Source organism: Palleronia marisminoris, from assembly GCF_900172315.1.
In the GTDB taxonomy this organism is placed as follows: Bacteria; Pseudomonadota; Alphaproteobacteria; order Rhodobacterales; family Rhodobacteraceae; genus Palleronia; species Palleronia marisminoris.
In genome coordinates, this window is the sequence record NZ_FWFV01000018.1 from 1 (window position 1) to 48,647 (window position 48,647).

The 48,647-nt window shown below is 65.1% G+C and carries 45 protein-coding genes and 4 pseudogenes; 22 read left to right on the forward strand and 27 right to left on the reverse strand.

What is annotated here, in order from left to right; all coding sequences use genetic code 11:
* The first annotated feature begins 81 nt into the window (after positions 1-81).
* On the forward strand, positions 82-270 hold the full coding sequence (locus PAM7066_RS17645; RefSeq protein ID WP_085855542.1) for a chemotaxis protein CheW: 189 nt from the start codon (positions 82-84) through the stop codon (positions 268-270).
* Between the two features lie 497 nt (positions 271-767).
* Here PAM7066_RS17645 and PAM7066_RS17650 read toward each other — a convergent pair whose 3' ends face one another.
* From PAM7066_RS17650 to PAM7066_RS17690, 9 genes are all read right to left on the reverse strand, one after another.
* Positions 768-1,766, reverse strand: a complete 999-nt coding sequence (locus PAM7066_RS17650) for a potassium channel family protein (protein ID WP_085855543.1) — start codon at positions 1,764-1,766, stop codon at positions 768-770.
* A 183-nt stretch (positions 1,767-1,949) separates the two neighbouring features.
* A complete protein-coding gene (locus tag PAM7066_RS17655; protein WP_085855544.1) occupies positions 1,950-2,660 on the reverse strand; it encodes a hypothetical protein in 711 nt (236 codons plus the stop codon).
* A complete protein-coding gene (locus tag PAM7066_RS17660) occupies positions 2,650-3,039 on the reverse strand; it encodes a phage holin family protein (RefSeq protein WP_245749758.1) in 390 nt (129 codons plus the stop codon). The genes PAM7066_RS17655 and PAM7066_RS17660 overlap by 11 nt, the downstream gene beginning before the upstream one ends.
* Positions 3,040-3,151: 112 nt before the next feature.
* Positions 3,152-4,162, reverse strand: coding sequence for a YihY/virulence factor BrkB family protein (locus PAM7066_RS17665; RefSeq protein WP_370738102.1), 1,011 nt, complete (start codon positions 4,160-4,162; stop codon positions 3,152-3,154).
* A gap of 232 nt (positions 4,163-4,394) precedes the next feature.
* Complete coding sequence (locus PAM7066_RS17670) at positions 4,395-4,610, reverse strand: hypothetical protein (protein ID WP_085855547.1); 216 nt, start codon at positions 4,608-4,610, stop codon at positions 4,395-4,397.
* Positions 4,607-6,007: an amidase gene (locus PAM7066_RS17675; RefSeq protein WP_085855548.1), complete on the reverse strand. Its 1,401-nt coding sequence runs from the start codon at positions 6,005-6,007 to the stop codon at positions 4,607-4,609. The genes PAM7066_RS17670 and PAM7066_RS17675 overlap by 4 nt, the downstream gene beginning before the upstream one ends.
* A gap of 10 nt (positions 6,008-6,017) precedes the next feature.
* On the reverse strand, positions 6,018-7,436 hold the full coding sequence (locus PAM7066_RS17680) for a TRAP transporter large permease (protein WP_085855549.1): 1,419 nt from the start codon (positions 7,434-7,436) through the stop codon (positions 6,018-6,020).
* A 34-nt stretch (positions 7,437-7,470) separates the two neighbouring features.
* On the reverse strand, positions 7,471-8,061 hold the full coding sequence (locus tag PAM7066_RS17685) for a TRAP transporter small permease subunit (RefSeq protein ID WP_085855550.1): 591 nt from the start codon (positions 8,059-8,061) through the stop codon (positions 7,471-7,473).
* A 64-nt stretch (positions 8,062-8,125) separates the two neighbouring features.
* Positions 8,126-9,289 carry a TRAP transporter substrate-binding protein gene (locus PAM7066_RS17690; RefSeq protein ID WP_085855551.1) on the reverse strand — a complete coding sequence of 388 codons (1,164 nt, stop codon included), beginning with the start codon at positions 9,287-9,289 and terminating at the stop codon, positions 8,126-8,128.
* A 773-nt stretch (positions 9,290-10,062) separates the two neighbouring features.
* Between PAM7066_RS17690 and PAM7066_RS17695 the strand changes: the two genes are divergently transcribed.
* A complete protein-coding gene (locus tag PAM7066_RS17695; RefSeq protein ID WP_085855552.1) occupies positions 10,063-11,820 on the forward strand; it encodes a phosphoenolpyruvate hydrolase family protein in 1,758 nt (585 codons plus the stop codon).
* Here the strand turns inward: PAM7066_RS17695 and PAM7066_RS17700 are convergent.
* Complete coding sequence (locus PAM7066_RS17700) at positions 11,810-12,445, reverse strand: hypothetical protein (RefSeq protein WP_085855553.1); 636 nt, start codon at positions 12,443-12,445, stop codon at positions 11,810-11,812. The genes PAM7066_RS17695 and PAM7066_RS17700 overlap by 11 nt on opposite strands.
* Positions 12,446-12,715: 270 nt before the next feature.
* Here PAM7066_RS17700 and PAM7066_RS17705 point away from each other — a divergent pair, with 270 nt between their 5' ends.
* The 8 genes from PAM7066_RS17705 to PAM7066_RS17740 are packed head-to-tail and all read left to right on the forward strand — an operon-like array spanning position 12,716 to position 19,860.
* Positions 12,716-13,600 carry a branched-chain amino acid ABC transporter permease gene (locus PAM7066_RS17705; RefSeq protein ID WP_217640004.1) on the forward strand — a complete coding sequence of 295 codons (885 nt, stop codon included), beginning with the start codon at positions 12,716-12,718 and terminating at the stop codon, positions 13,598-13,600.
* Positions 13,600-14,601 (forward strand): branched-chain amino acid ABC transporter permease, encoded by a 1,002-nt coding sequence (locus tag PAM7066_RS17710; RefSeq protein ID WP_085855555.1) that lies wholly within the window; start codon positions 13,600-13,602, stop codon positions 14,599-14,601. Before PAM7066_RS17705 ends, PAM7066_RS17710 begins: the two co-directional genes overlap by 1 nt.
* 14 nt (positions 14,602-14,615) lie before the next feature.
* Entirely contained in the window at positions 14,616-15,881 is a 1,266-nt protein-coding gene (locus tag PAM7066_RS17715) for an ABC transporter substrate-binding protein (protein ID WP_085855556.1), read from the forward strand.
* The gene (locus PAM7066_RS17720) at positions 15,881-16,648 is read left to right on the forward strand and encodes an ABC transporter ATP-binding protein (RefSeq protein WP_085855557.1); all 768 of its coding nucleotides are present in this window, start codon (positions 15,881-15,883) and stop codon (positions 16,646-16,648) included. The genes PAM7066_RS17715 and PAM7066_RS17720 overlap by 1 nt, the downstream gene beginning before the upstream one ends.
* Positions 16,638-17,351 carry an ABC transporter ATP-binding protein gene (locus tag PAM7066_RS17725; RefSeq protein ID WP_085855558.1) on the forward strand — a complete coding sequence of 238 codons (714 nt, stop codon included), beginning with the start codon at positions 16,638-16,640 and terminating at the stop codon, positions 17,349-17,351. Before PAM7066_RS17720 ends, PAM7066_RS17725 begins: the two co-directional genes overlap by 11 nt.
* A gap of 9 nt (positions 17,352-17,360) precedes the next feature.
* On the forward strand, positions 17,361-18,566 hold the full coding sequence (locus tag PAM7066_RS17730; protein WP_085855559.1) for a Tm-1-like ATP-binding domain-containing protein: 1,206 nt from the start codon (positions 17,361-17,363) through the stop codon (positions 18,564-18,566).
* Positions 18,566-19,408, forward strand: a complete 843-nt coding sequence (locus tag PAM7066_RS17735) for a phosphoenolpyruvate hydrolase family protein (protein ID WP_085855560.1) — start codon at positions 18,566-18,568, stop codon at positions 19,406-19,408. Before PAM7066_RS17730 ends, PAM7066_RS17735 begins: the two co-directional genes overlap by 1 nt.
* Before the next feature lie 11 nt (positions 19,409-19,419).
* The gene (locus PAM7066_RS17740) at positions 19,420-19,860 is read left to right on the forward strand and encodes an SRPBCC family protein (protein WP_085855561.1); all 441 of its coding nucleotides are present in this window, start codon (positions 19,420-19,422) and stop codon (positions 19,858-19,860) included.
* 266 nt (positions 19,861-20,126) lie between these two features.
* Here PAM7066_RS17740 and PAM7066_RS17745 read toward each other — a convergent pair whose 3' ends face one another.
* Entirely contained in the window at positions 20,127-20,909 is a 783-nt protein-coding gene (locus PAM7066_RS17745; protein ID WP_245749760.1) for an SDR family NAD(P)-dependent oxidoreductase, read from the reverse strand.
* A 173-nt stretch (positions 20,910-21,082) separates the two neighbouring features.
* On the opposite strand from PAM7066_RS17745, the gene PAM7066_RS17750 reads away from it, so the two are divergent.
* Positions 21,083-21,796, forward strand: coding sequence for a sporulation protein (locus PAM7066_RS17750; protein ID WP_176237577.1), 714 nt, complete (start codon positions 21,083-21,085; stop codon positions 21,794-21,796).
* Positions 21,797-22,214: 418 nt separating this feature from the next.
* Here PAM7066_RS17750 and PAM7066_RS17755 read toward each other — a convergent pair whose 3' ends face one another.
* Positions 22,215-22,886 carry a DUF1993 domain-containing protein gene (locus tag PAM7066_RS17755; protein ID WP_217640005.1) on the reverse strand — a complete coding sequence of 224 codons (672 nt, stop codon included), beginning with the start codon at positions 22,884-22,886 and terminating at the stop codon, positions 22,215-22,217.
* A gap of 235 nt (positions 22,887-23,121) precedes the next feature.
* On the opposite strand from PAM7066_RS17755, the gene PAM7066_RS19100 reads away from it, so the two are divergent.
* A complete protein-coding gene (locus PAM7066_RS19100; RefSeq protein ID WP_175484730.1) occupies positions 23,122-23,469 on the forward strand; it encodes a response regulator in 348 nt (115 codons plus the stop codon).
* Between the two features lie 52 nt (positions 23,470-23,521).
* Here PAM7066_RS19100 and PAM7066_RS17765 read toward each other — a convergent pair whose 3' ends face one another.
* Both PAM7066_RS17765 and PAM7066_RS17770 read right to left on the reverse strand, forming a co-directional pair.
* The gene (locus tag PAM7066_RS17765) at positions 23,522-25,150 is read right to left on the reverse strand and encodes a tannase/feruloyl esterase family alpha/beta hydrolase (protein WP_085855566.1); all 1,629 of its coding nucleotides are present in this window, start codon (positions 25,148-25,150) and stop codon (positions 23,522-23,524) included.
* 232 nt (positions 25,151-25,382) lie between these two features.
* Positions 25,383-26,147, reverse strand: a complete 765-nt coding sequence (locus tag PAM7066_RS17770) for a class I SAM-dependent methyltransferase (protein ID WP_085855567.1) — start codon at positions 26,145-26,147, stop codon at positions 25,383-25,385.
* A 123-nt stretch (positions 26,148-26,270) separates the two neighbouring features.
* Between PAM7066_RS17770 and PAM7066_RS17775 the strand changes: the two genes are divergently transcribed.
* The 3 genes from PAM7066_RS17775 to PAM7066_RS17785 are packed head-to-tail and all read left to right on the forward strand — an operon-like array spanning position 26,271 to position 29,252.
* Positions 26,271-27,383, forward strand: a complete 1,113-nt coding sequence (locus tag PAM7066_RS17775; RefSeq protein WP_085855568.1) for an ABC transporter substrate-binding protein — start codon at positions 26,271-26,273, stop codon at positions 27,381-27,383.
* A gap of 43 nt (positions 27,384-27,426) precedes the next feature.
* On the forward strand, positions 27,427-28,488 hold the full coding sequence (locus PAM7066_RS17780; RefSeq protein ID WP_085855569.1) for a FecCD family ABC transporter permease: 1,062 nt from the start codon (positions 27,427-27,429) through the stop codon (positions 28,486-28,488).
* The gene (locus PAM7066_RS17785) at positions 28,482-29,252 is read left to right on the forward strand and encodes an ABC transporter ATP-binding protein (RefSeq protein ID WP_085855570.1); all 771 of its coding nucleotides are present in this window, start codon (positions 28,482-28,484) and stop codon (positions 29,250-29,252) included. Before PAM7066_RS17780 ends, PAM7066_RS17785 begins: the two co-directional genes overlap by 7 nt.
* A gap of 404 nt (positions 29,253-29,656) precedes the next feature.
* Here PAM7066_RS17785 and PAM7066_RS17790 read toward each other — a convergent pair.
* Both PAM7066_RS17790 and PAM7066_RS19445 read right to left on the reverse strand, forming a co-directional pair.
* Positions 29,657-30,082: pseudogene (locus tag PAM7066_RS17790) on the reverse strand (transposase); the annotation flags it as partial.
* A 303-nt stretch (positions 30,083-30,385) separates the two neighbouring features.
* Entirely contained in the window at positions 30,386-31,054 is a 669-nt protein-coding gene (locus PAM7066_RS19445) for a hypothetical protein (protein WP_245749761.1), read from the reverse strand.
* A gap of 532 nt (positions 31,055-31,586) precedes the next feature.
* On the opposite strand from PAM7066_RS19445, the gene PAM7066_RS18745 reads away from it, so the two are divergent.
* From PAM7066_RS18745 to PAM7066_RS17815, 4 genes and pseudogenes are all read left to right on the forward strand, one after another.
* Positions 31,587-31,766: a hypothetical protein gene (locus tag PAM7066_RS18745; RefSeq protein ID WP_139215051.1), complete on the forward strand. Its 180-nt coding sequence runs from the start codon at positions 31,587-31,589 to the stop codon at positions 31,764-31,766.
* Positions 31,767-32,274: 508 nt separating this feature from the next.
* On the forward strand, positions 32,275-33,711 hold the full coding sequence (locus tag PAM7066_RS17805; protein ID WP_090929534.1) for a sensor histidine kinase: 1,437 nt from the start codon (positions 32,275-32,277) through the stop codon (positions 33,709-33,711).
* The gene (locus PAM7066_RS17810) at positions 33,708-34,349 is read left to right on the forward strand and encodes a response regulator (RefSeq protein WP_085855573.1); all 642 of its coding nucleotides are present in this window, start codon (positions 33,708-33,710) and stop codon (positions 34,347-34,349) included. Before PAM7066_RS17805 ends, PAM7066_RS17810 begins: the two co-directional genes overlap by 4 nt.
* Positions 34,350-34,431: 82 nt before the next feature.
* Positions 34,432-35,112 (forward strand): annotated as a pseudogene (locus PAM7066_RS17815) (integrase core domain-containing protein); the annotation flags it as partial.
* Positions 35,113-35,193: 81 nt separating this feature from the next.
* Here PAM7066_RS17815 and PAM7066_RS17820 read toward each other — a convergent pair.
* The 9 genes and pseudogenes from PAM7066_RS17820 to PAM7066_RS17860 all read right to left on the reverse strand — a co-directional run bounded on the left by PAM7066_RS17820 (position 35,194) and on the right by PAM7066_RS17860 (position 45,293).
* A pseudogene (locus tag PAM7066_RS17820) lies at positions 35,194-35,874 on the reverse strand (IS6 family transposase).
* 88 nt (positions 35,875-35,962) lie between these two features.
* Positions 35,963-36,658 (reverse strand): urea ABC transporter ATP-binding subunit UrtE, encoded by a 696-nt coding sequence (urtE, locus tag PAM7066_RS17825; RefSeq protein WP_085855584.1) that lies wholly within the window; start codon positions 36,656-36,658, stop codon positions 35,963-35,965.
* Between the two features lie 3 nt (positions 36,659-36,661).
* The gene (gene urtD, locus PAM7066_RS17830; protein WP_085855574.1) at positions 36,662-37,393 is read right to left on the reverse strand and encodes an urea ABC transporter ATP-binding protein UrtD; all 732 of its coding nucleotides are present in this window, start codon (positions 37,391-37,393) and stop codon (positions 36,662-36,664) included.
* Entirely contained in the window at positions 37,390-38,619 is a 1,230-nt protein-coding gene (urtC, locus tag PAM7066_RS17835) for an urea ABC transporter permease subunit UrtC (protein WP_175484733.1), read from the reverse strand. The genes urtD and urtC overlap by 4 nt, the downstream gene beginning before the upstream one ends.
* 46 nt (positions 38,620-38,665) lie before the next feature.
* Complete coding sequence (urtB, locus tag PAM7066_RS17840; RefSeq protein ID WP_085855576.1) at positions 38,666-40,606, reverse strand: urea ABC transporter permease subunit UrtB; 1,941 nt, start codon at positions 40,604-40,606, stop codon at positions 38,666-38,668.
* Positions 40,607-40,668: 62 nt separating this feature from the next.
* Positions 40,669-41,952 (reverse strand): urea ABC transporter substrate-binding protein, encoded by a 1,284-nt coding sequence (urtA, locus tag PAM7066_RS17845; protein WP_085855585.1) that lies wholly within the window; start codon positions 41,950-41,952, stop codon positions 40,669-40,671.
* Positions 41,953-42,563: 611 nt separating this feature from the next.
* Positions 42,564-42,755 carry a hypothetical protein gene (locus PAM7066_RS17850; protein WP_085855577.1) on the reverse strand — a complete coding sequence of 64 codons (192 nt, stop codon included), beginning with the start codon at positions 42,753-42,755 and terminating at the stop codon, positions 42,564-42,566.
* A gap of 119 nt (positions 42,756-42,874) precedes the next feature.
* Positions 42,875-43,596: pseudogene (locus PAM7066_RS17855) on the reverse strand (integrase core domain-containing protein); the annotation flags it as partial.
* A 191-nt stretch (positions 43,597-43,787) separates the two neighbouring features.
* Positions 43,788-45,293, reverse strand: a complete 1,506-nt coding sequence (locus PAM7066_RS17860; protein WP_175484731.1) for an NAD(P)/FAD-dependent oxidoreductase — start codon at positions 45,291-45,293, stop codon at positions 43,788-43,790.
* A gap of 92 nt (positions 45,294-45,385) precedes the next feature.
* Here PAM7066_RS17860 and PAM7066_RS17865 point away from each other — a divergent pair, with 92 nt between their 5' ends.
* Both PAM7066_RS17865 and PAM7066_RS17870 read left to right on the forward strand, forming a co-directional pair.
* Positions 45,386-45,886, forward strand: coding sequence for a peptidase associated/transthyretin-like domain-containing protein (locus PAM7066_RS17865; RefSeq protein ID WP_085855579.1), 501 nt, complete (start codon positions 45,386-45,388; stop codon positions 45,884-45,886).
* On the forward strand, positions 45,883-46,491 hold the full coding sequence (locus PAM7066_RS17870) for a ferric reductase-like transmembrane domain-containing protein (protein ID WP_085855580.1): 609 nt from the start codon (positions 45,883-45,885) through the stop codon (positions 46,489-46,491). The genes PAM7066_RS17865 and PAM7066_RS17870 overlap by 4 nt, the downstream gene beginning before the upstream one ends.
* Before the next feature lie 413 nt (positions 46,492-46,904).
* Here PAM7066_RS17870 and PAM7066_RS17875 read toward each other — a convergent pair whose 3' ends face one another.
* Both PAM7066_RS17875 and PAM7066_RS17880 read right to left on the reverse strand, forming a co-directional pair.
* Positions 46,905-47,375, reverse strand: coding sequence for a GFA family protein (locus PAM7066_RS17875; RefSeq protein ID WP_245749762.1), 471 nt, complete (start codon positions 47,373-47,375; stop codon positions 46,905-46,907).
* A 130-nt stretch (positions 47,376-47,505) separates the two neighbouring features.
* Entirely contained in the window at positions 47,506-48,063 is a 558-nt protein-coding gene (locus PAM7066_RS17880) for a dienelactone hydrolase family protein (protein WP_175484732.1), read from the reverse strand.
* Positions 48,064-48,214: 151 nt separating this feature from the next.
* Here PAM7066_RS17880 and PAM7066_RS18750 point away from each other — a divergent pair.
* Positions 48,215-48,647: hypothetical protein (locus PAM7066_RS18750; protein ID WP_217808394.1), on the forward strand; the 433-nt coding region annotated here is incomplete at its 3' end.

Below are 48,647 nucleotides of genomic sequence, written 5' to 3' on the forward strand. Positions count from 1 at the left end.
AAGGACGTGAAGGCGTTCGAGCTCGACCTAAAGTCGGAGGAGGTCTCCGACGACGACTTCCATCGCTACGCCGGCTGATCCATGAAAATCAGCACTCGGCATGTGCGGGACGTGGCGGGGGAGGAGGCTTCCTCCCCCGCCTACCTCACCTTCCACCTTGGCGAGCAGACGCTCGGAATAGATGTCCGCGATGTGCGGGAGCTACTGGTCCCGAGGAAGATCACCCCGCTGCCCGATGCGCCCATTGGCATCATGCTCGGGTGGCACTAGCGGCGCGCCCCGGCGGTCAGGACCTGCCAACTGAATGCCCTCTAGAATCTCGTTCCGATCATAGCCCCATCCGCGAGATGCCACGAACGATCGTCGTCGAACGGCAATTGCCATATCGGCCGGACGCTGATCTGGAACTTCCTTACATGTTGTCGCTCGCATGCTCCCGCCCGAAGGAGACTGCCGTGCACGAACCCGACCAAAGTGAACGGATAGCCACGGGCCATCGTCTTGGCGCCACCCTCACCAGGGAAAGTCGCTGCCGGAGCGCGTTGCTAGTCCCATTCCGCACCCGATCGTTGCCAGAACACTGTAAGCCAGATCGAACAGGAGACCGCGATTCCGTAGCTCGTGTTCGACACGGACCAGCCGTCGGGTGAAAGTTGCGGTCGCGGATTGCAGCCCGACCAGAAGCGCGAAGGCCGTAATCGATCCGACAAGAACAACTTTCCAAACCACAGTCGTAGCTGTTCGGCCGAGGAAGCGGGTGACGTTGCTCAGAACCGGGTGTCCTCCCACCCCCAACCGTTGTTCTTCAGCAGGCCCAGCAGCCGCTCGCGCCTTTGGGACAACCCCTCGATGTCTTCGGAGTACCGGCCCGACGGCAGTGTCGGAATGCCCAGACTGGCCACGGCGGCGAGATCGGGGGCGGGCGGCGCTTCTGGTGACGAATGAATGTTGGCAGGAGGCGCCGTATCGAGAAAGCTCTCGATCGAGGACCGGGCGGAGCGGATCACCGCCCGACTGGGCCGGTGCTCGGACAGGACGCCGAACCGGATGAGCGTGAGCGCGTCGTCGAAGAGTGCCGCTGCGACGGCGGGCGACATCTCGGGACGCGCCGGGTGGTAGTATTGCAGGACCGGATAGGCGCGATATTGCTGCGAGATCTGCTCCAGCTGCGAGGCGAGCGCACTTAGCGGAAGGTCCAAGTCATGCAAATCGTGACCGTTCCAGCCGCTTTCGACGATCTCCGCCGCGTTCCGGCCCAGGCCGCTCACTTGGCTCGCGAAGGCTCTCTTCTGGACGACGGCCGAAATGATCGAAAGGATATACGTGATCGCGAGCGTCGCGAGCAGCAGGCCCGTCATGTTCGTCAGAACTGCCATCAACTGCCAGACGGCTCCGTTCGGGACGTAATCTCCCAGGCCCGATGTGAAGAGCAGGTAGCCGACGAAATAGACGCGCCCGGGCCAGTTCGCCTGTGTGTTGGTGGCGCTGTGAATTACCGACAATGGGTCGCCGCTGAAGATCAGGGTCCAGCCCAGCCACAGCATGGCCACCCAGATGAAGACGATCAGCGACAGGACGAACGGTCCTACGAGGCTCAGGACCCGGTGGCGATGTCTCGCCACGGCAAGAGCGCCCCGCCAGGTCCACTTCGCGATGCGCAAGGAAAGCGGTCCGGCACTGCCGTCAACCCAGAGTGTCGTTGACAGAGCGTCCAGGAACGCGCCGACGACCAGCATGCCGCCAAGCAAAACGAAGAGGGCGCTCACTCAGACTCTCCGACAGTCCGCGCGGAGCGGTCAAACCGGTCAGGCATGTACCGCCCTCTTCTGGACATTCGGAAATCCAGCATTAAGCCCTCCATCGCCGCTACCGCAGCGCACCGGTCGGCGCCGGGCACGGTTGACCGTCCTTTCGCAGCGGTCATGCCGGCGCCCGACGCCTCAGGCAATTCACACTTTCGACGACTTGGGATCCGTCGTGGTGGTGCCGGAGGAGGTGTCCGAACCACCAGCACCCGACCCGCTTCCGGTCGAACCGGTGGATGTCGTCGTTCCCGTCGAGCTCGGGGGCGTGCTTGCCGGAGCCACTGCCGGCGCAGTTACCGTGGAGTCTCCGGTACGGCGCGTGCTGCTCGGCCCGCTGGACGTCCCGGTCGTGCTCGACGAAGTTCCACCCGGGGTGGTCGACGTGCTGGTCGTCGGTGACGTTGCGCCCCCGACGGCTCCCGTTCCGGCCGAGGTGGGCGATGGCGTCCGCGACGGCGCCGCCCATGGGTCGGGTCGCGCATCCCGTCCCGTGGGGCCGCGCGCGGTGGTGTCGTCGAAATCGCCAGCCTCGAGGCGACGGCGGGTCTCGGCGTCGTCGCGCCGGTCATCTCTGCCGTAGCGATCCTCTCGGGCGGCCTCGCGAGCCACGTTCGAGGGTCCGAACATGATCCAGGCCATGCCGACCGCGACGAGACCCACGGCGAGCGGTTTTTCCTTGATGACGCTGCCGAGCGTCTGGCCATATGCACTGCGGTGGTCGCGCAGGTACTTGCCAGCGTAGGTCCATGCCCCTTCGAGGGTCATGCGGTCAAGCGCCTCGTCGATCGTATGGCGAAGTTCATCGCGCTGGTGCTCGAGATCGCGCTCGATCTCGCGAGAAGATTTATCGGCCATGTGTCGCCTCCTTCGTTGTGCGGACGTCGCGCTTCACGTTCTTCGTCGTGCGGGTTGGGGAGAGGCTTGCCGACTGGAGCGAACTCTTTCCCGTCAGCGCCAGGATGATGCCGATGATCAGAAAGCCGACGCCGACGATCAACGCCGCCCAGCCGGCGCCGATGCCGAGCTCGGCGACACCATCGACCAGCGAAGCCGCAAGGACGTTCAGGGCCACGAGGAAGATGACGATGGACGCGCCGACCATCCCGATCGCGACCACGGCCTTCTTGAGGTTCTCCTGAACCTCGGTGCGCGCCAGGTCCAACTCGCCGCGGAACAATCCCACGATCTGCGAGAAGATATCGTTGAGCAGCCCATAGGTGCTGGTACCGGTCAATCGCCTTCGTTTTGATTCACCCGCCATCTCAAATCCTCCAATCATGGCAATTCACGGCAAACGGTCGGAAATCTCGCAGGTTCCACCGCATGATCCCGCTGCTTCGGGATCCTCATGGCGTCCGTCCGATCGTGTCGGCTTTTGCAGCGCCTCGTTCGCCCTTCGGACGGGGTTCTCCGGTGGTCGTGTCCTCTCCGGTCTGGTGCTCCATCTCGGAGTTGAGCTCGGCGCCCAGCAGCACGATGAAGGACGACAGCCATAGCCAGGTAAGAAGGATGATCACGCCGCCGAGGGCGCCGTAGGACTCGTTGTAGCTGCCGAAGTTGCGGACATAGATCGAGAAGGCGATCGAGCCGATCAGCCAGATGATCGTCGCCACGACCGCACCGATGCTGACCCATCGCCATTGAGGGTCCTCGCGCGAGGGGCCGTAGCGATAGACGACCGCCAGGCCGAACATGGTCAGGATCGCCAGGACCGGCCAGCGCCCGTAGGTGACGGCGGCCTGCACCCCCTGCGACAGACCCATCGAGCCGAGCAGCGCCGGCGCCACAAGGGTCGCGGCGAACGCGATCAGCACGCCGACGATCAGGAACAGCGTCAAGGTAAGCGCGGTGACGTTCAAGGCGACGAAACCTCGGTCTTCGTCCTCGTCATAGGCGATGTTCATCCCCTCGATGAGGGACTTCATGCCTTTGGAGGCGCTATAGAGGGAAACCAGGATGCCGCCGACCGCTGCCAGCCCGACCCCTGCCCCGGCGTTCGAGGCGACCTTCTGGGCCTGCCCCTCGATGATCTCCGCCGCGTTCTGCGGCAGGACACCCGCCACGGAGGCCAACTGCTGCTCGATCGCCGCTGGATCCAAGACGAGCGCCGCGATCGAGATCAGCGCCGCGATCGCCGGAAAGACCGCGAGCAGGCCGAAGAAGGCCACGCCAGCCGACACCACCGAAACGTGGTCAACGGTCATTTCATCCTTCACGCGCAGAAGAATGTCGCGCCATCCGGGCTTCGGGATCTCCGTCGGCCGGCTTGCTTGGCGGCCTCGGTTCGATGTGTCTGCCATTGCGGCCCCCCTGCTTCGTCTGTGCGACAAACCCCGAACGGACGGGGGAAGTTGCATGAGAGGATGCGCGCGATGTCGGTCCCGGAGCGGGGCCAGAGGCGAGCTTTCAGGTTCGATGGAGGTCGACGTCTGGAATGATCCTGCTCTGCACGACCCCCGCACGGGCGGACGGTCGGAACCGCATCGCCGAACGGTTCCACGCCACATCCTGTTGCGAGGGTCCTCGTTTCCGGTCATCCCGGAGATCATCATGCTGTTTCCTGATGATCGCCGCAGAGGTGCTGGCGCCCTATCGCTTCACGAAGAAATCGTAGGCGACCAAAATCAGGGTCACGGCGACGATGGTTATCAGGTCGATGCGGGGAACCCAGACAATGAGAACCCCCAAGAACGCCGCCAGGACCAGGAAAGCGAAGACTGGCAGCGCCAGGGAACCGAACCGGCCTTCCGGAGCGCGCCCCTCGGGGGCGTTCGTCGCATCTGCTTCGCGTTGCGTCATGTTCATCCTGAATCTCCCTCGCCAGCCCAGCGTTCCAGCCACGCGGCTGTCCGCAGCAGCCGCGCATCGTCGCCCCGTCGCCCCATCAGCTGCACGCCCATCGGCAGCGGACCGGACGGCCCGTCCGCCTGCAGGAGTGGGAGCGATATTGCCGGCGACCCCGTGAAGGACGCCAGTGCGTTGAAAACCGAGTCTCCTGTCGATCCGAGCCCCTCCGGCGCCACCCCCGGCGCAGCAGGCATGAGGATGGCATCGCAGCGCGCGAGGATCGTCTCGAGCCCCGCGCGGTATATGCCCACCCAGTCGAGCGCCGCCAGGTAGTCGCGGGCCGTCACCTGATTGCCGCGGTCCAGCGCAGACCGCATTTCCGGGGACAAGACATCGCCTCCGCGACTTTCGTAAGCGTAGAGCCATTTGGCCATCTCGGCCAGGTTTACGACCTCGCGATGCGCGGGCGCGTTGGCGAAGCTTTCGGGAAGGTCGGCATCGAAGCATTGTTCGCCCAGAGCCGCTGCCAGTTCCTCCAGCCCCGCGCGCATGTCGAGGCTCGCCTCGTCCCACCACGGCGGGCGCACCAGCGCAAACGTCGGCGGCACAGGTGGCGCCGATTGCGCTGCATCGAGCAGGCGTGGCGCGGCAAGCGGGGGGCAGTCGCTGGCCGGATCGTGGCCCGCGAGCATGTCGGCCAACAAGGCCGCGCCCGCGACGTCGCGCGCGAATGTTCCCACCGTGTCGAGGCTGGGGGATTGCACCAGCGCGCCGCGCGTGGGGATCAGACCGAACGATGGCTTGAACCCGACGACGCCGACATACGAGGCGGGCCGCAGGACCGAGCCGCCGGTCTGCGTACCCACCGCCAACGGGACCATGCCTGCGGCGACCGCCGCGGCCGATCCGGCCGAGGACCCGCCCGGAGTGCGGCTGGTATCGTGGGGATTGCGCGTCCGGGTCGGATGCAGGAAGGCCAGCTCCGTCGTCTCGGTCTTGCCTGCCAGCAGTGCGCCCGATGCGCGCAGGAAGCCGACGGAGAGTGCGTCGCGGTCGGGTCGTCGGCCGGCGTCCAGAGATGTCCCGTTGGCGGTGGGCATGTCGGCCGTGTCGAAGATATCCTTGAGGCCGACGGGGACGCCGTGCAGCGGCCCGACGGGTCGGCCGGTCCCTCGATGCCGGTCCAGCATCTGCGCATGACGCATCGCGTGATCGGCATCGAACCAGGCCCAGGCACCTATTTCGGGCTCCCGATCGGCAATGCGCGCGGCGAGGGCCCGGGCGACCTCGACCGCGCGGATCGCTCCGGTGGCCAGCCTGTCGCGCAGCTCGACCGCCGGCAGGTCCAGCAGTTCCGGCCGCGGTGGCCCCTTGGCGCCCGGCGCGTCGGGAATGGTGATCGCCTTGGATGCCATGGGAGTTGCCTCAGTTGCCATAGAAGTAGTTCGGAAGCGCGTAGATGAGCGACGGGAAGTTGTAGACGAGAACCATCGCCACGAGCACCATCCCGAGGAACGGCATGACCCCCTTGAAGATCTCGACCAGGCGCACCTCGGGCGGGGCGATCCCCTTCAGGTAGTAGGCGCTCATCGCCATGGGCGGGGTCAGGAACGACGTCTGCAGGTTCAGCGCCACGAGGATGCCGAAGAACAGCGGATCGACCTCGAATATGGCGAGGAGCGGCAGGAAGATCGGAACGAAGATGATGATGATCTCGGACCACTCCAGCGGCCAGCCTAGCAGGAAGATGATGATCTGCGCCAGGATCAGGAATTGCAGCGGCGTCAGGTCGAGGCCGGTCACGAATTCCGAGATCAGGTGCTCGCCGCCGAGGTACGAGAAGACCGACGAGAAGATGTAGGAACCGACGAACAGCCAGCACACCATCGCCGTCGTGCGCACGGTCAGGTAGACGCTCTCGCGCAGGCGCTGGAAGGTCAACGCGCGATAGGCGACTGCAAGGACCAGCCCGCCCAGCGCACCGATCGACGCCGCCTCGGTCGGGGTGGCAAGGCCCCCCAGGATCGAGCCCAGCACCGCAAGGATCAGCAGGGCCAGCGGCAGGAACGACGTGATCAGCAGCCACACGAGCTCACCCGTCGGCATGTCCGGGATCTCGTCCTTCGTCGGCTTCGGCGCGACGGAGGGTTGCAGGATCGAGCGCACCACGATGTAGACGACATAAAGCCCGGCCAGCAGAAACCCTGGCAGCAGCGCGCCGGCATAGAGCCGGACGATGGAGACGCCGGATGCCGCGGCATAGACGATCAGCATGATCGAGGGCGGGATCAGGATGCCCAGGGTGCCCCCCGCACAGATGATCCCGCTCGCGAAGGACTGGTCGTATCGCGCGCGGAGCATCGCGGGCAGCGCCAGAAGACCCATCAGCGTGACCACCGCGCCGACGATGCCCGTCGCCGTCGCGAAAAGCGCACAGGTGACCAGAGCCGCCACGCCCATAGAACCCGGCACGTTCTTCGTCGCGATGTTGAGCGTGGAAAAGAGCCGGTCGACGATATTGGCCCGTTCGACCACGTAGCCCATGAACAGGAACAGCGGGACCGCCGTCAGGACCTCGTTCGCCATGACCGTGTAGGTCTGGTTGATGAACAGGTCGAAGACGTTGTTGTTCAGGTAGCCGTCGAAGGTCGCCTTGAGCCGCTCCAGCCCGCCGGCTTCCTCCGCCAGACGGTTGAGGCCGCGGAACATCCGGCCCTCGTCGTAATAGGCGTAGTAGCCAAAGCCGATGCCCATGGCCATCAGGGTGAAGGCGATGGGGAAGCCCGCGAAGACGAGCACGATGAAGAGCCCCAGCATGAGCAGGGCAATCTGTGGGTCGGTCACGCCTGTGCGCCTCCGGCGAAAATGGGTTCCTGCCTCAAGACACGCCGCCTGATCGGGTCTCGGCCTTGGCCGCCTCGGCCATCAGAAGATCCTCGGTCTCTTTCACGTCGTCCGGCGGCGCGGGCCACACTCCGGTGCGCAGGCACAGGATGCAGCGGCACACCTCGGCGATCCCCTGGATCAGCAGCAGCAGGCCGGCGGCGACGATGACCGCCTTGAACTGGAAGATCGGGATACCGGCGGGCGAATTCACCGAAACCTCGGCATAGCCGAAGGAACGGGACGCGTATTTGTAGCCCGCGAAGACCAGCGCTAGCACGCCGGGGAAAAAGAACAGGAAGTAGAGCACGAGGTCGACCCCCGCCTGGACCCTCGGCGGCCAGAGCCGATAGAGGAAGTCGCCGCGCACATGCCCACCGCGCGAGAGCGTATAAGCACCGCCCATCATGAAAAGCGTGCCGTACATGATGAACGACACGTCGAGAGACCACGGCGTCGGTGCATTGAACGCGTAGCGTACGAGCACCTCGTAGGCGGTGCCGAACGTCATCAGGATGATCAGCCAGGCAAAGGCCTTGCCGAACCACGCGCTCAGGCTGTCCGCGAAACGGACATAGGTCAGCATGGAGAAGCTCCCATATTAGGTCCCACGGGGGCCGGCTTCGGCGCCAGCCCCCGTGAGCAATCCGTCAGGCCGGAAGCTTGCCCGGGAAGAAGTAGTTGTACGCCAGCTTGTAATCGGGCGAGTTGAGCAGCTCGTAATAGGCGACCCGCTCGACCCACGCGCGCTGGCTGTCGAGGATCTTCTTCATGAATGGATCCTCCTCCAGCACGGTGATCAGCTCCTTCCAGGCATCGAGCTGCGCCAGCTGGATCTCCTCCGGGGTGTTGCGGACCGTCACGCCATCGTTGTTCTGCAGCTCTTGCAGGTCGGTGGAATACTGGTCCAGCGCCAAGGCCGTGTTGGCCGTCGAGGCGGACTCGACCGCGTAGAGCACGATCGAACGCAGGTCGTCGTCCAGATCCTCGAGGAAGGACCGGTTGAACAGGAACTCGAACGCCTCGGACGCCTGGTGGTAGGAGCCGAGATAGTAGTAGTCCGCCACGTCCTGCGCACCGAACCGGCGGTCCGAGGTCGGGTTGTTGAACTCGAAGGCGTCGATGACGCCGCGCTCCATCGCCGGGACAATCTCGCCGCCGGGAAGCTGGGACACGGACATGCCCATCGACTGCATCAGGTCCGCGGCCAGTCCGACGGTGCGGTACTTGAGGCCCTGGATGTCGGCCACGCCCTCCACCGGCTCCTTGAACCAGCCGAGGGGCTGCGCGGGCATCGGGAAGCCGAGCATCCCCACCACGTCGAGGCCCATGACCTCCTGGGTCAGCTCGTTGTAGAGCTCGCGACCACCGCCCTGATAGAACCAGGACAGCATGGTGGTGGGATTGCCGCCGAAGACGGGACCGGTCCCGAACAGCGACGCGGCCTTGTTCTTCCCGTACCAGTACGCCGAAACGGAATGAGCGGCGTCGAGCACACCGTCATTCACCGCGTCCAGAACCTGGAACGGGGCGACGACCGCGCCGGCAGGCAGCAGGTCGACCTTCAGGCGTCCACCCGACATCTCTTCGACGCGCGTGGCGTACTGCCCCGCCATCTCCTGCCAGACGTCAGATGCCGGCCAGGAGGTCTGCATCTTGATGGTCAAGGGCGCCTGCGCGAGCACGGCGGGCGCTGCGAACGCACCGGCCGCCGCGGCCGTTCCGCCTAGCGCGCCCCGGCGCAGGAATGAACGGCGCGAGACACCTTGTGTGTCCTCGCGGATGGATTGGGTGCGGTCCGGTGCATTGGTCATGTGAAATCTCCTCCCTGATCTTTCACTGGCGGGCTGCCGTTTCAGCACGATATGCGGGGGCATCAATTCGGGCAAGAAATTCGTCGTCCAACTTCAACGACTTTCGCACCGGGAGCGCTGACGGCTGCCGCGGCCTCCGAAGCCGGACCGAGTACCGGCGTGTGAACGACCAAGAGCGGATGTCATAGATCCGTCCGTTCAGGCCAGGATGTCGATCGGAGAGCCATACCCGTGCGCAGTGCGAAAACGGGCGGCAGCACGCGGAAAAAGTGTCCCTTCCCTCCGTCCAGTTCACCGACACGAGGGTCGGAAAGGGCGCGCAACAGGTGCAGAGAAAGGCGCGATCGAAGAGCCCGAGTTCGGCGATGTCGGCGACGACATGGCGACGGCGGTTTCTGGGACGTCTGAGCTCGACCTCGCGGCGCGTTGAGAAAGGGCCGGCCTCTGCCGGCCCTTTTGCTTCGAGTATTCCCGCACCCGGAATGCGATCCCTTCGCGTCAGGATAGTGGCGGCAGCATACGCATGGTCAGAACGGATCATCCCATACAAGCACAGTAGCGCTTGGACGTGGCTGCTTTCATGGAACGGGTTGTGCCCGGCCGGCTCAACCGGATCCCTGTGCAACGTCTTTGTGGGTTGAATCAACGCCTCGAACGGCGGCCCACGTCACGCCATCAAGCACATCGAGAGCGACCAGCATGGGCAGCCATGGAGTCGGCCCGTCGTCACTCGTGCGAATTCCTATCCACGCTAGACACATTCCAGTACTACCGTGGGCGAGCAGGGACTGTTCATCAAATGGATCACGGTGAGCGACATGTCGGATGACGGCCTCCTGATCGGAGCCGCGGTCGGAAGCGGGATTGCGGCGCAGACCGCCGAGATCGGTGGCGCGGATCTTCTTCTGGCGGTCAACGCGGGGCGCATGCGCAACATGGGCGCCCCGTCGATCGCGAGCATGCTGCCCTGTCATTCCGCAACCGCCATGACGGACGCGTTCGCCGCACGCGAAATCCTGCCCCGTGTGTCCATCCCGGTGCTTCTGGGCGTCAACTGCTGGGACGCCGAGGCTGACCCGGGTTCGGTCGTGGAACGGATCTCGGAACAGGGCTTCGCGGGCGCGGTGAATTTCCCCAATGCGGCGCTCATGCCCCGCGCGATGCGTCAGCTCCTGGACCGTGCTGGGCGTGGCGCGCGGTGCGAGATCGACATGCTGGCCCGGGTTCAGGCGGCCGGGCATGTGGCGCTGTTCTATTGCGGGACCAAGGACCATGCGCGCGCAGCGGCCGAGGCCGGGATCGACATGATCCTGCTGAACTTCGGGTGGAACGCGGGCGGCTCGATCGGTCATGCCCGTCGCGCTTCGATCGAGGAGGTCGGACTGGTCGCCCGGGACTATGCCGCGCTGATCAGGCGCATCCACCCGCGCGCCCGTATCCTGCTGGAGGGCGGTCCGGTGGTGTCGGCAGATGATCTCGGGCGCGTCGCGAGCATCGCCTCGCTCGATGGATATGTCGGAGGGTCCACCCTCGATCGGATGCCGTACGAGGAATCGGTCACCAATCGGATCGCGAGTTACCGGTTGGCCGGTTCGCGCCAGATCCGCCTGACGCGACAGCAGGAGAAGATATTGCGTTGGGGCGCCGGGCACGGATTGATCGGGCGGTCAAATCCGATGATCGCGTGCCTCGAGCATCTCGAGGCGCTGTCGGGAACGGCACGCTCGGTCGCCGTTGCGCTAGAGAAAGGCACGCCGCTGGGGCCGGTGCTGTCGGCGCTCGACCGTACCGGCCGCGATGCCCCACAGATCGACGCTGCCGGGGAACCCGCAGCGCATGTCTCGCGCCGCCTCTTCGGTCGGGACGACGCGGGAGGGCATGAAGGGGGGCTTCTGACCTGCGGAGAGACGGTGGTTCTGCGTGACGTCCATCGCTCGCTGCCGTCGCTCCAGCGTCGGCTGGCGCGGAGTTTGTCGAACGGAGCGCTTGTCACGTCTCGACGCCGCCGCCGGATGCGGGTGACCGCGCGGATCCTCTTCGTCTTCGAGCGTGCCGCGGACGAGCCTGCCATTCCGGCCGATCTGCACCCGGAACTGGGTGCGCATCTGTCAGGGTGGGTGGTGCGAATTCCACCGCTACGCCAGCGGATCGAGGATCTGCCTGCCCTGATGGCCGCTATCGCCGCGAAGGCGGGGTTGGCAGACGATGCCCTGCCCCCGCTGAGCGCAGGGTCGATGCAACGCCTGCGTCGGCACGCCTGGCCGGGAAATGAGGCCGAGCTCGAGCGCGTGATAGGCCGGCTGGCGGCACGCAGCAGCCATCACGACGTGAGCGTGACCGATATCGACGGGCTTCTGGATGCTGGCGAGGTGGCCGGAACCGGCTTCGAAAGATCGTCGGAACTCGAGAAACGCCAGATCGTCGAGGCGCTCTGGCGCAACGATTTCCACCGGGGCCGAACCGCGGAGGCCCTGCATATCTCGCGCAAGACGCTCTACAACAAGATGGCGCGGTTGGGGCTCAGCGACTGATCTCCACGGGTGGAAGAAGGCTCGCTGCGAGGCCATGCTCGGCTTCGTCCGACGCCCGCAGGCCGATCAGTGGCACGCCTTCCGCCTGGGCCGCGATCGCGCGTTCCAGGGCGATGCGCCGGTCCAGGCTGACCGCTCCGTCCCTGAATTCAGGCACGGGCGGCACGACGAGGATCGCGGCAGGTCGCGTCGACAGCGCCACGGCCACGTCTCTTTCCGCTGAAACGGTGGCGATGGTCGAAAGCCCCGCTGCACGCAGTTCGGACAGCACGCGCAGCTCTCGCGCGTGGTCGAGGTCCACCTCTGCGAGGTAGCGCCTGAACTCCTGTTCGTGCTGCCCGACGCTCGGAAAGTTGCAGGCCCAGTCGCTGCCGCGGGCGATCTGCCGCGACAGTCGCGCCGGCACGAGATTGGGATCGGCGAGAAACACGCCCATGCCCGACGGCCGCACGTCCCCGAGCTCCGCCGCGAGGTCCTGCGCTCCATCCGCGTTCGGCAACAGCAGTGCGACGATCGGGGGCAGGTTCGTGGCTGAAAGGCCGACGCGCGCGGTGATGAGTCCGTCCGGCCAATCCTGCGCATTTCCCGCAGCGCGGCGAATGGACCATTTGGAGAAACTACGCATGTTGCCTCAGGCTTACCCAGACTTACCCAAGTTTGCCTCCCCGTCCCGTTGAGCGCCAGCCATTCGGTGTGGAACAGTCGCTCTACCGCCGGTGCGACTTACGAATGTCGTATCGCGGCGAGGGAGGAGAAACCGGGCCAACTGCCCGACCCGCGGGACCCGACTGGCGGCGAAAAGCTCGCGCCGCCGGCCGGAACGGGTCTGCCCGGAGCGACTGAGGGAGGACATCAAAGTGCGTCTCGACCGGATCAGACCATTGCGCCAGCGATGATGGAATCGTTCGCCGAAATCAACTGGCGGCTCTTCGCCATCGTCACGCTGAACGGGCTGACGCTCGCATCGCTCTATTTCATCGTGGCGAGCGGCTTCTCCCTGATTTTCGGGCTGATGCGCGTGGTGAACATGGCCCACGGCTCGCTCTACCTGCTCGGCGCCTATGTCGGGTTCGAGGTCACAGAGGCGACGGAAAGCTGGCTGCTGGGGATCCTCGCCGCGGGTGTCGTCGTCGCGGCTGCGGGCGCGGCGCTTCAGGTGTCGATCCTGTCGTGGATGCAGGGACAGGACCTGCGCCAGGCACTCGCGACCATCGGTGTGTCCATCGTGGCCGCGGATCTGATGCTCGCCCATTGGGGCGGTTCCGCCTACCAGATCACGCTGCCCACCGCGATGTCGTCCTTCGTGCCCGTCCCCGTCGCCGGGCGCTACGCCATGGCGCGATTGATGCTCATCGGGTTCGCCCTGCTCATCGGTGTCGGGCTGTGGCTCATGCTGAACCGCACGCGCCTCGGGATGGTGATCCGCGCGGGCGTGGACGATCGGCGCATGCTCGAGGCGACGGGCGTGAACGTGCCGCTCGTCTTCGTGGGGGTCTTCGCCATCGGTGCCAGCCTTGCCGGCATGGCGGGGGTGATCGGCGGCACGGTGCTTTCGGTGTCTCCGGGCGAGGATGCGCGCTACCTGCTGTCCTCGCTGATCGTAGTGATCGTCGGCGGCATGGGCTCGATCCCCGGCGCCGCGATCGGCGCGCTGCTGGTCGCCATGGCCGAGACCTACGGGCTGGCCTACACGCCGACCTACGGCATCGTCTACACCTTCGCGATCATGGTCGCCGTGCTTGCCGTCCGTCCGCAGGGCCTGCTGGGGAGGTCCGCGTGATGCGCCTTATCATCCCGCTCGCCGTGGTCGCCCTGGTCCTGGTCTATCCGTTCGTCGTCAACAGCTTCTGGCTGGTGCAGATCGGCGGGCGGACCCTTGGCTTCGGCACCATCGTCCTCAGCCTCGTCTTCCTCACCGCCTATACCGGCATGCTGAGCCTCGCGCAGATGACCGTGGCGGGGATCGGCGGCTACGCCACGGCCTATTTCACAGCGCCCACCGGCGGAGTGGGCGTCCTGCTGCCCTGGCCGCTCGCACTCGTCCTCGCGCTGGGACTCGCCACGCTCGCGGGGCTTCTGATCGGCCTCGTCGCGGTACGGACGCGCGGGATCTACACGCTGATGATAACGCTCGCCGTCGCGATGGCGTTCTACTACCTGACGCTGCAGAATTACGACATCTTCAACGGCTTCACGGGCTTCAACAACGCCGATCCGCCCGTGGTCCTCGGCCTCGACCTGGGCGCGCCGCTGCCGTTCTTCTATCTCAGCGCCATCCTGGCCGCGCTTTGCTACGCAGGCGTGCGGCACGTCGTGCGGACGCCCTTCGGACTGGCCCTGCAGGCCCTGCGGGACGAACCGGACCGGGTCCGGGCGCTCGGCTACAACGTGCCGCTTCTTCGGGTGCTGGCCTTCGGGCTTGCCGGGTTCATCGCCGGGATCGGAGGCATCCTGAACCTCTGGCTCAACGCGTCGATCTCGCCCGGTTCTGTCGCGCTGAACCCGGTGATCGACGTGCTGATGGCCGGCGTCCTGGGCGGGATCGGCCACCCGGCGGGGGCCTATGTCGGCGCCTTCGTTTTCACGGTCGTCGACAACTTCGCCATCGATTTCATCGCCCGCGAGCGGTTCAACACCCTGATCGGCCTGATCTTCCTGGCCATCGTGCTGTTCTCGCCCGACGGGCTGACCGGACTTGTCCGCCGCGTTTCGACGCGGTGGGCCAGAGCGGGGCGCCGCGACAAGGGCGCGACCCGCAAGACGAAAGATATCGGAAAATGAGGAGGTATCCCGATATGACGATCCAACGCATGACACTTGGTGCGACCGCTGCCATCGTCGCGCTCATGGGCTCGACCGCGCTGGCCCAGGACGCCGAGACCATCACCATCGGCGGGCTCGCCACGCTGGAAGGGCCGTTCGCCGGACCGGGCGAAGACGGCCTGCGCGGCGTGGAGCTTGCCATCCACGAATTCGGCGGCGAGATCGCGGGCCACCCGATCGAGTTCATCAGCGCATCCTCGGACGGCAATCCCGACGTGGCGCTCGAATCCGCCCGTCGCCTCGTCGAACAGGACGGCGTCGACATCCTCGTCGGTCCGCTCTCGGGGTCCGAAGGCATCCGCATCGCGCAATATGCCAAGGAACAGCCCGGCACGACCTTCCTGAACGGCGGCTCGGCGGCCATCGAGACGACGCTCGTCGACCCGGCCGAAAACTTCTTCCGCTTCAACACGGAAGGCGCACAGTGGACCGCTCCCTTGGGCAAATACGTCGCCGAGGAGCGCGGCTGGGACAACATCATCATCGTGTCCGAGGACTATTCGTTCCCCTACGCGCAGATCTTCGGCTTCATGGCCACCTATTGCGAGGCCGGCGGCACGGTCGAAGAGAAGTACTTCACGCCCGTTGGCAACAACGACTACTCGTCGGTGATCGCGCAGCTGCCGATCGAGGCGGGCGAGGTCGATGGCATGTATGTCGTGCTTGGCGGGTCGGACGCGGTGAACTTCCTGTCGCAATACGCGCAGATGGGCGGCCAGCTTCCCATCGTCGGCGGCACCAACGTGACCGACCAGACGGTGCTGACCACGCAAGGTCCCGCGCGCGAGCTTCTGCCCGGCATCCTGTCGTCGGGGCCGGTGTCGGACAACGCGGACCTCGAGGCGTGGCAGGAATTCGTCACGCTCTACCAGGACTACTATGGCGACGAGGGTCTGCCGTCGCCGTCGCTCTTCGCGTCGAACTACTACACCAACACCAAGGCCGCACTTCTGGCCCTGCAGGAGGTCGAAGGCGACCTGTCGGGCGACCACGAAGCGTTCAACGAGGCGCTGAGCAACCTCGAGTTCACCAGCCCCACCGGCACGGTGAGCCTGAACGAGAACCGGCAGGCGACCGCCGCGATCTACATCAACGAGGTGGTCCAGCAGGATGACGGCTCGCTGGCGCTCGAACCGCTCGAGCGGATCGAGGACGTCGACCAGTATCTGGGGCTCGAGCGCGAGGCATACATGGATCTGGGCCTGCCCTCCCGCGAAAACCCGTCCTGCCCGTCGTGATGCAGGCGGTTGCCGATAAACAGGCGGAGGCCCTCGTCGTCGAGGGCCTCACGCGCCGGTTCGGCGCGCTGGTCGCCGTGGACGACGTGAACCTGCGCGTCGCAACTGGCGAGAAGCGTGCCGTGCTGGGCGCGAACGGCGCTGGCAAGACGACGCTGTTCAACATGATTGCCGGCGACCTGCCCCCCAGCGAGGGGCGCATCCTGCTGGCGGGCGAGGACATCACCGCGCTCTCGCCGCAGAAGCGCGTGCTGAAGGGCGTGCGGCGGACCTATCAGAAGTCGCTCGTCTTCGGCGGGCTGAGCGTCCGCGACAATCTCTATGTCGCGGTCCGCGGCGCGACCGGTCCCAGGCTGACAATCTGGAAGCGCGCCGAAGCGCAGCCCGACCGGGCCGAGACCGACGCGTTGGCCGAGCGGGTGGGCCTGACCGACCGGCTGGACGTGATGGCGAGCGACCTCAGCCACGGGGAGCAGCGGCAGCTCGAGTTGGGGATGGCGCTGGCCCATCCGCCGAAACTTCTGCTTCTGGACGAACCCGCGGCCGGCCTTTCGAGCCGCGAGCGGGAGTCGCTGGTCGAGATGCTGGCGAACCTGCCGCGCGACCTGACGCTTATCCTGATCGAGCATGACCTCGATATCGCGCTGAAGGCGGTGGACTACGTCAGCGTCATGCATAACGGCCGCCTGCTGGCGGAAGGCACCCCGGCCGAGATTTCGGCGAACCAGGAAATTCAGGACATCTACATGGGCCGCCATGGCAAATGATCCCCTTCTCAAGGTCGAGGACCTGCACGTCTATTACGGCGCCAGCCACGTCCTGCACGGGGTGACGCTGGAAGCAGGGACCGAGCCGCTGTCGATCGTGGGTCGCAACGGCATGGGCAAGTCGACGCTCTGCCAGGCGATCATGGGCCTTGTTCCGTCTGCGCGCGGCACGGTTCATCTGGGCGGTGAGCGCATCAGCGGCCGCCGCGCCTACAAGGTTGCGCGCGCCGGGGTCGGCTATGTTCCCCAGGGCCGCCGCGTGTTCCCGTCGCTTACCGTGGACGAACACCTGCGGCTGGTCGGCAAGCCGGACGGCGAGTGGACGGTCGAGCGCATCTACGAGACCTTCCCCCGCCTTGCCGAGCGGCGGAAGAATGGCGGCGGCGCGCTGTCGGGCGGCGAGCAGCAGATGCTGGCCATCTCGCGCGCCCTGCTGCTGAACCCCCGCCTTCTGGTGATGGACGAGCCGACCGAGGGGCTGGCCCCGGTGATCGTCGATCACGTGGTCGAGGTCCTGCGCGAGATCGGGCGCTCGGGCGTGGGGCTTTTGCTGGTCGAGCAGAACCTGACCGTCGCGACCGAGGTCTCGGAGCGGATCATGGTGATGATGAACGGCGGGATCGCGCTCGAGACGAACGCCGACGCGCTGCTGAACGACCGCGCGCTGCGCAACCGATACCTCGGCGTCAGCGCCGAAGCCTGAGGGGGAGTCATGGAAAAGCGCATCTACATCGCCGGGACATGCGACACGAAACTGGCCGAGCTCGACTACGTCCGAAAGCGCATCGCGGCCACGGGAGCAAAGGTCGCGCTGGTCGACCTGTCGACGTCGGATACCCCGGTCAGCGGCACCGACATACCCGCCCGCGAGGTCGCGGCGCATCACCCCGACGGCGCCGACGCGGTCTTCACCGGCGACCGGGGCAGCGCAGTGGCGGCGATGGCCGTGGCCTTCGAGCGGTTCACGTTGGCCCGCGACGACCTGGCCGGGCTGATCGGGCTCGGCGGATCGGGCGGGACCGCCCTGATCACGCCGGCCATGCGCGCGCTGGACGTGGGCGTGCCCAAGATCATGGTATCGACGGTCGCGTCGGGAAACGTCGCTCCCTATGTCGGGCCGTCCGACGTGACGATGATGTATTCTGTCACGGATGTCGCCGGCCTCAACCGCATTTCGCGCCGGGTGCTGGCGAACGCCGCCGGTGCCATAGCAGGCATGGCGCAGGTCGACCTCCCCCAAGTCGAAACGCGCCCGGCCGTGGCGCTGAGCATGTTCGGCGTGACGACGCCATGCGTGACCCAAGTGGTCGAGCGGCTCGAGAACGCCTACGACTGCCTCGTCTTCCACGCCACCGGTACCGGCGGGCAGTCGATGGAGAAGCTCGTCGATTCGGGCCTCGTCGAAGGCGTGATCGACACGACCACGACCGAGATCTGCGACCTGCTGTTCGGAGGCGTGTTCGCCGCGACAAAGGACAGATTGGGTGCGATCGCACGGACGCAGGTGCCATACGTGGGATCGGTCGGTGCGCTCGACATGGTGAATTTCGGCGCCCCCGACACCGTTCCCGAACGGTTCGCGGGACGGCTCTTCTACGAGCACAACCCGCAGGTCACCCTCATGCGCACCACGCCCGAGGAAAACGCCGAGATGGGCCGCTGGCTCGGGCAGAAGCTGAATGCCTGCGAGGGGCCGGTGCGGTTCTTGCTGCCCGAGGGCGGCGTCTCGGCCCTCGACGCGCCGGGCGCGGCGTTCCATGACGACGAGGCGCGATCCGCGCTCTTCGACGCGCTGGAGGCGACGGTCGATCAGACCGACACGCGCCGCCTGATCCGCGTTCCACATCACATCAACGATCCCGCATTCGCCGACGCCCTCGTCGCGGCCTTCCGGGACATCAGCACAGGAGGACAGTGATGCCCCGAATCCCCCGCGAGGACATCCTCGCCAAGTTCCGCAACATGATCGCCGAGGGCCGCCCAATCGTCGGCGGCGGCGCCGGAACCGGCCTGTCCGCCAAGTGCGAGGAAGCCGGCGGGATCGACCTGATCGTGATCTACAATTCCGGCCGCTACCGCATGGCCGGGCGGGGTTCGCTTGCCGGGCTGTTGGCCTATGGCAACGCAAACGAGATCGTCATGGACATGGCCCGCGAGGTGCTGCCCGTGGTGCAGTCGACGCCGGTGATCGCGGGCGTGAACGGAACCGATCCGTTCTGCAACTTCGACTGGTTCCTCGACCAGGTGAAGGCGGTCGGCTTCTCCGGCATCCAGAATTTCCCGACCGTGGGCCTGATCGACGGCACCTTCCGCGCCAACCTCGAAGAGACCGGCATGGGCTACGGCCTCGAGGTGGACGTGGTCGCGCGTGCGAGGTCGAAGGACCTGCTGACGACCCCCTACGTGTTCCGGCCCTCGGATGCCGAGGACATGACCAAGGCCGGTGCCGACGTGATCGTCGCGCATATGGGCCTGACCACAGGCGGCGCCATCGGGGCCGAGACGGCGCTGACGCTCGAGGATTGCGTGGAAGAGATCAACGCCATCGCCGACGCCGCCCGGACCGTGCGCGACGACGCGATCGTCATCTGCCATGGCGGCCCCATCGCGATGCCCGAGGACGCGGCCTTCATCCTGGACAACTGCCCCGACTGCCGGGGCTTTTACGGGGCAAGCTCGATGGAGCGTCTGCCAACCGAAACCGCGCTGATCGCCCAGACCCGCGAGTTCAAGGCGCTCAAGCGCAGCAGTGCCAGCTAAAGGAGGACGACATGGCAAAGGTCTATATCAGCGACATCATCGAAGCGCCCATCGACACGGTCTGGGCGCTGGCCCGCGACTTCAACGGGCACGGCGAGTGGCACCCCAGGATTGCCGAAAGCACGATCGAGGACGGGATGCCGCCCGACCAGGTCGGCTGCGTCCGCAGCTTCACCCTTTCCGAGGGCGGCCACCTGCGCGAGCGCCTGCTGAGCTTCAGCGACCTCGACCACGCCTTCACCTACTCGATCATCGTCTCTCCCATGCCGATCGAAAACTACGTTGCCACCTTTCGCTGCACGCCGATCACCGAGCGACGCGCCACCTTCGTCGAATGGTGGGCCACGTTCGAGGTCGGTGCCGAGGACGAGGCGGAGATCCGTCAGGCCGTCGGACAAGAGACCTTCGCCGCAGGCATCCGTGCCTTGGCTGAACGCCTGGAACAAGCATGAGCCGACGGGCGGACGACCGAGGGTCGGCCTATCGAGGCCCTTCGCACTGGGATTGGCCCGCAACCATTTGAACCGGGCCACCAGGCAGACGGCGCACCGAGCCGCGTGCCTATGAGTTCACGGACGACCTCGAAGCAGTAGCGCTCGCCCATGAACTGGCCGCGCAGCGATGCGCCCGCAACACTGCAATCTGACTGTCGGCGCTCGCAGCGCTCCGCCCGATGACGTCGGTGGCACTCTCGGCTCAGCGGAGTTCGCAGAGTACGTCAGGCTTCCTGCGGCCAGTTCGCCTGAGTGAATACCCCGCCATCAACCCACAAGGTTTGGCCAGTGACGAACTTCGAATCCTCGCCAGCGAAGAAGAGAACCGGTCCGACGATATCCTCGGCCGTTCCGACGCGGCGCAACGGTGTGATGCGTGACCAGGCGCCGTCGTAATCCGGGGATTCCGCCCTCGTGCGGTCGTTGATGATCGCTCCGGGCGCCACGCAATTCACGCGGATGCCGTGCGGTCCAAGCTCAACCGCAGCGACCTTCGTAAACTGCTCGATCCCGCCCTTCGAGGCGGTGTAATCGACCAGTTTCGGAAACGCGACCTTGTTGCAGCCGGAACCGATGTTGATGATCGAACCCGGTTTGCGATCGGCCACCATCCTGCGCCCGGCTTCCCTGGTGTTGAGAAAGGTACCCGTCAGGTTCGTGCGGATAACCCGCTCCCAATCGGGTCCAGATAGTTCGAGGAGCGGTGCCCAGGTTTGCACGCCGGCATTGTTCACAAGGACGTCCGGAGCCTGGCCGAACCAGTCGAGGACCCTGTCGAAGAAGGTGATCACATCATCTTCGACACCAGCGTCGCACTCGATCGCGATTGCGCGCGCGCCGATGCGTTCGATCTCGTCGACGAGGCTGCTGGCCATCTCTGGCGTCGAATGCCACGAGAACGCGACAGCGTATCCTGCCTTGGCGAACCCGAGGCACAGGACGCGCCCGATGCCGGTGTTTCCACCGGTGACGACTGCAAGCTTTTTCATGGGGGATTGTTTATCCAAGTTGATCCGGGACAGGGGGGCGGGTGCAAAAGCTTGCAGCTATTGAACTGTTGCGATCCATGACGTGCCAAGGCTTCAGAAGGATGGATGCGTCTAGGAGGAATGAAAAGGAGAGCGACGACCATATGTTCACGGCGATGTAGCACGAGGTACGCGGCATGTTCGGCAAACTGATGAGGACCCTCGGTGTCGGGGGAGCCACGATCGACACGGTGCTCGAGACCGACGAAGTCGTCGTCGGGGGCACCCTTCGGGGCGAGGTCCGGGTCAAGGGCGGCGCTTCCGACCAGGACATCCGCGGGGTCACGATCGAAATCGTCACGCGGTGCCTGGTCGAGACGCGCAGCGACAACAGGGTCCACGCCGAGATCATCCTCGCCTCCGGAACGATCGAGCTTGGCCGGGTGACGGCCGGAGAGGAGCTTGCGGCGCCGCTCGAGATCGACATCGACCCGGCCGCACCGATCAGCATCGGCACGACGACGAGCTTTGTGAGAACGCGCGTCAACGTTCCCGGCGCGGTCGATCCCACGGACAAGGACCCGGTCCGGCTGCTCCCCACCCCGGCAATGCTGGCCGTGATCAGTGGGCTGGAGCAGGCAGGCTTTGCCCTGACGGAAACCGAGGTCGAACATAACCCGCGGCGGGCCAACCCGTTCGTGCAGGAGTTCGACTTCCGCCCGCGGGGATTCAACGACTTCGGTATCGACGAGGTCGAGATCTCCTTCCAGCCCATCCGGGGCGGCGTCGAGGTCTTGCTGACGGTCGACAACCGCGGCGGCTTCTTCACGATGGGCCGCGAGCGGTCCGCTCGCTTCCAGATCAGGGACGCGGATCGGTCGGACATCGTCGCGCAGCTGCGCGCGGCCATCAGTTCGCTGCGATAGGCTCAGGTACACCCGAGTCATTCGCGAACGCCGGCATCGACGCGTCGTTCCAGGAACGAGCGGCCGCCGACCGCGTCTCGACGAAAGATCACCAAGGCGACGTCAGAATGGATCTGATCACACCGGGTGTTGTCGACTCGGGACACGACCTTGCGTGGTCGTGGCACTTCCGAGGGGCCAGACCAGCCCCACCTGATCCACCCTTCCCTGATAATCTTTTCGGAACCCTGACGTCGGGGAGACGCTTCAGCGGATCCACCGCGCTTGGTCCTTCTGCATCCCGCCCATGAGCATGCGACCGGCCGCCAGTCATGAGGATGGAGTGTCAGTGCCGGCACCGCGGCTGCCTGCCAGCAACCGAGGGGCCGGCCAAGGAGGTCAACTCCGCGCCGGGATGCACCTGCTGCGGGGCAATGGGCTAGGTCGACCTGCGGTTCGGCAGGTTTGTTTGAACGATGCCAACGTGCTGGACGGAAAGGTGCGTACGCAACTGACCTTCGTAGTCACGCTTCCCGATCGGCGTACCGTACGTGCGGAGGATGTCGTAGGCCGTGACGGCATGAAAATGGAAGTTCGGAAGGAGAAACGACAGGAAGAACGTCTCCGACGTGAAGGACGTCGGATCAGGGCCGACATGCGTTATCGCGATATCAAGAGCCTTGCCCGACCAAGCGTTCACCTCATCAGGCTCGAACGCCTCAAGTGCCGAGATCGACTGTGCGATCCGCGCCTGCAGGTCCGCAAACGGAACGACCTGTACCAGGCCCGGAGGCTGCCAGGTACCGGTCCGCATGGCTTCGATCCCATACACGGAGTAATTGTCCACGCATTCGATCTGAAACCAGAAGGGCGCCATGTCCGGGTAGAGGCGCGCCGTCACGAGATCGTTCGGATCGATGCCGGTCGCACCGCAATGATCTGCGGCCTTTTCGAGGAAGCCACCGACCGCACGTGCCGTCTGCAGAAATGTCGGAACGGCCATATCGTATAGCTTGGTCGCCATGCCTTGCCTGACTGAATGCTCGAACCGAGCCGCGCCATCACGTAATTTCCACAGCATACTCTTTCCCCGCACGCGGTCCAAGGCCATGCCGGCAATCCTCACCGAGCGGGATGAACGGGCGACGTGGCTCTTGGCCGGGTGGACGGAGGCAAATTGGCTGCAATGCCCGCTCTCCGATGGGCATGGTCTTCGTCAGACAGCACAGGTGAGCGGCGACCATCCGGCACGCAGCTTCCGGAACCCGGGTGGAGGTCTTGGGCTTTCGTATCAAAGCGGAGGGTGTCTCTTGGATCGACTACGTGTCACGAAAACTACCGTTCTCGTGGTTGAGGACGAGATCTTCATCGCCATGGACCTCCAAGCCACCCTCGAGGATGCGGGCTACTCCGTGCTTGGACCTGTCCCATCGATAGACGAAGCGTTGGACCTGCTGAAGAACAGTCGGCCGGACGTGGCCGTTCTGAACTACAGCTTGCGCGGCGAGACGATTGTTCCCGTCGCCGAGCGGCTTCACGAATTGTCGGTGCCCATGCTTCTCGCGTCTGGAGATTTCCCAAAGGACGCGCCGCTCGCCGATGTGTGCGAGGCCCTTGCGAACGCCCAGAGTCTCGGCAAGCCGTTGGACAGTCACACTCTGCTTGCCGCATTGGATCGTTTGAAGGCCGCCTGATCGGTGGAAGTGAAGCATGGACAGCTCATTGCGTCCCCCTTCGCCCGGCGCATCATTCGCAGGTGAAGCTACCCTCGGCGTTCTCGTGGTGAGGTTCAGCCGGATAGGGGCAAAGCGGGCGGACGGATCCGCGGATTTCCTCCGGAGCGGCCTCGTTATCCGCGCGGACCGCGGCGGTCACGTGTCCCGGCACTTCGCCCGCCTCGACCCAGTCGGTCAGCGCCGACAGGAGGTCGAACTCGTCGGCCGAGGCGCCGCCCTGTCCGTGGGGCATGCCGGGAACCGGGTATAACCGCACGAAGCCCCCGGCGTCGGGGTTGTTCTCCTGCAGCGCCTCGAACCAGTCGACCGTGTCGTTGAACGAGAACACCGGATCGGAGGTGCCGTGGAAGATGATCAGCTTCCCGCCAGCGTCCTGGAATTCGGTCAGCTCGGGCTCGTCCGCGTCCGGCGGGGTCATCAGCTCCATCGCGCTTTCGGGGAATGCGTCGGTTGTGGCGTCGATGTTGGGCGCATCCTCGTCGAAGTCGAACTCCACCAGGTATTGCTGCAGCGACTCCGGATCGCCCTCGACCGTCGTGGGCGGCGTGGTGAAGACCTGAGCGAGCGAGCCCGCACCCATCACCGCGATCAGCGGCTGATTGCCCCAAGGCGGGATCTGGCTTTCCAGCTTCCAGAAACGCCAGTCTTCGGTGGCGATACCGGTATCCCAGGGCCAGTCGCTGTATAGCTGCTCGCCTGCGCTGTTGGTCGGGCCGGCGTGGATGCGCTGGAGGGCGGCCACCTTCTCTTGCGGCAGGCAGGTCTCGGTGCCACCGTCGCAGATCAGCGTTTCGGGGTTGAAGGCCGACTGACATTCGATCGCGGCCGAGACGAGCCCGTCCTCGAGCCCGTCCAAGGCGTCACAAGCCGCGACGATGCCGTCGGCAACGATCTGCAGGTCTTCGCGACTGAACGCCTCTGGCAGAGTGTCGCCCACCGACAGGAATGTCTGAACGTCCCATGCGTGCTGGAGCGCCGCCCGCGGCAGATTGAACCCCGGATAGCCGGCGAGGATTCCGTCGAAGACCTCGGGCATCCGACGGGCCGCGACCATGCCGTGCCGCCCGCCGTTGGAGCGGCCGTAGCCGTAGACGAAGTCCGGCGCGCGCCCGTAATGCGCTTCGGTGAGATCCAACGCGACGGGGTGCAGCGCGGCAACGGCGCCGTAGCCGTACATGCGCCGCGCTTCGAATTCCAAGCCGAACACGTTCGATCCGGCCAGCCCTGCCCCGGGATTGGCCTCACCGTCGTGACCGGCATCGCTCGACACGACGGCGAAGCCGCGTTGCAGGGCCGAGTCGCCGTTGGGCACACCGACGCCCTGGCCAAGCGCGGGGACCACCTCGCCGTCATTGCCGCCGTTGAATTGATGCATGAAGCGCCCGGTCCACTCAGCCGGCAGTCTGAGCTCGAAGTTCAGCGCATAGGGGCGGCCATCCTCGCCTGTGCGCTCGGACATCGTCCCGCGAACGAGGCAGTGATCGACGGGGATCTCGTCGGTGGCGCGCGTTTCGGCCGCCTCGGTCACCGTGACGCCCTCCGGCGCGACACTTGCCAGCTCAGAACAGGGCGTCTGCGCCAGCGCGGGCGCAGCCAGCGCCAGAAACGGCAGCGCCGCGAGAATTCTGCAGTGGGTCATCGAGTGGCTCCTCCTGCAAGAATGTTTCCTGGGAAACTGTCTCGAGTCAATCGCGTCCTCTTGCCGAAGACACGGCGGCCGCTTCGTCCGATGAGGCCCTCCCAGCGAATTGATCTAGGCAGACGCCGAAAGGAGCTGGTTTCGTGCTGCCATTCTGATCGCAGGGGCGTGCTCCCATTCCACTGCTCCTCAGCTTCGCACCTGCACGCGATTCCTGCGATAGTTCGGCGTTCTACTGATCTCCGTCGGGGACACGCGCAGCAATCGCGTAGCGGTGTTCGGACCGACGAAGCAGGGATTTGCGCCAGCCGAACTGGCCGGCTTGGGCGCGGTGGATCCTGCCGAAGCGGGTATCGACCCGGATATCGGTGAAACCCGCTTCTGCCAGCAGCGCCGCGACCAGGTCCGCCCGGGCGCCGCCCGCGAAATGGACGCGGCTCAGAATGTCCTGATGACGGGTGGCCATGCCGTGAGACGCTGGCACCGGAGAGAAACGGGCCACGGCTCGGGCCAGCCAGCTACGCGTCACGAAGTCGCCGTCGACAAGAAGGAGCTGTCCACCCGGCGTCAGGACCCGCCGCCATTCAGCGAATGCCGCGGCTGGATCGACCAAGGTCCAGACGAGGTGTCGGGTCACCACCACGTCGAAACTCGCATCCGGCAGCATCGTGCGCTCCGCATCTGCCTGAAGGAACGCCACGTCGGGGGCCTTGGATCGGGCGCGGGCGAGCATCGGCTCGGACCAGTCGAGTCCGGTCACCTCGAACCCCAACTGCCGGCATAGCACAGCAATCTCGCCGGTCCCGGAGGCCAGATCGAGCAGCCTGCGCCCCTCTGCGGCTCCGAGATGGCGGCGGAACAGCGCCTGCCACGCCGACCGTTCGGCGCCATCGGTGATCTTGTGGCCCGGGTCGGAGTCGAAGTGTTCGGCGCGATCGGACCAGTAATCCCGGATTTCGTCGCGCAGATCGCGGTTCGGGCGCGGGGCGTTGTTCATATGGGGATCTCCGGGATGTCGCACCGGCTCATACAATCGTGGCTCCCAACGTCAATGAACATTGTTGACTAATTCTGTAAGTGAAAATATCCGGGGCTCGTTGCAGGATCTTGGAGATAGAAGATGAGCCTTCGTACGTTACTCGGGGCCTGTGTGCTTCTCGCAGGCAGTCCGGCACTTGCCGACATCACGGTGACGGACATCGCCGGACGCGAGGTTACCGTCGATGCGCCGGTAGAGCGCGTGATCCTCGGGGAAGGGCGGCAGATCTTCTTCGCCGCGGTACTGGATGGCGAGAACCCGTTCAAGCGCGTCGTCGGCTGGCGCGACGACCTGCGCGAGGCGTCGCCGGAAAGCTATGAGGCCTACGCGGAAAAGTTCCCCCAGATCGACCAGATCCCGACCTTCGGCGGCTTCAAGGACGGCACCTTCGACATCGAGCAGGCCGTGTCGCTCGATCCGGACGTCATGATCATGAATCTCGAGGCCAAGGCCGCGACGGACGAGGCCGGCTACGAAGAAAAGCTCGCCAAGGTGGGCATTCCGATCGTGTATGTCGACTTCCGCGAGAAGCCCTTCGAACATACCGCGCAGTCGATGGAGATCATCGGCCAGTTGTTCGGCGAGGAAGAGCGCGCGGCCGAATTCAACACCTACTTCCAGGAGCAGATCGCCCGCGTCGCCGACGTGATCGAGGCGCAGCCGGATCTGGAGCGGCCACTGGTCTTCGTCGAGCGCGCCGGCGGCTATACCGAGGATTGCTGCATGTCCTTCGGTGACGGCAACTTCGGTCGGATGGTGGAACTGGCTGGCGGGGAGAACATGGCAGCGCCCTTCATCCCCGGCACCTTCGGCACGGTGAACGCCGAGCAGATCATCGCGTCGGACCCGGATCAGGTGATCGTCACGGGCGGCAACTGGGAAGCCTACGTTCCCGGCGGCGACTGGGTCGGCGTCGGTCCCGGCGCAGACGAGGCCGAGGCCGTCGCCAAGCTGGAGGCGCTTATGCAGCGTCCGGGCTATACCGGAGTGACGGCCGTGGAAGATGGCGAGGTCCACGCGATCTGGCATCAGTTCTACAACAGCCCCTACAGCTTCGTTGCGGTGCAGCGCATCGCCACCTGGCTGCACCCGGATCTGTTCCCCGAACTCGACGCCGAAGAGACGCTGAAGGAACTGCACGAGCGCTTCCTGCCGGTGGACTACCGCCCGGGCTACTGGGTTTCCCTGAACTGAAGCACCGGGGTGGCCTTCGGGCCACCCTTCCGAGGAGCGCGTCATGGCCAGCCTGAGCACCGAAGCCCCCACGACCGCAATGGCCTATCGCGGCCTCGTCGTGCGGCGCGTCCTTCTTCTGGGGCTCCTGGCGGGGTTGCTGGTCCTGTCTGTGGCGGTCGATGTCTCGCTCGGCCCGGCCCGCTACGAGGTGCTGGACGTGCTGCGGACGATCTTCGCGCCGGGCAGCGCGGATGTGCAGATGCGGGTGGTGGTCTGGGACATCCGCATGCCGATGGCGGTCCTTGCCGTGACCGTGGGGGCGAGCCTGTCGCTGGCGGGCGCGCAGATGCAGACCATCCTCGCCAATCCCCTGGCGAGCCCCTTCACCCTCGGCCTGTCCGCGGCGGCGAGTTTCGGCGCCGCGCTGGCCATGGTTCTGGGGGTGGCGCTGTTCCCGGCCGTGATCGGCCTCATGGTGCCGATCAACGCCTTCCTCATGGCGATGGCGGCGGCGCTTTTGATCTTCGGCCTGTCGACCCTGCGCGGCGTGACGGTCGAGACGATCATTCTGCTGGGCATCGCGCTGGTGTTCACCTTCAACGCGGCGCTGGCGCTCTTGCAGTACTTCGCCTCAGAACAGGCACTGTCGGCCGTGGTTTTCTGGACGATGGGCAGCCTGACCAAGGCGACCTGGCCGAAGGTCGGCGTCACCGCGGTGATCCTTTTGATCTGCGTGCCGCTGTTCGCGCGGCGAGCCTGGGCCCTGACCGCGATCCGGCTGGGCGAGGCCCGCGCCGCCGCCATGGGCGTGCCGGTCCGGCGCCTGCGCCTCGAGGCGCTCTTCCTCGTCTCCCTTCTTGCAGCCGTTCCGGTTTCGTTCGTGGGCACGATCGGCTTCATCGGCATCGTCGGGCCGCACGTGGCGCGCCTGCTGCTGGGTGAGGATCAGCGGTTCTTCCTGCCCGGCGCGATGCTGGCGGGCGCGTTGATCCTTTCGGCGACATCGGTCCTGTCCAAGGCGCTGCTTCCCGGGGCGGTCCTGCCGATCGGGATCATCACGGCCCTGGTGGGCGTGCCGTTCTTCGCCGCTCTCATCCTGACGAAGGGACGAAAGGCATGGTAACGCTCGAACTCGATCAGGTCGGCGCGCGCTACGGGCGGCGCGCGATCCTGCAAGACGCGTCGACCCCGCCCATATCGGGCGGCGCGCTCACCGCGTTGGTCGGGCCCAATGCCGCCGGCAAATCGACCCTGTTCCGCCGCGTTGCCGGGCAATTGAGGGGCGCGGGATCCGTACGTCTGACGGGGGCGGAGCAGTCCGACCTGCGCTACATGCCGCAGGACACCGGGATGAATGCCGCGCTGACGGTCTATGAATCCATCATTCTCGCGTTGAAGCAGGGCGGCGGCGGATGGCGGCTGTCTGCCTCCGAACTGGCCGCCGTCGACCATGTGCTGGTACGGCTGGGGGTTACGGCGCTCGCCGACCGGCAGTTGCCCGAACTTTCCGGCGGACAGCGACAGGTGGTCTCGATCGCGCAGACGCTGGTGGGGCGACCCGGCGTGGTTCTGATGGACGAACCGACCTCCGCTCTCGATCTCTATCGCCAATACGAAGTGCTGGAGGCGCTACGGTCCTATGCCGAGGAGACCGGCGCAGTGATGGTCCTCGCGCTGCACGACCTCAACCAGGTCATGCGATGCTGCACTACGACCATCGCATTGTTCGAGGGACGCATCCTCGCGACCGGCCCGACATTGGACGTTCTGCGCCCCGATCTGATCCGCCGTCTCTACGGCATCGACAGCAGGGTGGAACACTGTTCGCGCGGATGCCCGATGATGATTGTCGACGGGCCGACAAGTCGTGTGCGTTCGGTTGCATAGACTCCCCGCATCTGAGTAGGCCGTGTAGACCCTGTTCCACCTAGGTGGCCGCCGAGAAAGGTGATGCCGTGCCAGCGGGTCGGCTCGTATTGGCGGGCAAGGCGGCGACTTGCCGACGCCCGCAACACAAAGGAAACGGACGGCACAGGTAACCAAAGGCTATTTCGCCGATACCCATTGGCATTACCCAAGCCTCTTGTTGCCCTCGGCTCTGTTGCACGGAACCCCGGAAGGCTGGATCCCCCTTGCTCTAGTCGGCTCAGCCGACGGGTTCTGTGACGGGTATGCCGAGGGGAGTGAAGCAATTCAGGATAGCGATGCGGACCCGGAACTCGGCAATCTGACTATCGAAGTTTCGGGCCACGAGTTTCCGGCCGAGTGTCTTCATGCAGTTCATCTTTGACGCGGCTTGCCCCGCCATGCTTGCGCGCGTGCCATTCGCCCTCACTGCGCAGATTGATGCCCGTGCTGTCCACGAGCAGGTGCAACGGTTCCTCCGAACCGTGGCAGGGTATCTGCACGACCAACGTTCTTTGCCGACGGCATAGCGTCGAGAAGTCCGGAACCGGCCAATCAAGGCCCGCCAGCTTCAGCAGGCTCGCGACAAAGCCGGTCGTCTGGCGAAGCGGCAGGCCGAACAGGGCCTTGCTCGTCTGGCAGGCCTGGATCGAGGCGTCGCTGTAGCCCGCTGGCCACCCTGCTTGCCTGATGGGGGCGTGCCATGGCGTCGACGGGTCGAACCAGACCGTCAGCGATCGACGCTCACGCGGCGACGTGTTGTAAGCGGACCAGTTCAGGGTGCGGTAGCGGCTCGGGGCAGGCTTGGACATGCCGCACAATTATGCCGTTGAACGCGCGAAGTGAAACCCGGGAACGCTTCGTGCAATGAGGCCCCTCCGACACTAGGATGAAAGAATAGCTGAGACGGCGCGACAGATCACGGAGCTTGCAGGGCTCGCGCACTGGCTGCGCCTGGTGGCGCAGGGCAACAAGGACGTCGGCCGTCCGCTCGACATCCAGGACGCGATCGGCCAGCACCACATGACGGTGATCCTAGAGTAGTTGCAGGTCAGGAACCGCACCGAGGCGGCGCCAATGGCGCACGATCGCTGGCGCTCCTGACCCGCAGGCCTTCAGCGGAAGGCGACCGAGAGGCGTTCCAGGTCGGCCTCGGTGGCCGGCCGCTCAACGACGGTGCGGTTCAGCGCGTCCTTGAGTTCGTAGCGCCCGGCTTCGATCTCCTCCTTCCAGCCGTCGGAATACATGACCTCCCATTTGGTGCCCTCCCGCTCCGCCTTCGTCACGATCCCGCCGCCACTGCGATCGGTATCCGGCCGGGGGCTTGCGCCCGCGTACTGTGCGACGTCCGCCGCGGTAGCGAGACGTTCCTCAACAGTTCGACCGCTGGCATCCTTGCGTTCGAACCAGCCGCCTTCGATCTCGATGCGGCTGCCGTCCTGGAGGGTCACCTCGAAGCCTTCCGAGTCGTGACGGTCTCTGCCGTGGTCGTCGCCACCGCGCCCGCGCCCGCGACCGCGCCCTCGACCTTGGCCTGAGTCGTCGTCCTGGCGGACATCATCGCCGCCGCGTCCACGGCCACGATCATCGTCCCGGCCATCGTCGTCGCGCCCGGAGCCGCCATTGTCGTCCCGACCGCTGTCGTCGTCCCGCTCGCTGCCGCGGTCATCGTCATCCCGTCCGTCCTTGGCGAAGGCCATGGCCGGCGTCAGCGAGAACCCATCGCTGCTGAAGCGAACGTCCACAGGGACGGCCGCAAACATACCTGCGAGCGCGGTACCCATAAGTGTAATGCGAAGTGAACCTGTACGTGTCATTTTCTGTCTCCAATCACGGGTTGCCGAGGGGCAACCCTTCCTCTCGATAAGGCCACGAAAACGCGCCGCTGCAATCGGACCTATGTCGGAGGATCAGACCGGCCCAAGGTCCGGGCAAGGCCTGCGGCCTCGTCAGTGGGGTCTTTCGACTCTTGATCCGCGCCATTCCCAGCGAGTTCGACGATGGCCCGACCCTCTTCGAGGCAATGCCGGTAGGGATCGGCTCAAACGCGACATAGGTAACGGCATTTCGAAGGCGGAATAGCGCGAACGCTGCATGAGCCGGCGTCCGCGCACGGACCGAGAAAGGCGGCGAACCTCCTCCGTCCAGCTGCATCCGACCGTCAAAGCGTCCCTAGTAGACACCCGGATCAGGTTGGAAAGGTCACGACATGGTGAAACCGCGTCAATGAGGATCACCTCTGCCATATTGGTCGCCACCCCTGTCCTCGTGCAAGTTGGAGAAGCTCCGAAGGCCGCGCCTCCGGGTGAACCCTGTGTGAAGAAGTTCATCCCGGTTCTCGGCACGTTTTCGGTCGATGCCGGCACTTTGCTTGCCGGGTCGTTCGTGGCTTATGGTCAGGACGAAGAGCTTCCAAGCATTACGCCGTTGAAGCACTCAGAAACTGCACTGCCTATGAAAGGCCCCGCGTTTCGTGAACTGCGGCCCTGTCAGTAGCCATACCGCACCGCCGACCGCCAGATGATTCCAAACCGTGCGCAGTGGATACCGCGCGTGGCGCAACTGCATCCGCGCGGGATTGATGGCGATCCGGGCGATTTCACGTGGAATACCGCTCCCGTCGTTCGAACATCGCGCTCCTGGTCGACGCGACGAGAAAGGCTTCGTGAACGACCTGTCAGGCCTCAGCATCGCTTGGCATGATGCCACGGGTGACGCGGAACAGGCGCGGGTTCATCAGGCGGATCAAGATCTCAGCTCCGTTTGCGGGCGCCCGCAACAAGTTGTGCCTCGGTGGCCACGGGCAATGATGTTGGCAAATGCGCCGTGTGTAGCATAGAAGGCGATCAATAGAGTCCACGAGCCCATTTCGGCATTCGGGAAGGACCCTGATGGAAACAAGGCAACGAAGCGAAGTTCCCGGACACGTAGCCAAGACGCCCGGGCAGGCTCCCCGTCATGCGAGACAAGGACCCAGTTCCTCGAGACGTTCGAGCGGCGCTGAATGGCGTACGAACCCACTTCGATCCCTGCATCATCGCGACGCCGCCGGCTGGTGAAACGCGCGAGTCAATTTTGGAGCCGCTTGTCGCTTGCCGCGCAGTTTGCGATTGCGGGCGGCATTGTGCTGTTTGCGTCGGCCCTGCTGATCGGCGCATGGCTTACGGCGCGGATCGAGGAGAGCGTGGTCAGGAACACCGCGAATGGCACCGCGCTCTACATGGAAAGCTTCATCACGCCGATCAGCCAGCAGCTTGCGACACAGGACGAGCTGTCGCCCGGCGCGCGGCGGGCGCTGGAAGAGATTTTCACCAACACGCCGTTGGGAGAACGGGTTGTCTCCTACAAAATCTGGAAGCCTGGCGGGCTCGTCATCGAGGCATCCAACCCGGAGATCGTCGGCCGCCGCTTCGAGCCCACAGAAAATCTGCAGGCTGCCTGGGAAGGCGAGGTGCGGGCGGATTTCGAGGAGCTGGGCGATCTTGAGGACCGCGAAGAGCAGGCCCTCGGCGCACCGCTTCTCGAAATTTACAGCCCGATCCGAGAGTTATGGTCGGGCGAGATCATAGCGGTGGGCGAGTTCTACGAGGTGAATTACGAATTGAAAGCGGACCTCGAGGCCGCGCGCCGGCAGGCATGGCTCACTGTCGGCGGCGTCGTACTCGGTCTTGGGACTGTGCTCAGCGCGATCGTTCTCGGTGGCAGCCGCACCATCGAGAGACAGAGGCGTGATCTTGATGCGCGGCTGGCGGAGGTGGAGGAGCTGGCCGACCGCAACCGGGACCTGCGGCTGCGTGTTCAGGCCGCCGCCGCCCGAGCCGCGGCCGCGACCGAGCGGACGCTGCGCGGCATCGGCGCCGACCTGCATGACGGACCGGCGCAGTATCTCGCTTATGCGGCGCTCCGCCTCGACGGTCTAGGCAAGGCGCTGCCCGACCGGAGAGCGGGGGACGAGTTCGAGATGGTCCAGGACTCGGTGGCGCAGGCGATGCGAGAAGTGCGGGCGATCTCTCGTGGTCTTTCGCCGCCCGATGTCGAGGGCCGTTCGCTGCCCGAGATCGTCAGAGGCGTGGTGGATACCCACTCGGTGCGCACCGGTCATCCCGTTGCACTCACATTGACCTCAAGGCCTGTACCGAAGCTCAACCAGGCCGAGAGCATCTGTGTCTTCCGCTTCGTACAGGAGGGTCTTAACAATGGGAGCCGGCACGCAGACGGTGCGGGTCTCGAAGTGGAGGTCGAAGGCGATGCAACGGCCGTCACACTGTCGGTTCGCGATCGCGGCCCCGGTTTGACAGATCTGCCGTTCAAGGCCGGAGGGCTGGGCCTCGAAGGCCTGCGCGACCGCGTCGAAAGCCTCGGCGGCACCTTCAGCGCACGCGCTCAGGCAGGAGGCGGCACCCAATTGACGATGTCTCTCGAAACGGCAGGAAGAGAATGAAGATCCGGGTGCTGGTCGTGGACGACCATCCGCTGTTCCGGGATGGCGTGTCTCGCAGCCTGTCGGAGGACGGCCGTTTCGAGGTCGTGGGTACGGCCAGCAGTGCCGACGAGGCAGTCGTTCTCGCGGACTCGCTCGCTCCGGACATCGTGCTTCTCGATCTGTCCATGCCGGGCGGCGGCCTCGCCGCGCTCCGCCGCATAGCCGGCCGGGCCGGGGCGCCCCGGGTCATCATCCTCACCGTTTCCGAGGAAGACGACGACGTGATGCAGGCGCTGAAAGCGGGAGCTGCGGGTTACGTCCTCAAGGGCGTCGGCGCCGAAGAATTGTGCGGGATCGTCGCCGACTTGGCAGGGGGGCGGAGCTATGTGGCGCCGGCGCTGGCGATGAGTGTACTTTCCGCGATGAACGAGCCGCCGGGGCAGGGCAAACCCGCGACACTTATCGACACGCTCAGCAAGCGGGAGGAGGATATTCTGCGCCTCGTTGCGCAAGGCAAGAGCAACAAGGAGGTCGGCCGGGCGCTCGACATCCAGGAGAAGACGGTCAAGCACTACATGACCACTATCCTCGAGAAGTTGCAGGTCAGGAACCGCACCGAGGCGGCGCTGTTGGCGCGCGATCACTGGCGCTCCTGACCCGCAGGCGCTTGGTGGAAGACCACCGAACGGCGTTTCGCTTCGGCCTGAGCGAGCCGGCGCTCAACGATGTGCGGGTATGCTCAACCGGAACTATCGGCTCTTCCGCGAGGAAGGGCTGACAATGCGTAAGCGAAAGGCCCGGCGCTAAGCCGTCAGAACGCGGACGCCGCTCTTGGTCGAGGCGCGGCTCAATGCGCGTTGGTCACTGGACTTCGTCCATGACCAGTTCGCCAGCGGCCAGCGCGCGGGTGCTCAACGTGGTCGACGACGTCACCCGAGAGTGCCTCGCCTCGATCTGCTATGCATCGATCTCGGGGCGCAGGTTAGCGCGTGAACCAACCGCCCTTATCGAGCGCCGCGGCAAGCTTGGAGTGATCGTCCGCGACAATGGGCGGAACCGACCTCTAACGCCATCCTGCGGTAGTGTTCCGAGCACAGGTTCGCATGGCATTGCATCGCCCCGGACAAGGCGATGCAGAACGGCTTCGTGGAAAGTCTCAACGGGCGTATGCGGGACGAGCTGCTCAACGAGCCCATGTTCCGGAACTTGGCTCACGCCCGTGTCGTGATCGCGGCCGCCGACTACAACATTGAACGCCCGCATCCCGCCTTGGACTAGCGAATCCCGGCTGACCATGCGCGACCGCCAACCACCGCAATCGCCCGCCCCGCAATGCGAGATGATAACTCCGCGCGTCAGGCGATTGCTCGACCTGCGCCGATCGCCGTAAACACCGACCGGGCTCCGGTCGCGGCTGGATGGAAGACCCGTGGTAGGTCAGCTCGCCCGATTCCCGAAACCAAGTCATTCGCGCTTTCGCGACGGCAAGTGGCGGTGCTGTCAGGCGAACCCCTCGGCGAAAGCGGCGGCGCGGTTCACCTTGAAGTTGACTTGGCTTGAGAGGCTTCGGTCCAGGTTGAAACGGTTCGAGACAGACGCGTGAAGGACGGCGAACTCCTGTAGACTTCGCATCCGCGGGAACCGCTCCATGGCCCGCTCTCTTCGTCGGAACGGCAGGTAGGAGTTTCCAGCGGTCATTCAGCCACCGATCGGTTTCCTGCCGATCCGCCACCGCGAGATCTTTCAGGGCCACACCGTAGGAGCGAAGCTTGTCCGTCACGAAGACGTCTGCACGGCCATGCTTCTTCATTGCTTTCTCGAGGACTTCCAACGCGACCCTCTTGTCCCGCCGCTTCGTGACGAAACCTTCCAGGACCTCGCCCTCATGATCGATCGCCCGCCAGAGGTAGTGCTGCTCTCCGATGATCTTCATGAACATTCCGTCGAGATGCCACAGCCAGCGTCTCGACTTCATTCCCTCGATCCGGCGCTTGCTCCCGCGAACGTTGATCCAAAGCGCTGCCACCAGAAAGGCACAGTCTCGTGGCTGACATCGATGCTGTGCTCGTGCAGCAGATCTTCGACGTTCCGAAGCGACAGCGGGAAGTGGACGTACAACATGACGACCAGGATGGTCTCGGGCGATGTCTTGAAGTAGCGGAAGGGGCTGCGCTCGCTCATGAGCAGGGCTACGGCGACGCCCTGCCCCGCTCACGGCATTTTGCTCTGACATCACCGGGCGCAGGCCTCTTCCCGGGGCATGTTGCGATCAAAGCGAAACTGCCTCCAGAAGGCTTTCGCGTTTTATCTCGCCCTTGGCGGCAATGTAACTGACCTGCCCGCCAGTCAACACCGAGACCCGGTCAGCAAGCCCCACGGCGAAGTCGAAATATTGCTCCACCAGAACGATCGCGATCTCTCCCTCATCGCGCAGGGTCGAAATGACATGACCGATCTCCTTGATGATCGACGGCTGAATGCCCTCGGTCGGCTCGTCCAGAAGGAGGACACGGGGTCTGGTGACCAAGGCGCGGGCAATTGCCAACTGCTGCTGCTGTCCGCCGGACAGATCGCCGCCACGGCGGTTGCGCATCTGCGCCAGAACCGGGAACAGGTCGTAGATCCGGTCGGGCACCGATCGTGCGCCGCGGCCGAGGCAGGCAAAGCCGGTCTGCAGATTCTCGGTCACGCTCATCAGCGGGAACACTTCGCGCCCCTGCGGCACATAGGCGATGCCCGCCCGCGCGGCCTGAACCGCATCGGGATGCCCCAGATCCTGACTATTCACGACGATCCGCCCCTCACGAAAGGGATGGCGCCCAGCGATCGCCTTCAGCAACGAGGTCTTGCCCACCCCGTTCATCCCCATTACCGCCGTCACCTCGCCGGCGCGCGCCGAAAGGTCCACGCCATGCAACACCTGGCTTTGCCCATAGCGCAGCGTCAGTCCCTGAACATCCAGCATCATTCAGCGCCCCAGATAGACATCGATCACGTCCCGGTTCTTGGTCACGTGGTCCAGCGAGCCCTCGGCCAGAACCCGACCCTCGTGCAGGACCGTCACCTTGCAATCGAGGCGGCGGACGAACTCCATGTCATGCTCGACCACGATCACCGCGCGCGTCTTCGCCAGTCGCTTCAACAGGTCGGCCGTGTGGCCGCGCTCGGCCGGAGTCATGCCGGCGGCGGGCTCGTCCACCAACAGCAGGCGCGGCTCCTGCGCCAGAAGCATCCCGATCTCGAGCCACTGCTTCTGGCCGTGGCTTAACTCGCCGGCCTTGCGCATCAGGTGATCGGCAAGCGAGATCTCGTCCGCCAGTTCGGCGATGCGGCCGGCGTTGTCGGCGCGGCGAAACAGCACCCGGAACGGGTCGCGCCGGGCCTTCAGCGCCATGGCGAGGTTCTCGCGCACGGTCTGATCCTCGAACACCGTCGGCTTCTGGAACTTCCGCCCGATACCGGCCCGCGCGATGGCGCTTTCGCTCATGCCGATGAGGTCGCGGTTATCCTCGCCCCAGACGACTCGGCCGGAATCGGGTCGGGTCTTGCCCGTGACGATGTCCATGAAGGTTGTCTTGCCCGCCCCGTTCGGTCCGATGATCGCCCGCAACTCGGGCTCGCCCATGCTCAGCGACAGGCTGTTGATGGCACGGAACCCGTCGAAGGTCACCGAGATGCCGTCCACTTCCAGAAGCGTCATTCCGCGCCCTCCTCGGCCCGCTTGGCCCCCTTGTCGGGGCCGTAGTCACCCTGCCGGTCGGGCCTGCGCCGATCCGCGATCAGGTCGACCAGCCCGCCGATCCCTTTCGGCGCGAACAGCGTGACCGCGACGAAGCTGAGCCCCAGAAGCACCAGCCACCAATCCGTCCATTGCAGGCTGTAGCCGCCCAGCGCGATTGCGGGCGCGCCGCCGCCGGTAAACCAGCTTGAAAGCAGCGAGACGAACGCGGCGCCGATCACTGCGCCGTAGAGCCGCCCGCGCCCACCGATGGCAACCCAGACCGCGAGGTAGATCGACGCGATCGGCGCGATCTCGTTCGGGTTGATGATGCCGGCCTGCGGGTAGTAGAGCGCGCCGGCGATCCCCGTGACAACGGCCGTCAGGACGAAGGCGAAGAGCTTGAAGCTTTCGACATGGTAGCCGAGGAACCGAACCCGCGCCTCGTCGTCCCGCACCGCCCGCAGGACCGACCCCATCCGTCCCGAAACCACCCAGGCGAAGAGCAAATAGCCCAGCGCCAGCGCCACGGCAGAGGCCCAGAAGAACCCCAGGCTCAGCGCCGCCTGCGAGGTGTTCTCGAACCCGGGGATGTTCTGCAGTCCCGACAGGCCGTTATTGCCCCGAAGGCCGCTGTCGTTCTGGAAGAGGTACAGCGCCAGCGCCAGCGTCATCGCCTGGGTCAGGATCGACAGGTAGACCCCGGTTACCCGGCTGCGGAACGCGAGCCACCCGAAGACAAGCGCCAGCATGCCCGGCACCAGCACCACCATCATCAGCTGCAGGAACAAGCTGTCCGCGAACATCCAGATCAGCGGGAAGTCCGACGACCCGACCACCCCGAAGATCTGGCTGCCGATGGCGTCACGAAGCTCGCCCGGCGTAGGCGGCAGCGGCTGGGACGCGAGACTTTGGACCACCAGCCCCTCGGTCCGGGCATACATCAGCCACATGCCGATCGCGTAGCCCCCAAGGCCGAAGAAGGCCATGTGCCCGAGGCTCAGGATGCCGGTATAGCCCCACACCACGTCCATTGCGACGGCGGCGAGGCAGAGGCACAGCGTTTTGCCCAACGTCTTCACGAACGAGGTCGAGATCGCCCCCTGCTCGGCCAGCACGGTGACGGTGACCGCGAAGACGGCGAGCGCGGCAAGGAACCCGAAGGTCGAGGTCTGGCGCACCGGCGGCGTCCGGTGCGGCAGGGTCATGGTGGCATCGGTCATGGCGCGGGCCTTTCGATGGTGCGCATGGCCGTCACGCTTCGGCCGCGCGGCCGCGCAGGGCGACGATGCCCCTCGGCCGGAACTGAATGAAGATGATGATGAAGAGGATCATGTAGGTCTGCGCGGCCAACGTGTTCGAGGGGTTCATGCTCTCGATCGACTTCTGCAGCACGCCGATCAGCCCTGCCCCGGCAAGCGTGCCCCAGACATTGCCGACGCCGCCGACGACGACCGTCATGAAGCTCTGCACGATGTAGTTGGCGCCCATTTCCGAGGTCACCTGCGCGTAAAGCCCGATGGCCACGCCGGCGATTCCCGCGATGCCCGACCCCAGCCCGAAGGTCGCCATGTTGATCTTGTCGGGGTCGATCCCCATCGAGGCCGCCATACCCCGGTTCTGCGTGACCGCGCGAACCTCCAGCCCCAGTCGTGTGCGCCGCAGGATGAACAGCAGAAGCGCCAGGAACAGTCCGGCAAGGACGAAGATCGCGATGCGGATATAGCTGATCGCCACCAGCTCGTTGAACACCAGTTGCCCGCTCAGCCAGTCGGGCGCTGTCAACGGGCGCGCCTGCGTGCCGAAGATGTTCTTGGCAAGCTGCTGCAGCGCGATTGATATGCCGAAGGTCGCCAGCAGCGTCTCGAGCGGACGATGATAGAGATGGCGGATCACCAGACGCTCCATCGCGATTCCGGCCGCGCCCGCAACCACGAAAGCCAGCGGCAGCGCGATGATCAGCGACAGCGTGTAGTCCGGAACGATCTGCTGGACGACATAGCCGGTATAGGCGCCCATCATGATGAACTCGCCATGGGCCATGTTGATGACCCCCATGACGCCGAAGGTGATGGCCAGCCCGATCGCGGCGAGGAAGTAGATCGAGGCCAGCGACAGCGCGTCGAGCGCCAGATCCGCCGTCTTGTTCAGCGACACCTGCGTATCGACGGATCGAAGCGTTGCACGGGCGGCGTCGGTGACGAGCGGGTCATCCTCGTCGTAGACGGCGTAGAAAACGTGCGACTCCAGCGCGGCGTCGATCTGTTCGTCGGGCACGAAGGGCGGGACGGTGCCGGCCTCGGCCAGGCGTTCGTAGGCATCGCGGCGCGCGGCGTCGGTGTTCATTTCGGCCACCGGGACGCCGGCGATCGCGCCGTCCTCGATATTGGCGATCAGCGCGTCGCGGATGGCAGCGGGAGAGACTGGCGCGGGGGCCAGCCCCTCGTCCACCAGCCGACCGTAGGCTTCGGCGCGGGTGATCTCGTCACCCGGCGTATAGACCTGCGCCACGTTCCCGTCGGGCTCGCCGGTGCCGATTTGGTCGGAGGTGGTCAGAACCTGGCTCAACGCCGCCCGCGCGTCGGGGGTGATGCGGCCGCTCAGGCGCTCGATCGCGGTGATGCGCGCCTCGGTCGTGTCGCCGTAGCGGGCCGTCAGAATGTTCAGAAGCCGCTCCTTGTCAGCGCGGATCACCTCGTCCTCCTCGTCCTCGACAGAGGCGGCGAGGGGCGCGATCTGGTCCGCGTCGGGCTGCCGGGCGATGGCGTCGAGCGCGGCGCGGCGGTTCGCCGGCGCCGGGTCTGACAGCTGGAAGCGCACGAGGGCCGCAGCGATCTCGCGCCGGACGCCGCCATTCGGGCGCACCTCGGTCAGTGCCGGGGCCGCGACGGTGCTCTCGGCCCCGGTATCGAGGTCGCGGATGGTGGCCTGTCCGTCAGCATCATCCACCAGCGCATAGAACCGGCCGTCCTCGGCGTTCAGCACGATCTCGCGGTCCTGCCAATGCGTCAGGAACACCGGCACCACGGGCATCTCCGCGGCAATCAGATCCTCGATGACCACGCCGACCGTCTGGCGGCCGGGGTTCTCGACCTCTTCGGTGTGAAGCTGGAGGATCGTCTGAAGGTCCTGCGCGCGACCGGGGGTCGGAAGCAGGGTCAGGACCCCGAGGGCGAGGATCAGGATGCGGAGCATGGGCGCCTGCGGACGTGAGGGGATGTGGAACGGGCGCCGTCCGATGCGGCGCCCGCAGGTCTTCAGTAGTTCGAGGTCTGCTGGACGCAGGTCTCGGTCTCGGTGTTGTACATGCCGCAATCGAGCTCCTGCCAATCCGAGGTCAGCTTGGCCGAGTCGGGTAGGAAGTCCGTCCAGGCGTCGCCCGCGACGGGATCGGTCTGGCTGATGATGTCGAACTGGCCGTCCTCGCGGATTTCGCCGATCAGCACGGGCTTCGACAGGTGGTGGTTCGCGTTCATCACCGCGGTACCGCCGGTCAGGTTCGGGTGCTCCTGCCCCCACATCGCCTCGCGCACCGCGTCCACATCGGTGGTGCCGGCCTGTTCGACGGCGTTCACCCACATGTTGAAGCCGATGTAATGGGCCTCCATCGGGTCGTTCGTCACGCGGTCCTCGTTGCCGATGAACTCGTGCCAGGCGGCGATGAACTCTTCGTTCGCGGGCGTGTCGGCGGACATGAAGTAGTTCCACGCGGCGAGGTGTCCGACGAGGTTCGAGGTGTCGAGGCCCGACAGCTCTTCCTCACCGACCGAGAAGGCGACGACGGGAATGTCATCGGCGCTGACGTCCTGCGCAGCCAGTTCCTTGTAGAAGCCCACGTTGGCGTCACCGTTGATGGTCGAGATCACGCCGACCTGCGATCCGTCCGATCCGTGCTCGATCACGTCCGACACGATCGTGGACCAGTCCGAATGGCCGAAGGGGGTGTAGTTGACGAAGATATCCTCTGCCGCGATGCCCTTGTCCTTGAGGTACTGCTCTAGGATCTGGTTCGTGGTGCGCGGATAGACGTAGTCGGTGCCCAGAAGGGCGAATTTCTCGACGCCCAGCTCGTCGATGAAATAGTCCACCGCCGGGATCGCCTGCTGGTTGGGCGCGGCACCGGTGTAGAACACGTTCTTCGAGGATTCCTCGCCCTCGTACTGGACGGGGTAGAACATCAGGCCGTTCAGTTCTTCCAGCACCGGCAGGACCGACTTGCGGCTGACGCTGGTCCAGCTGCCGAAGATCACGTCGACGTCGTTCACGGTCAGAAGCTCGCGCGCCTTTTCGGCGAACAGCGGCCAGTCCGAGGCCGGATCGACCACGACGGGTTCGATCTGGCAGCCCAGAAGGCCGCCATCCTCGTTTTGCTGCTCGATGAGCATCAGCATGGCGTCCTTCAGCGTCGTCTCGGAGATGGCCATGGTGCCGGACAGCGAATGGAGGACGCCGACCTTGATCGGGCAGTCAGCCTCTTGTGCTGCGGCGGGCAGCGCCAGCGCGGCAAGAGCGGTGGAGAGGAGCGTGCTTCGGACGGACATCATGTTCCCTCGGATCGGCGCGGGGAACGGCGCGGCACGTTAGGCACGGCCGAGACAGTTGCCCCCGGGCAGGTTAAGCAGGTGCGGCGTCACGCTCGCTTTGGAGGCCTGGCGCTGCCGCACGGGTTCGGCCGGGTCTTTGACCGGCTTGGGCAAAGACTTCCTTCAAGGCGACGCAGTCGTCATCCTCTCACCTACCCCCCCGTGGTGATTCATCGGCATACGCCTGACATCGCAGCACGGAAAAGGTGCATCAGCGTAAATCCTGTGCGATCCGGAAAAGAGACAAGACCAGTCCGGTCGATCAACCCGCGACCAGCGCCGATCGACCAGCAACGGCAACGTCTTGTGAGCGGGGCATTGGCCGGGGCATTGGCGCCCACATTCTCGTCTCGGGCTCGGCGGCCGCAGCCTTCGAACCGGCGACCTCTTTGCTGGCACACGCGGTCTGTGCCTGCTCAAAGCCGCACAACGGGCCGTGCCGAGGAACTAGGGGAACAAAGAATACACCGAGCTTACTCCGAAATCGCCGTGGGCAGCCCCATTGCCGGTGACCACGCCCATGCCGCTCGGATCGCCACACGTCTGCCGCGCTGCGCGCCTCATCTTACTCATGCTACAATATCGCCGACCGACAGATCGAAGGCCTGCTCGAACGAGCCTGCCGCCCGCCCTTGTTCGGTTTCCGCCAGAAACCAATCCGCCGACAGTTCCCTCAACAGCCTGAACCGAAGCCGCACGGAATCGACCTCGGGGTCGGCGTGTTGCGCACCATAGTGCGCCACAACAGATAACCGCGACATTCGCGGCACTTCGGGTCGGCGTTGGTGCAGAACTCTCTTGCCATCGTTTCACGTCGCAAATCCATCCGGTTAGACGGTCGCATGAGCAAGCTGGCCTGCCCCCATCGGGTGGTCCGGTTTCAGTCTTGGTGCATGACGGGAGCCGGTGCCACGGCGGGCGCCGACGGGGGAGAAGTCCGGTTCCGCTTTGACGGCCAATAGATGGCCTCCGGCGCAGGCGGCCGGTAGCCCAGGGACGAGTGGGGCCGCGCTGTATCGTAATGGACGCGCCATGCCTCGATCACGACGCGAGCCTCAGCGAGGGAGTGGAAGATCTCGCCATCCAGCAGCTCGTCCGCTGCCCGGGAGGCGATTGCGGAGCAATCTGCCGAGAGGGGCGAAGCTTCGAGTTGAAGCTTTCGCGGTAGCCGTTCTCCCAGGGACGACCGGGCTCGATGAACGCCGTCTTTGCTCTGACGGCAGCGATCCAGTTCCGAACAGCCTTGGCGATGAACTCCGGGCCGTCACCCGAGCGAACATGACCAGGCACACCTCGCAAGATGAACAGGTCGGTCGAGGCACGTCGATCACCGCAGTCGAGTTCAGCTTCCGGTCGATCCTGATCGCACTCGCCATCGACCTCGGACCGATGGCGGACAATGGCTCGCAACTCCTGGGTGAACGCGTCGATCACGTTGAGCATGCGGAACTTTCTTCGATCATGGGTCCGGCTCTCGACGAAGTCGCAGGATCCCACTGCCCGGCAGGCGATTGCAGAGCAATCTGCCGAGAGGGGGACGTGGTTCGGCCGCTCCGGCCGCAGACGAATGCACGACCCGTCGTTCAGCCAGAGCCGAGCCTCGGGCCAGGTTCGGCTGGCGGAGAGGAAGTCCGCCACTTGCGGACTTCTTGGCATACTATCACACTGTTTTATATGATATTTTACAGTTCTGACCAGCCACTCAGGTAGCACAATGTGTAGCACTTTTGGCGGACTTGGTGCAAACTTACGAACTGCGCCACGGTATGGGTTCTCACCCAACGTTCCGCGCCTCACCAGCCGTCAAAGTCGCCGCTCATGATCGTACGATGACCGACGGAGAGTAGCCCTTCTGCGGCATTCCCATATGGCGCGGCGTCGACTCTGCTGCAGGCGCGGACGGCGACATCCGCACATGTGTCATAACCAGCATCGGCAACCATCGGGTGCTGAGCCTCGTCTATGGCCCACGAGCCCATCAAGGGTAGCGGATCCCGCTGCGCCCAGCCAGCCAGCGATGCAGGGCCGCGACGACCTGCGCGCCCTCGCCGATGGCCGCGCCAACCCGCTTGACAGATCCGGCGCGAATATCTCACGCCGGGGATCGAGGTCTGGAGGGTGATGTCGGCAGCGGGTGGGTCGTGCGGCCAGGACTGGTGTGTCTCAATGAAACCTGCGGCGTCCCGCGCGACGCCACAGGATTGCAGCCAGCCGGATGCGGGGTCGGCGCCCGCGAAGACGAACAGGTGCCGCAGGGCGATGGCGCCCGTGTCGCCGTCGTCGCGCTTGCGCCAGCGAATCCCCGCGAGGGCGGCCTCGCCGAACAGGGCCACGACATCTGTGCTGGTCATCACCTCGACATTGCCAGCCGCGGCGATGCGGTCGACCAGGTAGCGCGACATCGACTGCGCCAGCGCCGGGCCGCGCACGAACATGCGGACCTTTCGGACATGCGCCGCCAGGTGAACCACGGCCTGACCGGCCGAATTGCCGCCGCCGATCACGGCGACCTCCTCGCCCGCACAGAGCCTGATCTCGGCCGCCGCGGCCCAGTACCAGACGCCCGCCCCCTCGTATCTCGCCAGGTCCGGGATGCCGGGCCGCCGATATTCGGCCCCGCTCGCGACCACAACTGACCGTGTCAGGAGGGGCGACGCCTCGTCTTCGAGAGACAGCTCCAGCAGGCCATCGGTGCGATCGCAGCCGAGGTTCGTCACGCGCGCGGGGATCATCATGTCGGCGCCGAACCTCTGCGCCTGGACGCTCGCGCGAGCGACGAGGGCGCCGCCCGAAATGCCGCTCGGGAAGCCCAGGTAGTTCTCGATCCGCATGCTCGCCCCGGCCTGCCCCCCGTAGGAACGGGCGTCCAGTACGGCTACCGACAGCCCCTCGGATGCGGCGTAGACGGCGGTGGCAAGCCCTGCCGGGCCTGCTCCCACGATCGTAACATCGAAGACCTTCTCCGCACCCTCCGGGCGCCCCATTCCAAGGCTGCGGGCAAGAAAGGCCGGCGTCGGTGCAATGAGCACGACGCCGTCCGGGCAAACGACGAGCGGCCCCTCCGCATCTTGCTCGTGTCGGGCGACCAGCGCCGCGGCTTCGGGCGAGGTTGCGGGATCGAGGATGTGATGCGGGATCGCGTTGCGGCGCAGGAACTCGCCGAGCGTGGCCATGCCGCGGCTATCGGGATTGCCGACGAGGACCGGCCCCGCCGCGCCGCCTTCCATCAGCCCGACCTTGCGCAGGATCAGCGCCCGCACGACGCGTTCGCCCAAGTCCGCCTCGGCGACCAGTCTCACATTATTTTGCGCCATATTCCTTTGAGCAGTGGGCAATCTAAGTCGAGTATTGGCTGGGCAAACATGTAGTTCCGCCCGGAAGGAGACCCGACATGACTTTTATCGCCTCCCGTCGCACGGTCATCGCAGGCGCTGCGGCGGCGACCGCAGCACTTGCAGCACCGGCCATATTTAGTCCGGCCCGCGCACAAGAGTTGCAGCCCACCCCCACGATGCGGGGCGGGGCCAACAACTATCGCCCCGGTGCGCCGATCGTCGAACGCATCGGCGGCGGCGGTTTCAGAATGTCCGGCACTGTGCGCCGCGCCGGCTACGGAGCGCCGATCGAAGGAGCGCGCATCCAGATCTGGGCCCACACGACGGAAGCGTACGAGAGCGACCCCGAAAGCCACGGCGCCACGCTAACGGACGCCACCGGGGCGTTCCAGATGGACATGCCGCAGATCGTGCCCGCTTTCGGTCAGCCACACGGTCATCTAGCCTATGACGCCGAGTACGCCGGCGGGTCCTTCCGGACCGTGTTCCTGCGTCCGGTAATGTCGTCGGCCAGCAACACGAGCCTCGAGGCTCATTTCGTACTCGCCGAGGCTTGACCCGTGCCCTCGCGATCCTGGCATGGGGCGCTGTGGCGATCTTCGTCGGGGTGCCGGTCATAGTCGCGGCCCTGAGCCCGCTGCATGCCTACCGCTCGCCCTCCTACGTCGCGGCCAGCCTAACGGGGGTACTGGGGTTGGGGGTGCTACTGATCCAGCCGCTTCTGATGACCAACTGGCTGGCGGGCGTGTCGCTTGCAAGGTTGCGTCGCTGGCACCAACGCAGCGGCGCGGTCTTGGTCGTTCTCGTCGCGATTCACTTGGGCGGCTTGCTGATCGCGAGCCCGCCGGACGCTATCGATGCCTTGCTCCTGCGCTCTCCGACGCCTTTTTCGGTCTGGGGCGTGACAGCCATGTGGGCGTTGGTGTTGAGCGCGCTCCTAGTGACGCTGCGGCGGAAGATGCGGCTCAACCCAACTACATGGAGTGCGATCCATAACGGGCTTGCCTTGGTGGTCGTCTTGGGCACCGTGATCCACGCGATACAGATCGAAGGCACGATGGGCACGTTCAGCAAGTGGGCGCTTTGCCTAGCGGTATTGACCGCCTCGGTGGCTGCCGTGGTCCGTGCCCAGTTTCGAACCTTCTTCCGCTGGAAGCCATGATTGACCGGGTAGGCAACTGTTCCTGAACTCGGCATTTCCTCTCATGCCGCCGACGCGGCGGATGTCTGTTTCGACATACGTCAGCAGAGTGGCATCAGGTTCGATCAATTCGCCGGCCTTGGCTGCGTGCGCGACAACGCGAGCGCGTGTCAGAGGGCATAAAGGCTCGAAGCGGAATTGCAGTGACGCAGCAGGTCGAGCATTCACCCCAGCACGGAGCCCGTCACGCCCGGCCCTGACCTGTCGTTCGCGGACCGTTCACACGCTGCGGCGCAGCTTTCGCATTGCTGCCATTCATGCATGGCGCAGCAGTATTACAGGTTCGATGACGGCAGCGCGGACAAAGCCGCCGGTCGTTGCCGGAGCCTCTGGCGCTGATCGGTCGAAGCCGAGGAGGGCGCATCACACGCGTTTCAATCAATATGCGGGTTGGATGCCTCGAACTCCGCTTCGGTCTTTCGCAGGTGATCGCCTTCCAAGCGGACCGAAGCCATTGACTTGTCGGTGTAGATCTCAGAGCGCAGCGGCCAGTCATGGGCGGCATCAAACAATCCGGGCATCAGATCGTATTCCGCTGCTTGATCATCCGTGTTTCGCATCCAGAGATGCGTTCCGCACGTGCCGCAAAAGGCGCGTTCAGCAAACGGGGAAGATTGAAAGCGCCTGACCGGACCTTTCACTGTAACGGCTTCGGCGGCGGCCGTGAATGCGAGGAAGACCCCGCCGGACCATCGTTGGCACATGCGGCAGTGGCATGCGCCCGGCTGTGCGTCGTGCTCGCCATCGACGTTCACCGTGACTTCGCCACAAAGGCAGCGGCCTGCTAATTTCGTTGTAATACTCACTTTCATTCCTCGTGGATCAAGCTGCTGCTGTCCGTTCATACTTCGCTGTCTGTCCGGCTTCCGGATAGAACCTACCATAACAGCCTTAGACGGCAACGGCGGCTCAGCGGACGGAGCGGCGTTGAGGTGTCGGCCGCCTTCGCGCCCGAACGACTATCTGGAAGCAATGCTAGAGCGCAGACAGAAACTTCAAACAGCGCTCCCGACATTGTTCGCTAGCCGCCTCTGAGAAGTCTGCCAATGCCGGATCCAGAAAATAATGCCCGACATTGTCGTAGCGGTAGACCTCTAATCGCGCCCCAGGATTTTCCGCCTGCCAATCCTCAAATACTTCTTCCTCGTCGAAGGGTTCGGGTCGAGCAGCATGAAGTTGAACCGGGGTGCCGGCCACATCATTGGGCCAGGGGCCCGGTCCGGAGATGAACAGAATGCCCTTCGCATCGAGTCTTTGCTGCCAAGCCCGTGCGGCCATGCCAGCGCCCATTGAGACGCCCGCCAGGACAACTCCATCCTGTGCCTGCTCAGCTGCCTTGATGGCACGATCCGCCGCAACCTGTAGTCCAATCTCCTTGAGGATGACAAACCCTTCGTCATACGTGCCCGCTTGACGGCCTTTGAAGAGATCGGGAGTGACGACGTTGTGGCCCGCATTGCGCCACTGGTCGGCGAGATCAAGTTCCACTTGCCGAAGGCCCAGGACAGAATGGTAGAGCAGAATATCAGCCATTGCACAGATCCATCGGATATGTTCCATCTCTGTTCTGGCGCGTTCAAAGTGCTAACGTCAAGGTCTGCTGTATTCGAAGCGAAGCTTCGTTACCGCGTGGCCTGAGAGGCAGCACGTAGAATAGCGAGCTGTCTGGAGTTCCTCGGACTCGATGCGATTCATTCCCGATGACCCAGAACCGATCTTCCGCCTCCGCAGGCGGGGCTCGCCGCCCAAGATCAACCCGAAGAACGGGTCGATCCAGCTGCGCTACGAGGGGATCGACACGCTTGAGAAGTCAGCGATCACGCCTTTCTCCTCAGACGCAACGGCCTCCAACCTGGAGTTGGCAGCAACCGAGGGCGGAACGACGAACGCACCGGGATACATCTACTCGAACCAGATCGGACCGCACGGGCGACCCATCGCCTTCGTGTTCGCCGGAGAGGCACCGGGAAAGACCGGCGACGAAACATTGAACCGCCCCGGCTTTACCGGAGAGCGTTTCGTTCAACGGGTCAGGCGACCTTATCGCGGGGTTGGGGCTGTTCAAGATGTCGTCTCTCAGCCTCTGCCGGCGGCATGTAACCTAGCGAGCTCAGGAG

Excerpts from the sequence above, each read along its gene's own strand:
- PAM7066_RS17700 (WP_085855553.1), bottom strand. The coding sequence starts at position 12,445 with ATGCGTAGTTTCTCCAAATGGTCCATTCGCCGCGCTGCGGGAAATGCG.
- PAM7066_RS17850 (WP_085855577.1), bottom strand. The coding sequence starts at position 42,755 with ATGTCGCGGTTATCTGTTGTGGCGCACTATGGTGCGCAACACGCCGAC.
- PAM7066_RS17770 (WP_085855567.1), bottom strand. The coding sequence starts at position 26,147 with ATGAACAACGCCCCGCGCCCGAACCGCGATCTGCGCGACGAAATCCGG.
- PAM7066_RS17810 (WP_085855573.1), top strand. The coding sequence starts at position 33,708 with ATGAAGATCCGGGTGCTGGTCGTGGACGACCATCCGCTGTTCCGGGAT.
- PAM7066_RS17865 (WP_085855579.1), top strand. The coding sequence starts at position 45,386 with ATGACTTTTATCGCCTCCCGTCGCACGGTCATCGCAGGCGCTGCGGCG.
- PAM7066_RS17685 (WP_085855550.1), bottom strand. The coding sequence starts at position 8,061 with ATGCTGACCTATGTCCGTTTCGCGGACAGCCTGAGCGCGTGGTTCGGC.
- urtE (WP_085855584.1), bottom strand. The coding sequence starts at position 36,658 with ATGCTGGATGTTCAGGGACTGACGCTGCGCTATGGGCAAAGCCAGGTG.
- PAM7066_RS17730 (WP_085855559.1), top strand. The coding sequence starts at position 17,361 with ATGGAAAAGCGCATCTACATCGCCGGGACATGCGACACGAAACTGGCC.
- urtD (WP_085855574.1), bottom strand. The coding sequence starts at position 37,393 with ATGACGCTTCTGGAAGTGGACGGCATCTCGGTGACCTTCGACGGGTTC.
- PAM7066_RS17780 (WP_085855569.1), top strand. The coding sequence starts at position 27,427 with ATGGCCAGCCTGAGCACCGAAGCCCCCACGACCGCAATGGCCTATCGC.
- PAM7066_RS17655 (WP_085855544.1), bottom strand. The coding sequence starts at position 2,660 with ATGGCCGATAAATCTTCTCGCGAGATCGAGCGCGATCTCGAGCACCAG.
- urtC (WP_175484733.1), bottom strand. The coding sequence starts at position 38,619 with ATGACCCTGCCGCACCGGACGCCGCCGGTGCGCCAGACCTCGACCTTC.
- PAM7066_RS17645 (WP_085855542.1), top strand. The coding sequence starts at position 82 with ATGAAAATCAGCACTCGGCATGTGCGGGACGTGGCGGGGGAGGAGGCT.
- PAM7066_RS17725 (WP_085855558.1), top strand. The coding sequence starts at position 16,638 with ATGGCAAATGATCCCCTTCTCAAGGTCGAGGACCTGCACGTCTATTAC.
- PAM7066_RS19445 (WP_245749761.1), bottom strand. The coding sequence starts at position 31,054 with ATGGGTACCGCGCTCGCAGGTATGTTTGCGGCCGTCCCTGTGGACGTT.
- PAM7066_RS17765 (WP_085855566.1), bottom strand. The coding sequence starts at position 25,150 with ATGACCCACTGCAGAATTCTCGCGGCGCTGCCGTTTCTGGCGCTGGCT.
- PAM7066_RS17670 (WP_085855547.1), bottom strand. The coding sequence starts at position 4,610 with ATGAACATGACGCAACGCGAAGCAGATGCGACGAACGCCCCCGAGGGG.
- PAM7066_RS17755 (WP_217640005.1), bottom strand. The coding sequence starts at position 22,886 with ATGGCCTTGGACCGCGTGCGGGGAAAGAGTATGCTGTGGAAATTACGT.
- PAM7066_RS17750 (WP_176237577.1), top strand. The coding sequence starts at position 21,083 with ATGAGGACCCTCGGTGTCGGGGGAGCCACGATCGACACGGTGCTCGAG.
- urtB (WP_085855576.1), bottom strand. The coding sequence starts at position 40,606 with ATGCTCCGCATCCTGATCCTCGCCCTCGGGGTCCTGACCCTGCTTCCG.
- PAM7066_RS17740 (WP_085855561.1), top strand. The coding sequence starts at position 19,420 with ATGGCAAAGGTCTATATCAGCGACATCATCGAAGCGCCCATCGACACG.
- PAM7066_RS17875 (WP_245749762.1), bottom strand. The coding sequence starts at position 47,375 with ATGAACGGACAGCAGCAGCTTGATCCACGAGGAATGAAAGTGAGTATT.
- PAM7066_RS17710 (WP_085855555.1), top strand. The coding sequence starts at position 13,600 with ATGCGCCTTATCATCCCGCTCGCCGTGGTCGCCCTGGTCCTGGTCTAT.
- PAM7066_RS17785 (WP_085855570.1), top strand. The coding sequence starts at position 28,482 with ATGGTAACGCTCGAACTCGATCAGGTCGGCGCGCGCTACGGGCGGCGC.
- PAM7066_RS17665 (WP_370738102.1), bottom strand. The coding sequence starts at position 4,162 with ATGCAACTTCCCCCGTCCGTTCGGGGTTTGTCGCACAGACGAAGCAGG.
- PAM7066_RS17715 (WP_085855556.1), top strand. The coding sequence starts at position 14,616 with ATGACGATCCAACGCATGACACTTGGTGCGACCGCTGCCATCGTCGCG.
- PAM7066_RS17880 (WP_175484732.1), bottom strand. The coding sequence starts at position 48,063 with ATGGCTGATATTCTGCTCTACCATTCTGTCCTGGGCCTTCGGCAAGTG.
- PAM7066_RS17705 (WP_217640004.1), top strand. The coding sequence starts at position 12,716 with ATGGAATCGTTCGCCGAAATCAACTGGCGGCTCTTCGCCATCGTCACG.
- PAM7066_RS17675 (WP_085855548.1), bottom strand. The coding sequence starts at position 6,007 with ATGGCATCCAAGGCGATCACCATTCCCGACGCGCCGGGCGCCAAGGGG.
- urtA (WP_085855585.1), bottom strand. The coding sequence starts at position 41,952 with ATGTCCGTCCGAAGCACGCTCCTCTCCACCGCTCTTGCCGCGCTGGCG.
- PAM7066_RS17775 (WP_085855568.1), top strand. The coding sequence starts at position 26,271 with ATGAGCCTTCGTACGTTACTCGGGGCCTGTGTGCTTCTCGCAGGCAGT.
- PAM7066_RS17805 (WP_090929534.1), top strand. The coding sequence starts at position 32,275 with ATGGCGTACGAACCCACTTCGATCCCTGCATCATCGCGACGCCGCCGG.
- PAM7066_RS17720 (WP_085855557.1), top strand. The coding sequence starts at position 15,881 with ATGCAGGCGGTTGCCGATAAACAGGCGGAGGCCCTCGTCGTCGAGGGC.
- PAM7066_RS17690 (WP_085855551.1), bottom strand. The coding sequence starts at position 9,289 with ATGACCAATGCACCGGACCGCACCCAATCCATCCGCGAGGACACACAA.
- PAM7066_RS17735 (WP_085855560.1), top strand. The coding sequence starts at position 18,566 with ATGCCCCGAATCCCCCGCGAGGACATCCTCGCCAAGTTCCGCAACATG.